Here is a 56,354-nt window from a genome sequence, read left to right on the forward strand (position 1 = left end):
GGTTCCACCGAAGAAGATCAGTTCCACTGATAGGCAGAACTCTTTGAGAGAGTCCTTGAGATAGGCAAAACCCCGGCCACTGGCCGGGGTTTCTTTTTATTCATTGCTTAGGCGTCGCTCACGCTCAAACACACCCGAAGGGCTCAGAGCTCGAGGATCTCTTTAACAAAGGGGATAGTCAGCTTGCGCTTGGCACGAAAAGAGGCGTTGTCGAGCTGATTGAGGGTGGTGAGCAGGGTGCGCATGTCGCGCGAGAGGCGGTTGAGCAGGAAGCGGCCCACGTCGATGGGCAGTTTGAAGCCCCGCAGCTCGGCACGCAGCTGCAGGGCACTGAGCTTGCCCTCATCGTCCAGCTCGTCGAGGTGGAAGCTCACCCCCCAATCGAGGCGGGAGGCGAGATCCGGCAGCTGCAGCCCCAGTTTGCGCGGCGCGCTGCAACCGGTCACCACCAGGGTCCCCTCGCCTTTCTCCTTCCAGCGGTTGTAAAAGTCGAACAAAGCGCGCTCCCACAGGGCATTGCCGGCGATCGCTTCCAGGCTGTCGAGGCAGACCAGCGGCAGGCTCTCGAGGGCGTCGAGCATGCTGGGATCCAGCTGTTCGAACTGATCGAGGGAGAGATAGGCGGCGGCAGCGTCGCGAGCATTGACCTCGGCGCAGGTGGCGTGCAGCAGATGGGAGCGGCCCGATCCCTTGGCCCCCCAGAAATAGAGGAAAGGCGAACCCTGACCAATGGCCGCATTCTTGAGGGCGGTGATCAGATGAGCATTGTTGCCGGGATAAAAACTGACGAAGGTTTCATCATCCGGTAGTTGTACGGCTAAAGACAGTTGGGCCGGTTGCTTCACTCGTTGGGCTTTGACTGTGACATTTGCGGGCAAGTGTATCATCGCGAAGGCGGATAGAGAACCGCCCGGACGATGCCGGGCGGTGTGGATCCTCATAAAGGATCCAGGCTGCGACCATTGCTAACGGGAACGGCTACTCCTTGGCCGGCGCGCTCAAGCCCTGGCAGAAGAGCGCCCATGGCTCTCGGCCGAACGGTCAGGATCCTTGGCCAGGATCAGGGCTGCGACCACTGGTAGCTCAGCCCCTCTGGGGTATCCGCCAGCTGGCGCAGCCGGCTCTCCAGCTGCAGCCCGCGGATGAGCTCGGCCTTGTCCCCCTGCAGGCTCAGGTTGAAGGTCACCTTGTCCCCCTCCAGTTTGCCAATCTCCACCTTGGTGACGCTGGCCATCCCCTGCAGCATCTTCTGCACCGTGATCATGCCGTCGATACCGGACAACCCCTCCACCACCAGTGTCTGGCTGGAGGCGACACCGGAGATGCGCGCCCCGTAGTTCTGCACCAGCCAGCCAGCCAGGGCATCGGCGAACGTCTGCGCTACCTCGGCCTGGGTGCCGGCGCCCTCGCCCCTGGTCAGTTCGCTCAGCTCACCGCCGGCCTTGGGCCCGTAGAGACCCCAGTCGATGCTCCACTTGTCACCTTCAGGGGTGAGCTTGCCCAACACCACCATCTCGGCGCCGTAACGCTGGCTCGCCTTGAGGATGGGATCGGCGAAACGGCCCCAGACGTCGGTGGCATTGACCGCCATGTTGTCATCCAAGTCCATCAGCGGAATGCTGACCGGCAGCCCCATCGCCTGGGCCTGGGTACGCAGGGCGGCGGCCCAGCCATCGCTGGACTGATCCGGCAGAATGCGCCGCTCCCCTTCATTGATCACCAGCCAGATGGCCACTTGCGGCCGGGCCGGGCCCAGCAGGGCGAACTTGCTCTCGGCCACCAGGGCATTGACCTTGGTCACGTCGAAATCGGCCTTGAGAAACTTCACCGGCCCCACGTCCTGATAACCGTAGTGCTGCACGAACGCGCCGGGGGCCGCCAGCGCCTTGACCACCGCCGGCTGGGTCAGGATGTCGCGCTTGCCGGTCACCTTGACGAGCACCTCGCCCAGGGCCTGGGACTGGGCTGCCGCCATGTCGCCGCTGGTGGGGGCCTTGCCCTGATAGAGATCGGTCACCTGGGCGGCTGACACCATGAATGACAAGCCGCAGCACAGGGCGGTCACAACACGTTTGAGCATGAGAGAAGTCTCGAAATGGGAGATGGTGCTTATGGTAGCGGCAAGGCGCGCATGGCAGCAAGCCGGGGGCGGGAGAAACAGCGGAGCCGGCGAGATGCCGGCTCCGTTTGCGCGCCAGCCTGACGCGCCTTGAGGCGATCGCGGCTTACTTGGTGCCGAAGATCTTGTCGCCGGCGTCGCCCAGACCCGGGACAATGTAGCCCTTCTCGTTCAGGCCCTGGTCGATGGAGGCGCAGAACAGCTCCACATCCGGGTGAGCGGCTTCCAGCGCCTTGATGCCTTCCGGCGCGGCAACCAGCACCAGCACCTTGATGGACTGGCAGCCCTTCTTCTTGAGCAGGTCGATGGTGGCGATCATGGAGCCGCCGGTGGCCAGCATGGGGTCGATGACCAGCGCCAGACGCTCTTCGATGTTGCTGACGATCTTCTCGAAGTAGGGAACCGGCTGCAGGGTCTCTTCGTCGCGGTAGATACCGACCACGCTGACGCGGGCGCTCGGCATGTGCTCCAGCACGCCATCCATCATGCCCAGACCGGCACGCAGGATAGGCACGACGGTGACCTTCTTGCCCTTGATCTGGTCAACTTCCACTGGCCCGTTCCAGCCATCGATGGTAACCTTCTCGGTTTCGAAGTCAGAGGTCGCTTCGTAGGTCAACAAACTGCCCACTTCCTTGGCCAGTTCACGGAAACGCTTGGTGCTGATATCGCCTTCACGCATCAGACCGATCTTGTGCTTGACCAGGGGGTGTTTGACTTCAACGACTTTCATTATTATCTCCTCTAACTGCCGCAAAAAAATCGCGGAATCATACAACAAAAGCCGCCGCTTGTAGAGCATTTCCGCGCAAAAACGCGCAAACGATTTCCTTTCTGGTTTTTCACCGCCACTGTTAGAATACGCCCCGAATTTTACCCTCCACTTCTTTATATGACGGGGAATACGCGTGACTGACAAAACCTCACTGAGCTACAAGGATGCTGGCGTGGATATCGATGCCGGCAATGCACTGGTTGAACGTATCAAGGGCGTGTCAAAGCGCACTCGTCGTCCTGAAGTCCTTGGTGGTCTTGGCGGCTTTGGGGCCTTGTGTCAAATCCCTGCGGGCTACAAGGAGCCGGTGCTGGTCTCCGGCACCGACGGGGTGGGCACCAAGCTGCGCCTCGCCATCGACCTGAAGAAGCACGACACCGTGGGCATCGATCTGGTGGCCATGTGCGTCAATGACCTGATCGTGCAGGGCGCCGAGCCCCTCTTCTTCCTCGACTACTATGCCACTGGCAAACTGGACGTCGACACCGCTGCGGCCGTGGTCACCGGCATCGGTGCTGGCTGCGAGCAGTCCGGTTGCGCCCTGGTGGGCGGCGAAACCGCCGAGATGCCGGGCATGTATGAAGGGGAAGATTACGACATCGCCGGTTTCTGCGTCGGTGTGGTGGAGAAGAGCGAGATCATCGACGGCAGCAAGGTCGGCGAAGGGGATGCCCTGATCGCCCTGGCCGCCAGCGGCCCCCACTCCAATGGCTTCTCCCTCATTCGCAAGATCCTGGGAGTCTCCAAAGCCGACGTGCAGCAACCACTGGGTGATACCACCCTGGCCAATGCCCTGCTGGAGCCGACCCGCATCTACGTGAAACCCGTGCTCAAGCTCATCAAGGAGTGCGAGATCCACGCCCTCTCCCACATCACCGGCGGCGGTTTCTGGGAGAACATCCCGCGCGTGCTGCCTGCCAACACCCAGGCGGTGATCGACGAGCAGAGCTGGCAGTGGCCGGCGGTGTTCAGCTGGCTGCAAGAAGCTGGCAACGTCACCCGCCACGAGATGTACCGCACCTTCAACTGCGGCGTCGGCATGATCATCGCCCTGCCGGCAGATCAGCTGGAAAAAGCGCTGACCCTGCTCAAGGCCGAAGGCGAGAACGCCTGGCATATCGGCCATATCGCCAAGGCGGCCGATGGCGAGGAGCAGGTCGTCATCCAATGATGCGGATCCTGGTCCTTATCTCCGGCAACGGCAGCAACCTGCAGACCATTCTCGACAGTTGCGCCGATGGCAAGATTGCCGGGCAGGTGGTCGGCGTCATCAGCAACAAGGCCGATGCCTACGGGCTGGTGCGCGCCAAAGAGGCGGGGGTGGCCACCGCCATCCTCGCCCAGCAGCAGTTTTCCAGTCGGGAGGAGTATGACGCCGCCCTGCTGGCGCTAATGAACGACTATCAGCCCGACCTGGTGGTGCTGGCCGGCTTTATGCGGATCCTGAGTGCCGACCTGGTGCGGCACTTTGCCGGGCGGATGGTCAACATCCACCCCTCCCTGCTGCCCAAGTATCAGGGGCTGCACACCCACCAGCGCGCCATCGACGCCGGTGATGACGAGCACGGCGCCAGCGTCCACTTCGTCACCGAAGAGCTCGACGGTGGCCCGGTGATCCTGCAGGCCCGCGTTCCCATCTTCGAAGGGGACACGGCCGAGGAGGTGGCGGCCCGGGTGCAGGTGCAGGAGCACAGCATCTACCCGCTGGTGGTGCAGTGGTTCTGTGAAGGCAGGCTGCAGATGCGGGAGGGGGCCGCCCTGCTCGACGGCGCCCTGCTCGGCCCCGCGGGTTATGCCAGCGAGTAACGGTTAACCGCAGCATGCAAAATAGAACAAGGGAGGCTCAGGCCTCCCTTGTCATTTCTACATACCCGAACAATAGCAGCATTAATTCAAAGCTGTTCACGACCTGTCGCGAGAAAGCGTCAGCAAGGTCACAAGCCGCTCAGGAACCGGAACGTATGGACATACGTGAGCACTCTTTGCTGTATACATAAGCGAGCAGCACATGAGCCTTGATCACGGTTTCGCAGCAAGATCGTGGACTGGTTTACACCGGATTGTCGATATCGATAAAGGTGACATCCAGCCCATGCACCGTCGCCAGCCACTCCCCCAGCGCCTTGACGCCGTAACGCTCGGTGGCGTGGTGACCGGCAGCGTAGAAGTGCATGCCCATCTCGCGGGCGGTGTGGATGGTCTGCTCGGAGGCTTCGCCAGAGATGAAGGCATCTATACCCTGCTCCGCCGCCAGATTGATGTAGCTCTGGCCGCCACCGGTGCACCAGGCCACGGAGCGGATAAGCTCGGGGCCGCTGTCGCCGCAATGGAGCGGTTCACGGCCGAGGCGCTCGGCAATCAGCTTGGCAAAATCGCTGCCACTCATGGGCTCTTCCAGCTTGCCCACCATGGCGACGCTCTTGCTGTTCCAGGGCTCGAGGCCGCGGCGCACCTTGATGCCCAGCAACTGGGCCAGCTGGGCGTTGTTACCCACCTCGGGGTGCACGTCCAGCGGCAGGTGATAGGCAAACAGGTTGATGTCGTGGGTCAGCAGGGTCTTGATGCGGCGTTGTTTCATGCCGGTGATCTGGGCTGGCTCGCCACTCCAGAAGTAGCCGTGATGGACCAGGATGGCGTCAGCATCGGCAGCCACGGCCGCGTCGATCAGAGCCTGGCTGGCGGTCACGCCGGTCACCACCTTGCGAATGCGCTCACGCCCCTCCACCTGCAGGCCATTGGGGCAGTAATCCTTGATGGCGTGGGGTTCGAGCAGATGGTTGAGTACGCTTTCCAGTTTTCGATGAGAGATCATAGGGGTCCCTTATAAAGGCGCCGACCCCTGTGCTGCGATGCAGACAGGAATCGGGCTCATAACGCCGAGGCCCCATGATAATCGAGGCGGGCCGGCAAGACCATGATGCCTCCCGCACTGCGGCCCCTGGTCGAGCCCGAAATGGCCTCAGGCCGGCAGGTCGATCCCCGCCTCGCGCATCTGGGCCAGCTTGTAGCGCAGGGTGCGCGGGCTGATGCCGAGCCGGTCGGCCACCGCCTTGCGGCTGCCGTTGCAATCCTGCAGGGTGTCGAGAATGATCTGGTGCTCCTGCTGCTTGAGCTCGCTGCCCAGGTGTTCGCTGCCGCTGCTGCGCTCGTTGCCGACCAGTCGGATCTCCTCTTCCTCCACCTCTTCCAGAATGAGGTGCTCGCAGCCAATGAGGCCGTCGGGGCTCAGAATGAGGGCGCGCTGCACCACGTTGTCGAGTTCGCGCACGTTGCCGGGCCAGGGGTGAGCCAGCAGCCGTTCGCGGGCCGCCTCCGTCAGTTGCGGCGTCGGCAGTCCCTGCTGACCGGCATGCAGCGCCAGCAGGTGTTCCGCCAGCGGCAGTATGTCGCCGGGGCGCTCCCACAGCGCCGTCCAGCGCAGCGGGAAGACATTGAGGCGATAGTAGAGATCCTCGCGAAACAGGCCATCCTGCACCGCTTTTTTCAGATCCCGGTTGCTGGTGGCGATGACCCTCACATCGAGCGGGATCAGCTTGCGACTGCCGAGCCGCTCCACCTCTTTCTCCTGCAGCACCCGCAGCAGCTTGGCCTGCAGCCCCAGATCCATCTCGGTGATCTCGTCGAGCAGCAGGGTCCCCCCCTGGGCCTGTTCGAACTTGCCGGGGCAGCCCTGCACCGCACCGGTAAAGGCCCCCTTCTCGTAGCCGAACAGGGTTGCCTCCAGCATGTTTTCCGGAATGGCGGCGCAGTTGATGGCGACGAAGGTCTGTTCGGCGCGGCTGGAGTTGTCGTGGATGTAGCGGGCCAGCACCTCTTTACCGGTCCCGCTCGGGCCGGTCACCATCACGGTGGCCTCGCTTCTGGCCACCCGGGTCGCCAGCTGGAACAGCTCGGCAGTCTTGGGATCGCCGTAGACCACGGCCCGTTTCTCCACCTTCTGGGCCGGCACATAGCGGCTGACCTGATTGAGCAGCACCTCGGGGGAGAAGGGCTTGGCCAGGTAATCGATGGCCCCTTCGCGCATGGCCCGCACCGCGCCGTCAATATTGGCGTAGGCGGTCATCAACAGCACCGGCACCTGGGGATATTGCTGACGAATGTTGGCCAGCAGGGTCAGGCCGTCCATCCCCCCCATCTGGATATCCGAGATCACCATGTCGAAGCTCTGGCGCGACAGGGCCAGCAGAGCCCGCTCGCCGCTGTCCACCTCGCGGCACTCATAGCCGCCGAGCAACAGGGTATCCATCAGCGCTTCGCGCAGGCCATTGTCATCTTCCACTACCAGGATCCGGGCCTGAGTCATGCTACACCTCCCACCACAGCCAGCCTGGCCGCATTGATATTGATCCCTGCCGGATGGCGCTGACGCTCAACGTGGCTCATGCGACACCTCCGAGCGGCACCGCCTGCTGATGCAGGGGGAACGACAGGGTAAAACAGGTGCCCTCACCGGGGACCGAGGCCACGCTGACCTCCCCCTGATGGGCACGGACGACGGATTGCACCACCGCCAGCCCAAGGCCTGTGCCCTGGGATCGGGTGGTAAAGAAGGGTTCGAAGATCTGGCTCAGCAGGTGGGCGGGCATCCCTTTGCCGTTGTCGAGGATGCGCAGCTCCACCCGGGCGCCGCTGCGCACCGCGCTCACCAGCAAGGAGGTTGCCCCCGCCTGCTGGGCGTTGGCGATGAGGTTGTTGACGGCTCCCGCCAGCGCGCTGTTGTTGGCCAGCAGGCAGAGATCAGGCTCCGGCGCCTCCATGTGCAGCTCGCAGCCCTGCTGGGCGCAGAAGGCTTCGGCCCCCGCCTGCACTTCGGCCAGCAGTCCCTGTACCGAGGTGGGGGTCACCACCTGGTTGTCACCGTTGCGGGCAAACAGCAGGATGTCGTTGATCTGCTTCTCGAGATCCTGCAGGCGTGCCATCAGCTTTTGCTGGAACTGGCTGCGGGATTCGGGCTTGAGGGTGCGGTTGGCCAGGTTGGCGGCATAGAGCATGGCGGCGGAGAGCGGCGTGCGGATCTGGTGGGCCAGCGAGGCAGCCATGTTGCCAAGGGCCGACAGCCGCTTCATGTGGTTGATGCGATCTTGCAGCTGGCGGGTTTCGGTCAGATCGTTGATGAACACCAGCTGGCCCGGCTGATCCGGCAGCGGCTGGGTCGACAGCTGCACCCGGCGCCCATCGCGCAGGGAGATCTCGTGGCCGTCATCCTCGCGGGGCTGAAAGCAGCGGTCGATGATCTGGCGCCAGGCCTGCCCTTCCAGCGGCTCCCCCAGCAGCGCCTTGGCAGCCGGATTGGCGCGGGTGATCCGGCCCTCGCCGTCGAGCAGCAAGACACCGGTGGGCAGCGCCGTGAAGATGGCGTAAAGCTGGCTCACCTCGTGAGACTGGAGCGGGGTTTCTTGCGGCTGGGCTGTCATAAAGCTGACCTCAAACTGGCGACTGAGTCAGCTTATTCAATTTCCATGCCACTAAAAATTATATATAAAATCAAAGCCTTGAAGCTAGGCGTCAAGGCTTTGACCCTTATGCTTCCTTGCTCATTCCGTATTTTTTCATCTTCTCCACCAGGGTGGTACGGCGCATGCCGAGCAGGTCGGCAGCGCGGGCAACCACCCCGTCCTGGGACTCCAGCGCCTGGCGGATCAGCTCCACTTCCAGGTCAGCCAGCATCTCCTTGAGGTTGACCCCCTCCTCCGGCAGCTGCATGGCGCGGGCGTGGCTGGCGGGCAGATCCAGCTCGGGCGGATCCTGGAACACGGCGGCCAGCGCATCGCGCTCGTCCATCTCGGTCAGCCGCTCGTCCCGCGGCTCGCACGGCAGCAGCCGATAGCGGCTCGGCAGGTCGGCCACATCGACGATCTGCTGCGGGTAGAGGATGAGCAGCCGCTCCAGCAGGTTGGAGAGCTCGCGCACGTTGCCAGGCCAAGGATACTGCATCAGGGACTCCATGGCGCGCTGGGTCAGGCGGATCATCCCCTGGTGCAGCTCGGCGTGGCGATTGAGCAGCTCCTGCAGCAGCAGCGGGATGTCGTCGGCCCGATCCCGCAGCGGCGGGGTCTCGATGGGGAAGACGTTGAGGCGATAGTAGAGATCTTCACGGAAGACCTGGGTGCGGATCATCGCCTCCAGATCCCGGTGGGTGGCGGCAATGATGCGCACGTCCGCCTGAATCGGCTTGCCACCGCCGACCCGATCAAACATCCGCTCCTGCAACACCCGCAGCAGCTTGACCTGCATCGGCAACGGCATGTCGCCGATCTCGTCGAGAAACAGGGTGCCCCCCTGGGCCAGTTCGAAGCGGCCGCGCCGGGCGGCGATGGCGCCGGTGAAGGCCCCCTTCTCGTGGCCGAACAGCTCGCTCTCGAGCAGCTCGGCCGGGATGGCGCCGCAGTTGATGGGCACGAAGGGGCCCGCGCTTCGGGCCGAGAGTTCATGGATGGCGCGCGCCACCACCTCCTTGCCGGTACCCGATTCGCCGAGGATCAGCACGTTGGCATCGGTCTCGGCCACCTGGCTGATGAGCCGGCGCACCTCCTGGATCCCCTTGCCCTTGCCCACCAGCAGCCGCAGCAGCGCCTGCCCCTTGTCGTGGGTCTGCTGACGGGGATGGAGGGAGACGAAGGCCTGGCAAAAGTGCAGATGGCGGGTCAGGGATTCGTAGGTGAAGGGGGACTCTGCCACCCCGATGAAGTTGCTGTTGGGGAAGTCGGCTTCCACCAGCGACAGAAAGGGTACCCGGGGAAAACCGGTCAGCAGCTCGCCCAGCGGCCGGCCATTGAGGGCACCGGTCAGTACCCCCTGCAGCGGGCCGGATGACTCGATGGCTACCTCCAGATCACCCTCGGCAACCTCCTGCCAGGGGATCCCCATGAACGAGAGAACTGTCCCCAACTGTTGGCGCCGCTGCGCATCGGCGTCAACAATCAACACTCCCATTGCCATCATATCCATCCCTCTATTCTCGACGTAACTTATTGTTTTATTGTGCTTATGTGGTCAAGCCACGCACTTTATGCAGGATGCACAAAGTGCCAAAATTCCGACGCATTGTCAAAATTTGTCGCATTTCACCTAAGTTTATCGACCCAACGGCGCCACAAGATAAATTTTGTCGACACTTTTTTTGGGTAACGCGGGCAGGCCGCGGGCAAACAAGAGGAGGAGAGGAACAGGAGCGAGAGCGTCTCGCTTGCGGCCCGCAGCGGGCCGCAAGCAGGCGGGATGGTCAATGACGGGCGTGAGTGTGGGGCGCGGCGTAACGGCACTCGGGGAAGCGGCTGCAGGCCAGGAACAGCCGGCCGGCATGGGGTCCCTTCTTGGCTTCCCGCTCCACCAGCGGCGCATCGCAACGGGGGCAGTGCGGCACCTGATGGGGAGCCTCGTCTTCGTCCTCTTCCACCTCGGCAAACAGATTGTCCACCAGCTCGGCGTCGGCCGCCGGCAGCGGCGCGCTGCGTGGCGATACGATGGCCTTGATGGGGGCCACGGCCGGGGCTCGGCCACCATGGTGGGGCTCTTCCACCTCGACCCTGTCCAGCTGCAGAGGGCTGAAGGTAGGTTCGCGGCGCTCGCCCGGCAGCAGATCCTCTTGCGGCAGATCCGTACTGCGGTTCAGCAGCGGCAGGATCTGTTCGCGCAGCTCCTCGACCTGATAGTGGCTGCTCGCCGGGATCTGCAGCAGCGGCAGACCCGCGCTGTCAAAGGCGGCCTTGAGGAAGCTGTCCCGCGCCTTGCGCTTCTGATGACGGTGGGAGCTGTCATCGAGCTCGATGGCGCAGATGAAGGAGAGATCCGAGGGGTGGCAGAGCAGATAGTCCACGTGCTTGGTGCTGATCTTGTTGAAGGCCTGCTGCCACTTGCTCTTGCCCATCCCCGCCTCCGGCGTCAGCACATCGGCCACCCGCACCTTGGCAAAGACCCGGGCCTGGTCGCCCACCGCCAGATCCAGCACACCGAGGAAGGAGCGCTCCGCCGGGCTGAACAGGGTCTCCTGCAGCTCATAGGGCAGCGCTTTGCCCTTCTTGCCCCTGCTCCAGAAAATCGCCAGCAGAAGCAGCACCAACAACACCAATCCCGATACGACAAGGCTATTCATACGCGCACATCCCGCTCACCAGAGCCAGCTAGTTTCACAATACAAAACAGGGGCATCACTCTACCACGCGGCTGCGGGCGCAGGCAGTGCAGAAATGGAGTCAGCCCCCTCTTCGCCGCGCTTTTTCGCCATTTTTGCTGCCAGCAGGGCTTCATATGGCCTGTGACAGCAGGCACAATGCTGGAGAAACCCAATTCCAAGGAGAGCAGGATGCAAAAGCAATTGGTCGTGACCGTGATCGGAGCGGACAAGCCCGGTATCGTCGAGAGTCTGGCGGACGTCATCAGTCACCAGCAGGGCAACTGGCTGGCCAGCTCCATGAGCGAGCTGGCGGGACAGTTTGCCGGCATCCTGCACGTGAGCGTGCCTGACGAGCACTACCGCAGCCTGTGCGAGGCACTGGCCATGCTGCCTGGCCTCACCGTCAGCTTCGCCGAAGGCCAGCTCAGCCAGGAGCCAGAGCGGCAGGTGATGGTCAGCGTCACCGGCAACGACCGGGCCGGCATCGTCCACGAGGTGGCCAGCATCTTGCGCCAGCTCAACGTCAACGTGGCCGACCTCACCACCGGCTGCGAGCCCGCCCCCCACTCGGGCGCCCCGCTCTTCTACGCCCACGCCCTGGTGGCGCTGCCGCCCCGGCTCGAACTGGGGGATCTCATCAGTGCGCTGGAGTCCCTCTCCGACGATCTGGTGGTCGACATCGACCAGGCCTTCATCGACTGAGCGGATGGTCATCAATCTGTCATATTTCCACGCCATAACTGCCGCGCAGACGCGACCTGACCACAGAGGCATCACATGAGCACCGACAAGCAGTATGAAGAGAAGGAGCTGAGTTGGCTCTCATTCAATGAACGGGTGTTGCAAGAGGCGATGGACAAGACGGTCCCGCTCATCGAGCGGGTCCGTTTTCTGGGGATCTTCTCCTCCAACCAGGACGAGTTCTTCAAGGTACGGGTGTCGGACGTCAAGCGCCGCATCCTGATCAACGAGGTGCACGGCGGCGACGACGAGGCCAAGGTGTTGCTGCGGGCCATCCAGCAGAAGGTGATGGCGCTCGGCGAGGCGTTCGACAACACCTACAAGGAGCTGCTGATCGCGCTGGCCCGCCACAACATCTTCCTGGTCAACGAGAACCAGCTCTCCGAATCCATCCAGCAGTGGCTGCGGGTCTTCTTCAAGGAGAAGGTGCTGCGCCACATCATCCCGATCCTGCTCAACAAGGAGGTCAACCCGGTCAAGTTCCTGAAAGACGAGTACACCTATCTCGCCATCGAGATGAAGAAGAACGGCCAGGTGATCCAGTACGCCCTGGTAGAGGTGCCGACCGACGATCTGCCCCGCTTCTTCCAGCTGCCGCCGGAGGGCACCCGCCGCAAGAAGCAGATCATCATCCTGGACAACGTCATCCGCTTCTGTCTGGACGAGATCTTCAAGGGCTTCTTCGATTACGACGAGATTGCCGCCTACGCGGTCAAGCTGACCCGGGATGCCGAGTATGACCTCTCCGACCAGCTCGACCTCAGCCTGGTGGACAAGATGAGTGATGGCTTGAAACAGCGCCTCACCGCCATGCCGGTGCGCTTCGTCTACGAGCGGGAGATGCCGGCAGCCATGATAAGCTTCTTGAAGCTCAAGCTGCAGATCAGCTCCTACGACGCCATCATGCCGGGCGGGCGCTATCACAACTTCAAGGATTTCATCGGCTTCCCCAACGTGGGTCGGGACTATCTGGAGAACCCCAAGCTGCCGGCCCTCGATTGCCGCGACTTCGACGGTTTCGTCAACGCCTTCGACGCCATCACCAAGCAGGACATACTGCTCTACTACCCGTACCACAAGTTCCACCACTTCACCGAGCTGGTGCGCCAGGCGGCGTTCGATCCGGCGGTGAGCGCCATTCGCATCAATATCTACCGGGTGGCCAAGAAGTCGCGCATCATCCACTCCCTCATCGATGCCGCCAACAACGGCAAGAAGGTGACCGTGGTGGTGGAGCTGCGCGCCCGCTTCGACGAGGCGGCCAACATCGACTGGGCCAATATCCTGACCAATGCGGGGGTCAAGGTGGTGTTCGGGGTGCCGAGCCTCAAGATCCACTCCAAGCTCTGCCTCATCACCCGCCACGAGAATGGCGAGGCGGTGCGCTATGCCCACATCGGCACCGGCAACTTCAACGAGAAGACCGCCAAGATCTACACCGACTTCTCCCTGCTGACCCGCCACCCAGACATCACCGCCGAGGTGGAGAGCGTGTTCGAATACATCGAATACCCCTACCGGCGCTACAAGTTCAATCACCTGCTGGTCTCCCCCATCAACAGCCGGCGCCAGCTCTATCGGCTCATCGACAACGAGCTCACCAACGCCAAGGCGGGGCAGCCTTGCGGCATCACCCTCAAGATCAACAACCTGGTGGACAGGGATCTCATCAACCGGCTCTACGCCGCCGGTCAGGCCGGGGTGCCCATCCAGATGATCATCCGCGGCATGTGCGCCCTGCGCCCCGGGGTACCGGGTCTTAGCGACAACATCCGAGTCATCAGCATCATCGACCGCTTCCTCGAACATCCGCGGGTGATGGTGTTCCACAACCGGGGCAACCCCCAGCTCTATATCTCCAGCGCCGACTGGATGAGCCGCAACATTGACGGTCGCATCGAGGTGGGCACCCCCATCTACGACGAGCGCCTCAAGCAGCGCATCCTGGATATTCTCGAGCTACAACTGAGTGACACCTGCAAGGCGCGGGTCATCGATGCCGACCAGAAGAACGAATACGTGAAGCGGGGCAACCGCCGCAAAATTCGCTCCCAGGTCGCGATTTACGACTACCTCAAACGCATAGAGTCAAACAATGGACAATAGCCTGTACGCCGCCGTCGATCTCGGCTCGAACAGCTTTCACATGGTGATCGCCCATCTCAGCGAGGGGCGCTTTCGCATCGTCGATCGCATCAAAGAGCGGGTGCGGCTGGCCGACGGGATGGATGCCCACAAGCGGATGAGCCCGGAGGCGATGGCTCGCGGCCTCGCCTGCCTGTCGATCTTTGCCGAGCGGCTTACCAACATCAATCCGGATCAGATCCGCATCGCCGGTACCTACACGTTGCGCCGCGCCAGCAATGCCCGCGAGTTTGTGAGCGAGGCGGCCAAGGTGCTCAACCACCCCATCGAGATCATCAGCGGCCAGGAGGAGGCGCGCCTCATCTATCAGGGGGTCGCCCATACCCAGCACATCGAGGGACAGGTGCTGGTGGTGGACATCGGCGGCGGCAGCACCGAGCTCATCATCGGCGAAGGGTTCGAACACAAGGCGCTCACCAGCCGCAAGATGGGCTGCGTCAGCTTCACCCAGAGCTTCTTTGCCAACGGCAAGCTCGGCGAAAAAGCCTTCAATGGCGCCGTGCTGGAGGCTCAGCACCAGCTCGCCCCCATCATCAACCAGTACCGCAAGCTGGGCTGGCAGAGCTGCCTCGGCAGTTCGGGATCGATCCGCACCGTGCGCGATGTACTGCAGGGTGAGGGCTGGACCGACGGCAGCATCACGCTCGCCGGGCTGGAGCAGCTCAAACGGGAGATGCTGGCCCACAAGCGGGTCGGCGATCTTAAACTGGCCGGCCTCACCGAAGAGCGCCAGGAGGTGTTTGCCGCCGCGGTCGCCATCCTGATCGGGCTCTTCACCTCCCTGCCCATCGAGCGGATGGAGTACTCCGACGGCGCCCTGCGCGAAGGCTTGCTGTATGAGTTCGAGGAACGGCTGCAGCACCACGACATTCGCGAGCGCACCGCCCAGGCCCTCGGCACCCACTACCGGCTGGACCGAAAGCAGGCCGCCCGGGTGGAGCAGAGCGTGCTGACTCTGTTTGATGCCCTGCAGGTGCCATGGCAACTGCCGGTAGAGCCCTATCGCGCCATCCTCGGCTGGGCAGCGCGGCTGCACGAGATTGGCCTTGCCATCAACTACAGCGGCATCCACCGCCACTCCGCCTATATCCTGCAGCACACCGATCTGCCCGGCTTTAACCAGGACGATCAGGCCCTGCTGGCTGCCCTGGTGCGCTTCCAGCGCAAGGGGCTCAAGCTCGCCGAGCTGCCCGCCCTGCCCAACCACGACGAGCTGACGGTGCTGCGCTGCATCCGCATCCTGCGCCTCGCGGTGGCCGCCCACCACAGGCGTCAGGACAACCTGTTGCCCGAGTGGAAAGTCGCGGCGCAAGGCGATCAGCTGGTGGTGACCCTGCCGCTCGACTGGTGCGAGGAGAACAAATTGCTGATGCAGAATCTGGAGAAGGAGCACCGCTATTGCCAGGAGCAGGGCTGGCCGCTGCTGTTCCAGCTCGGCTGAGCGCGGGCGACGGATGCAAAAAAGGCAGCCCATGGGCTGCCTTTTGCGTTTTCTCAGATGGCGACTTACTGCAGCTCGGGCAACAGCAGCTTGGCAATCTCGAAGTAGATGATAAGACCGGTGCCGTCCACCAGGGTGGCGATGAAGGGGGCGGACACCACCGCCGGGTCGATGCGAAAACGACGCAGCACCATGGGGATCACAGAGGCGACGGTGGCGCTCCACAGCACGATGGCGATGATGGTCAGGGTGACGACCATGCCGATCTGGGGACCGACCCCTAAGCTCCAGGCCCGCACCCAGGCTGCCAGCGCGATGGCGGCCGAGATGAGCAGACCGGTGGAGATCTCCTTTTTCAGCACGGTGCCGAGGTTGCGCAGGCTCACCTCCCCCACCGCCATGGCACGGACAATAGTGGTGGTGATCTGGGTGCCGCTGTTGCCGCCGGTGCCGATCAGCAGCGGGATGAAGAAGGCCAGCGCGATGGCGGCTTCCAGCTGCTCTTCAAAGGCCCGCAGCACGGTACCTGTATAGGCTTCGGCCACGAACAGGATCAGCAGCCAGCCCACCCGCTTGCGCCACAGCTGCCAGGGGGTCGCCTGCAGATAGGGAGTATCGAGCGGCGAGGAGCCCCCCTGCATCTCCGCATCCTCGGTGGATTCGAGCTCCAGGATGTCGGCGGCATCGTCCACGTGGAAGATGCCCACCAGCTTGCCCTGATCCTCCACCGGCAGGGTCGAGAGGTCACGATCGATCAGCAGGCGGGCGGCCAGCTCCTGATCCGCCCGAGCGTTGATGCGCACCACCTCCCGGTCCATCAGCTCGCTCACCGGCAGTTGCGGGTCGGCAATCAGCAGGGATTTGAGCGAGATGCTGCCGAGCAGGCGTTTGTCGTTGTTGACCACATAGAGGTTCTGGAACAGCTGGGCGTTGTCCCAGGCATCGTGGATCAGCTGCTTGGCACTGCCCACCGTCTCCTGATCGCCGATGGCCAGAAACTCGTGGCGCATGTTGGCGCCCACCGATTCGGTCGGCCAGTCGAGCAGGGAGTAGAAGGTGGACTGTACCTGCTCCGGGAAGCGGGCAAGCAGCATGGTGCGATCACTGCTTCCCAACCGGCGCAGAATGGCCAGCATGTCGCGACGGGGCATGGCCCCCTGCAACAGGCTGACGATGCTGACATGCAGTCGCATCAGCAGCCGGCCGGCACACTCCGCCGACAGCGAGCCGAGCAGTGCAGCCCCCTCGTTGATGGGCAGGGTATCGAAGATGCAGTTGAGCTCTTCCGGACGCAGGGTCAGCAGTTGATCGGCGCGCTGAACCGGATCCAGGTTGTGCTCCAGCCAGCCCTGCAGGGCGGCCAGATCGAGCAGTTGGTGACGATTGAGTAGTGTCTGTGTTTTCTTCATCACAAATGACCTCATGTGATTTCAGGCAAGCCTGAGCGCGAACGGTGATCCGTCGCCGTCTGAAAGAAAACAGCAATTTGATTGACGAGTAATAGGCAGGAAATGACGCCGTTCGGCGTGTCATCATCCCCACGTACCAGCTTTAGCACTGCATAACGTATCCGGCATGCCGGAAGCCACTTGGGTTTACACCTTAATCCGATGAAAACTGTCCTGATCTTGGGCGTCTCTGGACGTCGTGAGATCAGTGGCCTGTGTTTATACAGGAGCCTCGCCTAACGAGATGCTGCAAATAGTCGCACAACCCTCTGTTGTGCGGGCAGCATGATTATCGAACGCTCAATAGGAGTCAACCCGGGGCAAGGGGCTAAATGGCCCATGGCAACAGCTTGTTACAATTGGTTGGCAAGGGGAGTTGAATGAGGATAAAAAAGCGAAAAAAAGGGACTGGAACGGCAACCATCGCTTGCGGCCAGCCAGGGCCGCAAGCGATGAAAAAAGCTCAGCGGATGTAGTCGAACAGGGTCAACTTGCTGATCTTGCTGAAAGAGAGCTGGGTGGCGCTCAGGGCCGCATCCTCTTTCGACAGGGTGGCGATCACCTCGTAGAGATCCGCTTCGGAGACCTTGGCCCTCGCCTGCTGGTTGAGGGTACTCAAGCCTTCGTTCGAACCCATCACCTGCTCCAGCCCGTTCATGCGCCCGCCGATCTCCCCCAGCCCCTGATCCACGTTCAGACGGGCATTCTTCATGTGGGCGGTGGCATCCGCCACCTTCAGCTGGAAGGTATCCGGCGTGATGTTGGGATCCCGCAGCGCCGTGATGAAATCGGACATGCCATCCAGGATGTTGTTGTTCTGGGGCGGATCCAGCACGAAGTTTTGCGCGGCCCCCCCCGCCGGCAGCGACAGAGTCAGCTCCAGCCCGTTGAAGGGGATCTTGTTGCCCGCCACATAGTCGCCGCTTTGCAGCAGGGTACCGCCACCATCCCTGATCTCGTAGGTATCCGGCGTGCCAGCGATGGTGTTCACCGTGTACTGGTTGCTGGCGAGCGAAGGGTCATAGTTGTTGCGGTAAAAACTGTCGAAGTGGCCCTGATCGGCCACCCCGACCTGAATATTGGCGCTCCCCGCGCTACTGGTACGACGGGTCGGCACGATTTCAAACAGGTTGAAGCCAGAATCGTTGGCGGCAATCTGCACCGTCGGTGACACCTGGATCTTGCGCTGACCGGTATCCCCCTGAAAGATGTAGTTGCCGCTGGCATCCTGAATGAAGGGCTGGGTCTTGCTCTGGTTGCCACCAAAGATATATTCGCCCTGGGAGTTCTTGCTGTTCATCAGGTCGAACATCTGCTTTTGCAGCCCCTCCAGCTCGCTGGCGATGGCCTGGCGATCCTCGTACCCCACCGCCGAGTCGTTCGCCTTCTGGATCAGGGTCTGGGCGCTGGTCATGGCGGTATTGAGAGCGGTCAGCACCGTCTCCTCGTGGCCCAGGCTGTTTTCCAGCAGGCTGCCGTTGACCCCGTACTGCTTGAAGAGATCGATCTCCTTGGTCAGCGCCAGCTTCTGGCTCATGCCGGAAGGGTCCTCCCCCGCCGACTTGAACTTCTCCCCCGTCATCAGTTGCTCATAGGCCGTACTCAGCCGCTCGTTGGCACTGTTCAGCGAGGAGATGTTGCGGTCATAGACCATGTTGGTAGTGATACGCATCGGGTTACCTCACTGATGACAGCAGGGTGTCGAAGATGGTCTTGGCGGTGCTGACGATCTGGGCGGAGGCGGCATAGGACTGCTGATAGCGGATCAGGTTGGCCGCCTCCTCCTCCAGACTGACGCCGGAGACACTCTCGAAAATCCCCCTGCTCTGGGTCAATTTCGTTTCATCGGCCTTGAGCTGGCTCTTGGCCTGGCTGGTGGTGTTGCCCACCCCGGTCACCAGGCTGGAATAGGCCTCGTTGAAGGTCATCTTGTCGTTGCTGGTGCCGGCATTGCTACTCTTGCGCACCAGATCCTTGTTTTGCAGTTCGGCCAGCGCCAGGCCATTGGCGTTGTCGGCAAAGCCGTCGGTGTTGTAGCTCAGGGTGAAGCTGTCATTGGCTTCCACCTTGCCGGTGATGCTGAACTCATAACCCGGGGTCTGGGTCGGAGTGGCATACACCTTGGGGCCACCGAGCGGATTCTCTAGGGCCGCCATCAGGTTCTGCCCCTTGCTGGCGGCGGGGGCAACCCCGATCAGGGTGGTACCGTCCGCGGCATAGACCTGATAGTTGCCGCTGCCATCTATCTTCACCACCTGAGGTGAGGCCGGATCTAGGCTGTTGGTGCCAAAGCCGGAACCGGCGCCGGTATTGGTGATGCCAGTGAGCTTGATCTCGCCCGAACCGAAGTTGTTTTTGCCTTTATCCGCCTTGAGCGGCGATGCCAGCGCCAGATCTTCGGCCCGGGTCACCAGCTGGTCCAGGCCGGCAGCCGCCCGCTTGGTGGGTTGCAGCAGGATCCTGTCCCCCGCCGCCGGCGTGCCGGAGAGATCGAACTGGATGCCGTGCCCCGCCACCTGCACGGTGGCGGGTGGCGTGGTGCCGGTGGCCAGCGAGGTGCGGTTGCCATCCTTGTCCACCGAAAACACCTCGTAGCCGGTGGCACTGCTGAACTGCACCTCGTAGTCGAAGGTGGTCACTTCCGTCCCCTTGCCGGGCACGAAGCTCACCTTGGCGGTAGCGTTGCCGGTATTCTGGCTGTAGGGCAGGCCATCGCTCGTGCCGAGAGAGAAGAGGTCCCCCCCCAGCTCGTTGTCCAGATCCATCCCCAACCGGTTTTGCTGGTTCATGGCATCCGCCATGGCGGCCGCCAGCTGACCCAGCTCGCGCTTGGCCGGCTCCAGATCGTTGCGGGCAGAGAAGAGCCCCCCTATCCCGCCGCCTATGTCCTTGTCATTGAGGGCGACCTTGTTGGGATCCATGACCAGCTGCAACTCGGACTCACGGGCATCGGGATTGCCCGGCACCACGCTGAGCTGGGCAACGCTGCCGTTGAGCACCAAGGAGTGGCCTGTGCTCATGTTGACCAGCATGCTGCCGTTGTCCTGCGGCACGGTGCGGATCTCCATCTTCTCGGAGAGCTGGCGAATGGCCTCGTCCCGCTGATCGAACAGCATCAGGTTCTCTTCCGGCGTGCCCTGAGTGCGAATGATGGCCTGGTTCAGATCGTTGATGCTGTTGATCAGGCTGTTCACCCGCTTGGCTTCGTCACCGATGGTGGTGTTGATGGTGTCGGTTTGCTTGTCCAGCTGGGCCGACAGGGTATGAAAGCGGTTCACCATGCCACTCAGCCCGCTCAGGGTGGTCTTGCGGCCCGAGATGTCGGCGGGGGCTTCGTTGGCGGTATGGAACCCCTCGAAATAGGAGCTGATGGCGGCACCGACGCTGTTGCTGGTGTCCCCCAGCAGGGTGTCGGTGTTGGCGAGCTGCTGATAACGGGTGGAAGAGGCATAAAAGGCCGAAGTGTCGCGTCTGACCTCCCCTTGGGCATAGGCGTTGATGACCCGCTCGGTCAGCATGTCTCCGGTGCCGAGTCCGTTGGCATTGGTATAGATCAGGGTACGTTCACGCACATAGCCCTGGCTATTGACGTTGACGATGTTGTTACTGGTGGTCTGCAGCAGCCGCTGCTGGGCCATCACACCCGAGGTACCAATTCCAAGCAGATCGCTTGCCATGACTTACAGCTCCATTTCTGTCGTGTTGGTCGCGGAGTAGCCGGCAATGGCATCACTGCGCAATACCTGTTTCAGTTTCCTGGCATAATACGGGTCGGTGGCGTATCCGGCCTGTTGCAAGGCTTCGAAATAGCGATCCGGACTGTCCACCTTGGCCAGTGCCCCCTTGTAGCGGGAGCCCGATGTCAGGAAATCGACATAGTCGTTGAAGCTCTCTTCGAACGACTCGTAAGAGCGAAACGCGGCCTTCTGGCGCGATGCCACTCCTTTTTCGTATTCCAGGGTGCTGACCACCGTCTTGGGCCCTTCCCAGCGCGGGTCGGCCTTGATGCCGAACAGGTTGTGGGTCACCTGCCCCTCCCCGTTCTTGATCACCCGTTTGCCCCAGCCGCTTTCCAGTGCGGCCTGCGCCACTAGCACCGCCGGGCTCAACCCCAGCTTGGCGGCCGCCTTCTTGGCCAGCGGCATCAGTCGATCGACAAACTCTTCAGGGGAGTCGAACACCTGCGCGGTATCATCCAGCGCCTTGTGACTGCGCATGCCGTGTGCCTCTGCCGCCGGCCCCATGGGCGGTACGGTTCGGCGGGTACGATGCAGTACTGTCTGAGGCTGAGTATCCCCTTGCATCTCTTTCTCAGCAAAATCTTTGCCAACTTTTGAGGCGGAGATGAGATCGTTGGCGGCGGAGGTGGGCGGCTGATAGGGTTTGTAGACCCGCTCGGTACGCTGGGGCATCTTGAGCACCCGCCCGTCGTGATGGGTGAAGGTCTCCGGCGAGAGCTGCTTGGCCACCATGGCGGCCAGACCGATCCCCCCCTTGCTCGACATGTCGGCGACCCGCTGCTCGTCCAGCATCCCCTCGTAGAACTGGGTGTAGCTGCTGTTGAAAGGGCTGTCCTGGGTCAGCACCTGGTTGGCCTGGCGCATGCTCTGGAACAGGGTCTGGGTAAAAATGGACTCGAACTGGCGGGAGGCGGCCATCAGCGCATCCGCTTTCCCCTCCTTGCTCTGGCTCAACTGGCGCAGGCGATCCAGGTTCTGGATGTCCTGTACCATGCCCAGATTCACGCCGCCGTTGTTATCTAACTCTGCCATTTTGCTTACCTCATTGCCGCCCGTGGCAACCCCTTGCCGCTTGTTGATTACAGTATGACCAGCTGGCCTTCGATGGCGCCAGCCTGCTGCAGCGCCTCCAGGATCGCCATCAGGTCACCGGGTGCCACCCCGACCTGGTTCACCGCCCGCACCAGATCATCCAGGGTGGCCCCGGTATCCAGCTTGAACATGCGCCCCTGCTCCTGCTGCACATTGATGGTGGAGTTGTTGGTCACCGCCGTCTGGCCACCCGAGAGTGGATTAGGCTGGGACACCTGCTGATTCTCGGCGATGGTGACCGTCAAGCCGCCGTGGCTGATGGCCGCCGGCTTGAGCCGCACCTGGCTGCCGATGACGATGGTGCCGGTACGGGAGTTGACGATGATCTTGGCCGCCTCGGTGGCCGGATCCACCTCCAGGTTCTCGATGGTGGCGAGATAGGAGACCCGCTGGCCCGGATCCCGCGGCGCATAGACCTTGACCGAGGTGGCATCGAGCGCCTGCGCGGTATTGGGGCCGACCAGATCGTTGACCACGTCGGCCAGCCGGCGCGCCGTGGTAAAGTCGGGACGATTCAGGTTGAAGGTGATGGTATCCCCCTGGCTGAAGGAGTTCGGAACCTCCCGCTCCACGGTGGCCCCGTTGGCGATGCGACCCACGGTAGGCGTATTGACCACCACCTTGGAGCCGTCAGCCCCCTCGGCCCCCAGCCCGCCAACTACCAGGCTGCCCTGCGCTACGGCATAGACCCGGCCATCCAGCCCTTTCAGGAAGCTTTGCAGCAGGGTGCCGCCACGCAGGCTCTTGGCCTCACCGATGGCCGATACGGTCACATCTATGGTCTGCCCCGGTTTGGAAAAAGGGGGCAGATCGGCATGGATGGCCACCGGCGCCACGTCCTTGATCTTCGGCTTGATGTTGTCCGGCACCTTGATGCCGAAGTTGTTCAGCATGGTGCGAAACGTCTGCTCGGTGAAGGCGTTGCTCTTCTCACCCGTACCGGGCAGACCCACCACCAGGCCGTAGCCGATCAGCTGGTTGCTGCGCACCCCTTCCACCGAGCTGATGTCCTTGATCCGGGAGGCATGAGCCATCCCCAGGGGCAACAGGCAGCAAAACAGGGCAACAAGACGGAGCGACTTCATAACACCTCCTAGAGCGGCCACCAGGGACCATTGAAAAAGCTGGTGAGCCACCCCTGTTCCTGGCTGTTGGCCAGATCGCCGGTACCACCGTAATGGATGCGGGCATTGGCCACCTTCTGGGAGGAGACGCTGTTGTCCGTGGTCACGTCCTCGGGGCGGATCATGCCGGTGATCCGGATATATTCATTGCCGTTGTTGAGCATGATCCACTTCTCGCCACGCACCAGCAGGTTGCCGTTGGGCAGTACCTTGGCCACGCTGACGGAGATGTTGCCCTGCAGACTGTTGCTCTGATCCGCCTTGGCCTGCCCCTTGAAAGCCCCATTCTGGCCAAGGGAGGCAGACAGATCATAGGGGCCGGCCGTTACCGGCACGCCACCCAGCATCGCCGTGTTCATCGTCAGCTTGTTGTCCTTGCCGCTCTGGGTATTGGCCTTCTTGGAGGCAGAGGTGGACTCGGCCAGCTCGATGGTGATGATGTCACCCACCTTGTGAGCCTTGATGTCTGAGTAGATGCCGTTGACCTGATCGGGCTGGAAAATCGCCCCGGTCGGTCTGACCGAGACCGGCTCCGACTCCCCGTAGACGGGGGCAAACTCGGGATCATCGGGCTTGGGGGTATTCGGGGTGCTGCTGCAGCCCCCCAATACCATCAGTCCCAGCATCCATATGGCTTTCATGGTGCGCCTCCTACTTATGTGCGCTGGATCAGGAAGGACATCATGCCGTCCACCGCCGAGAGAACCTTGGAGTTCATCTCGTACACCCGCTGGGCCTGGATCAGGTTGACCAACTCTTCGGTCACGTTGACGTTGGAGGTCTCCAGCATGCCCTGCTTGATCACCCCAAGCCCGTCCGTGCCGGCCACCCCCTGAATGGGGGCACCACTGGACTGGGTCTCGACAAACATGTTCTCCCCCATCGGCTGCAAGCCGGAGGCATTGACGAAGTCGCTGGTATTGATCTGGCCGATGACCTGGGAAGCGCCATCCCCCTTGAGCTGCACCGAGACCTGACCATCTTCCCCTATGGTGACGCTCTGGGCGTTCTCGGGGATCTGGATCTCCGGCTGCAGCGGATAACCGTTGCCCGGCGTGACTATGGTCCCTTCATCGTTGAGGGTGAACTGGCCGTTGCGGGTATAGGCGGCGCTGCCGTCCGGCAGCTGGATTTCGAAATAGCCGCGGCCACTTATCATCAGATCCAGCGAGTTGTCGGTGGTCTGCACGTTACCCTGGCTGTGATTCTTCTGAGTGGCCACCACCTTGGCACCCGCCCCCAGCATCAGGCCGGAGGGGAGCTCGGTGTCGGCCGACGAGCGACCGCCCGGCTGATTGATGTTTTGATAGAGCAGATCCTCGAAGATGGCCCGGGATTTTTTGTAACCCACGGTGCTGGCGTTCGCCAGGTTGTTCGAGGTAACCGAGATATTGGTCTGCTGTGCATCCAACCCGGTCTTGCTGATCCAGAGTGCAGGGTTCATGTAAAACTCCTTGGTTAGCTGATACGCAGCAGCTGGGTTTGGGCCTCGTCATTCTCTTCCGCGGTCTTCATGATTTTGACCTGGGTTTCGAACTGACGTTGCAAGCGAATAAGGTTGGTCATTTCATCGACCACGTTGACGTTGCTCCCCTCGAGGGAGCCGGCGATGAGGCCCACATTGGCCGACGCCGCTTCATTCTGGCCATCCTTGCGACGGAACAGGCCATCCTGCCCCTTCTCCACCGCATCGGCTGCCGGGTTGACCAGCTTGATGCGCTGATACTCCTCCGGCAGGTTGGGGGCGGCCCCCTCCGGACGGCCGCTGATGGTGCCGTCCCGGTTGATTTCGATCTTCTCCATCGGCAGCGGCAGCACGATGGGCTGGCCGCCGTCGTCCACCACGTTCAAGCCGGTGGAGGTCTGCAGATTGCCGGTGGCACTGAGCTGCAGGTTGCCCATGCGGGTATAGGCTTCACCGCCCTTGGGATCCTGCACCGCAATCCAGCCCGGGCCGTCGACGGCAACGTCAAGATCCCGACCCGTGGTCATCAGCATGCCGTGCTGCAGGTTCTGTCCCGGCCGCTCCGCCATGGCGAACACCCGGGTGGGCAGCCCTTCGCCAAACGCCTGCATGCTGCGCGCCTGCTCGAAGTCAGACTTGAAGCCGGTGGTGTTGGCGTTGGCCAGGTTGTTGCTTCGCACAGCCAGGCTGTTCATGCTCTCCTTGGCCCCGGACATGGCGATGTATAGCAGGTGATCCATGGGATCCTCCGTCAAACTGATGACTCTGACAGAGGAACTGCAATTTGAATGCCAATCCCCATCAAGCTTGTCAGTTACCGCCGCAATCCCCCCCAACAACAGCCAATAAAAAGGGGCGCCGAAGCGCCCCTTGTCGTGCATGCAACCAGACTTAACGGATCTGCAGTATGGTCTGCTGCAGGGAGCTGTTCACTTCCAGCGAACGGGAGTTGGCCTGGAAGTTGCGCTGCGCCGTGATGAGGTTGACCAGCTGGGAGGTCAAATCCACGTTGGATTGCTCCAGCGCAGAGGACTTGATGCTGCCCAGGGTGCCCGAGTTGGGGGTGCCGGGCAACGCATCGCCAGAGAGCAGAGACTGGCGCCAGGAGGTATCGCCAACCTGGGTCAATCCTTGCGAGTTGGCGAACTTGGCAAGTGCCACCATGGCAACCTTCAACGTGGTCGCATTGCTGTAGGTCGCCGACACAATACCGTCCGGAGTAATCTCCACCTTAGTCAGATTACCAACGGTGGCGCCATCCTGGGTCAGCTTGGTGACGTTGAAAGGCGAGCTGTATTGCGTCACGTCGCCGAGACGGATCTCCAGTGTCTGGGTGGGGTCGGCACCGTTGGTGATAATCCCGGCCGCAGTACCAAGCGTGACGGTTTTGATCGGATCTGCCGGGACGGTCAGCGCTGTATCCAGTTTGCCGCCGGAGGTAAACGTCATCTGGACGCCGGTGGGGACGCCTGCGGCCGGGCTGGGTGAACCACCAGCGATGTCGATGGGCTTGTCCCCCTCATACATGTACATGCTCCAGGTACCCGGTGTCAGCGGCGTTCCCGGGGCAGCCGGATCCTCGTGGCGGACAAAATACTTGGTGATCACATGGGGGGCCCCCAGCGAATCATAAATCGTCACGGAAGTTGAGTGGGCAAAGGTGGCGGAGTTGGTGTGATCAAACGCAGCCGGTGACGTCGGTTTGGTTTTCGACTCGATACTCAGGTTGAAACTGGCTTCCACCAGCTCGGTCATTTTGGGCTCGCCCGCCCGATCCGGAATTTGAATCGGCTTGGTGGCGTTGATGCTGACCGCCTTGGGTGTCCCATCCGTGTTGATCTCATAACCTTGCAGATAGTTGCCCTGATTGTTGACCATATAGCTGTTTTCATTCAGCTTGAAGGCCCCAGCCCGGGTAAAGGTACGATCCAGGTTGGTCAGACCGTCCGACGTCACGAAGAAGCCGTTGCCCTGGATGGACAGGTCAAGGGCGTTGTTGGTGAATTGCAGCGCTCCCTGATGGAACTGCTGCGCCACCGCCCCCGTTGCCACACCGTTGCCGACCTGGGTCTTGGCATTGACGAAGATGGAGTTGGCGTAGACGTCCGCAAACTCGGCACGAGACTCTTTAAAGCCCGTGGTATTGACGTTGGCAATGTTGTTGGCGGTAACGTTCAGATCTTTTTGTGCCGCGTTGACACCGCTCAAGGCATTGTTAAATGACATATCCAGCTCCTTAGATCGATGCTGTTGGCGTGGTGGTTGATGGTGTTTTCACCGTACCTGCAATCTGCAAGATACTGTTCAAGCTTGTTGTACCGAGGCCTTTCAAATTGAGCTGGGTCGGATTGCTTGCCGAACCCAGGATCACGCTGTCGACCTTGCCATAGGCAAAGATCGGCACACTCTCCGACTTCCCGTCCACGGTACCGTTTGCCTTGAGGGTGTATTTGCCCTCTTTGGCCGGGTTTCCGTTCTTGTCCTTGCCATCCCATACAATTTCGACGTTGCCCTTCTGGTCACCTTCCAGGGGAAACTCCTTGATGACCTGTCCGCTCTCGTCTTCGATGGTGATCTTGACGTTCGAATACTTGTTTTCTGTGCCCACTGCGACCACACCCGGCAAAGAACCATCTTTTTCCAGGTAGCCGACGTTGCTCTGCAGCAAGACGTTTTGCCCCACCAGTGCCGATGCCTGCAGCGCCTGGCTGGAGGTCATCAAGGTATTGAGGCTGCCAATCTGGTTCGATAGGCTGCTGATCCCCTGGGACGTCGACATGGACGTCATCTGGGAAAGCATCTGGGCGTTGTCCACCGGTTTGAACGGATCCTGATAGGAGAGCTGCATGGTCAGCAGCTTCAGGAACGACTCCTGATCCAGCTCCTTCTTCGGAGTGGTGGTCGTGCCCGTGGTCTGGGTGGAGGTATAGCCAATACCGTTCACACCACTGGTTGTATCTGCCATTTATGCGTCCCCCTGTCAGGACTTGCCGAGGTTGAGCGTCTGCTGCAGCATCTTCTTGGCAGAATCGGCCACCTGCACGTTGGTTTGATAGCTGCGCGAGGCGTTGATCATGTCCGCCATCTCTTCCACCATGTTGACGTTTGGCTTGAAGATGAAGCCATCCTTGTCTGCCATGGGGTGGTTAGGATTGTACTCCTTGAGCAGAGGGGCATCGCTCTCGACAATGCCCTTCACTTCAACCCCGGCCGACGCCTGTTTGTCCGACATGGCCTGATCCAGCTGGGCGGCAAAGATTGGCCGCCTGGCATGGTAAGTTTTTTCCACGCTGGAACTCACGCTGTCGGCGTTGGCCATGTTGCTGGCTACCGTGTTGAGTCGAACAGACTGTGCACTCATGGCCGAGCCTGCAATGTCAAAGACCTTGAACAAACTCATCACTGTTCTCCTTTCAAGGCCTTCAGCAGGCCACTGATCTTGCTGTTCATAAATTCAAGGGAGGTCTGGTATTCAAGGCTGTTGCGCAAGAACTCGCTGCGCTCCTGCTGCACGTCCACCGTGTTGCCATCACCGGTATCCGGCTGCAGGGGATTGCGGTACTGCGTCACGCCGGGCGCATCCATCTGCAGGGCAAAGTGCTTCTCGCTGGTCGTGGCAAGGCCGAAGCCCTGATGTTGCTGGGCCTCTTCCAATGCTTGCGAGAAGTTGATGTCTCTGGCCTTGAAGCCAGGGGTATCCGCGTTGGCAATGTTGCTGGACAACACCTCGGCACGCTTGGAGCGAACGCTCAGCGTGTATTGATGGATACCAAATGCCTTGTCGAATGAAATTGCCATAGCACACCTCCTGCTTGAGAAATTATTAGCAAGAGGTGTGCCAAAGAGGGATTTAAGCGGGGATCATTTAACCTTGTAGACGATGCCGGGGTTGCAGCGGATCATCTCGAACCTGTCGGTCAAACCGGCCAGCGACTCGGAAGCCCCCAACATCAGGTAGCCGCCGGGATTGAGGCTGGCTGCAAACTGGTTGAGGATCTTGGACTTCACTTCCGGGGCAAAGTAGATGAGTACGTTGCGACAGAAGATGATGTCAAACTTGCCAAGCAGGCTGTAGCTCTCCAGCAGGTTCAAGGGCCGGAAGGTGGTCAATTTTCTGACACGCTCCACCACCCGCATCTTGTTCTCACCATGGGGTTCGAAGAACAGCTTCTTGCGCTCTGGCGACAGACCACGGGCCAGTGCCAGGCTGTCGTATACCCCCTCCTTGCACTGATTGAGCATGGTGGTCGAGATGTCCGTCCCCACGATCTGGACGCCGCCTGGCAAGGTGCCGGGTTTCTTCATCTGCTGTTCCAACGCCGTCATGGCGATGGAATAGGGCTCCTGTCCGGAGGAAGAGGCCGCAGACCAGATCTTGATGGGCCGACCGCTCTTGCCCAGTTCGGGAAAGATCTTGTCGGTCAGCAGCTGGAAGGGATAGGTATCGCGGAACCAAAGGGTCTCGTTGGTGGTCATGGCATCAACCACTGCCATTTTCAGGTCACGCTCACGCACACTCATCGCTCGAGTAACCAGATCAGACAGACTCTCAATACCAAACTGAGTCATCAAGGGTGAAAGCCGACTCTTGACCAGATACTGTTTGTTGTCACCCAGCACGATTCCGCTCTGTACCGCCAGAAAATTGCTGAATTGTTTGTATAAGTCGTCCGAAAGTGTCTTCATGCAGTTTGTTCTTCTTGATTAGAGTGCGCCTTGTACGGCCTTGGCCAATTCATCCGGCTGGAATTTGGCAATGAAATTGTTCGCACCAACTTTCTGCACCATGGCCTGATTGAACACCCCACTGAGGGATGTGTGCAGAATAACATGTAAGTCCTTGAGATTGGGATTGTTGCGGATCTCTGCCGTGAAAGTATATCCATCCATCTCCGGCATCTCGATGTCCGAAATCACCAGGGCGATCTGATCCTTGATGGGACCGTTTTTGGACATCTCCAGCAACATGTTGAGCGCTTCGCGTCCATCCTTGGCCAGCACGCACTGTACCCCGATGGCTTCGAGGGCGCGCTGCACCTGCTTGCGGGCCACGGAAGAGTCATCGGCCACCAGCACCGGACGTCCCAGGGTCGGGTGTTCTACGCTGGCCTCCACCAGCTCCTGACTCACTTCGGTCGACACCGGCGAAATCTCGTTGAGGATGCGCTCCACGTCCAGGATCTCGACCAGCTCCCCATCCACCTCGGTGACGGCCGTCATGTAGTTGATGCGCCCCGCCCCTTTCGGTGGTGGCAGGATGGATTCCCAGTTCATGTTGATGATGCGCTCGACCGAGTGCACCAGAAAGCCCTGAATGGAGCGGTTGTATTCAGAGATGATGATGAAACACTTGGTCAGATCCTCGATAGGACGCTTGCCCATCGCCATGCTCAGATCGATGACGGAGATCGTCTGGCCACGAATGTGGGCCACCCCGCGAATGCAGGAGTTTAGCTTGGGCATGACGGTCAAGGGAGGACACTGCAACACTTCACGTACCTTGAATACGTTGATGCCAAATCTTTGACGTCCGTTGAGACGAAACAACAACAATTCCAGCCGGTTTTGCCCCACCAGCTGGGTACGTTGGTTGACCGAGTCCAGGATACTGGCCATAAACACTCCCTAAAAACGCTTGGCATTAATCATGCATGCGTGTTGGCTTGCGTCAGACTGTCGATGTCACTACGAACGAATTCTGAAGCAAGCATAGTTAAATATGGTGATATACGTGAACAACTTATCGGCCTGCGAGCGAAAATGATTAGTAGACTTTTCCTCACCTTACTGCTGTTTTGCGGCATTTCTCACGCCACGGCATCCGAGGTGACCAGTTACTTGCAAGAAAAGGCGCAGGAATTTGTGCTCGGCCAGCTCGATGTCCCCCTCGACGCCCAGGCACAGGTGCAGGCCGCTTCCATCGATGAACGTCTGCCCCTGAGCCGCTGCGAAGAGCATCTGTCCATCACCCTGCCCGCCAAGATGGAGATCCGCCGCAATACCACCGTCTACCTCAAATGTGAGGAGGAGAAACCCTGGGATCTCTACCTGCCGGTGCGGATCAGCATACAGAAGCCGTATGTGACCGTCTCCACGCCGGTGGCCAAGGGCGACATCCTCAGCGAGAGCGTGCTGACACAGGCCTACCAGGATCAGACCCTGATCCGCGGCGACTATCTCAGCGATACTACAGCCTTCATCGGCGTTCGCAGCAAACGGGAACTCAAGCCGGGCCAGCCCATCCGGCTCAGCCAGGTCTGCGTCGTCTGCAAGGGTGACCAGGTGACCCTCAGCGCAGAAAATAGCAGCATGCAAATCAAAACCATGGCCCGAGCCTTGCAAGATGGCAGCTTCGGAGACATGATCAGGCTCGTCAATATCCGGTCAGGCAAAACGGTGCAGGGAAAAGTCAACGCAGTTGGCTCCGTGGTGGTCACCTTCTGAGTATTTTCGGATCACTTTTTTCTAAAGTTATGACGGCAGCCACCGATAAACAGGTAAGCGAACAGCAAAGCAGGCGAAGGTAAACACTATGGCTATTAACAATATCAACAACTTGGCGAACAATCGGTTGCAAAATACCGGTAGCAGCCAGGGTGCCAGCACCAAACCAGCGACCTCGTCCTCCGACAACCGTGCGGCGGCCGTCAAGACCGACTCCGTCTCTCTGACCAGCGAGGCGCAGCAATTGCAACAGATGCAGAAGAACCTCAACTCAGCCTCCACCGGCAATGAAAGCCGGGTCGAGAGCCTGAAGAAAGCCGTGGCCAATGGTGAATATCGGGTCGACAGCGAAGCTGTGGCCAAGAAGATGTTCAGTTTTGAATCCAACCTCGACAAGTTGCTGGGATGATGGATTTACCTTCGCTGCTGCACACCCAAGACGACTACCTCTCCCAGATGCAGGGCTTGCTGGAGGAGGAGTTCAACCTGCTCAAGCAGCACCAGGCGCTGGCGCTGCCCGAGCTGGCTGAGCGTAAACAGAAGCTGCTTGCCGATATTGAAGAGCTGGACAAGGCCATGGCGCTGCTGCCCGACCTGAAACAGCAACTGAACGCCCACCCCGAGCAGATGCGCACCCTGCGTGAGAAACTCGATGCCTGCCAGGAACAGAACGATCTGAACGGGCGCCTGCTCGAGCTCAGCATCGTCTCCAACCGCCGGCTGGCCAGCTACCTGAGCAAGCTGCGGGATCGCAACTCCCTGACCTATGACGCCAAGGGCAATACCCGCTCCGGTACCCGCTCCATCGGCATCAAGGCCTGAGCTACCCGTTACACCCCGTTACGACTGCTGGCTGCACCGCAGCACAACCATCCCCCCTTCTCTTTTTTACAGCGCCAGCCGCAACAGCACTTCGCTGTCCGCACAGGCGTGGATCCCGAGTACCCCATCCTCGTAGCGGCCATAACTTGCCGCCAGGTTACCGCGTGGAAAACAGATGGATCCCGGGTTCATCAGCACCAGCTCCCCTTCACGCTGCAACACGGGCAAATGGGTGTGGCCGCTAATGAACAGGCTGCCGGCAGGCAGCGGCACCTCTGCAGGCCGATAGAGATGGCCGTGACTGACGAACCAGCGCCGGCCATCCACCAGCAGCTGGTTGTAAGGGGCGGTGATGGGGAAATCCAGCAGCATCTGATCCACTTCCGAATCACAGTTGCCACGCACCGCCATGATGCGGGAGGCCAGCCCGTTGAGCCGCTCGGCCACGGCCGCAGGAGCATAGCCAGGCGGTACCGGGTTGCGCGGGCCGTGATTGAGCAGATCTCCGAGCAGCAGATAGTGATCCGGCTGCCAGGGGGCGAGCTGGTCGAGTACCTGCTCCAGCGCACTCAGGCTGCCGTGCAGGTCGGAAAGAATGGCAATCTTCATGGCAAGCTCCTTACTGCTGACTGAAGTAGAGATCCTTGGTGGCGATCGCCCCCTTCAGGTTCTGCACCGGCAGGCCGCGCAGGGTGGGATCCACCAGTCGCATCTGGTTGTAGTGATAGACGGGAATGACCGGCATCTCGTCCATCAGCAACTGCTCGGCCTGGTGGTAGATCCCGCTCCTGGCATTGCCATCCAGGGTATCGGCCGCCTGTTGCAGCAGGCCGTCGAAGGCCGGGTTGCAGTAACCGCTCTCGTTCTGGGGATCCTGGCAGCGGAAGCTGTTGAGCATGGCTGAGGGCTCCACGTAATCCCCGAACAGGAAGGAGCGGGCCAGCATGAAATCGCCGCTGTCTTTGGCCACCTGATAGGCGTTCCACTCCATGTTGTTGAGCGTCACTTCGACCCCCAGCGGCTTCCACATGGCTGCGACGGCCAGCGCCAGCTTCTTGTGATTCTCAGAAGTGTTGTAGGTGAGCGTCAGCTTGAGAGGATGCTGGCTGTCATAGCCGGCCTGGGCCAGCAGCGCCGCCGCCCTGGCCAGCCGGCTCGGCTGGTCCTGCAGGGCCAGTGGGGAGCTCAGCGCCTCATAGCCCGGCATGCCGGGCAGCAGCGACCAGGCGGGTTGCTCGCCCTGCCCGCTGACCTTTTCGGTCAACAGGTGACGATCGATGGTCATGGCCAGAGCCTGACGCACCCGCACGTCCTGCAGTTCAGGGCGGCGCAGGTTGAAGGTGTAGAGGTAGGTGCCCAGCAGCGGCAGACCCCAGATCCGCTCGGGGGTCGCCTCCCTGGTCTTCTGGTAATACTCCAGCGCCACCTTGTTGGTGAGCTGGATCTCCCCCGCCTCGTAGCGCAGCCGTTCGGCATGCTGGGAGGCGAGCGGCAGATAGGTCACCCGCTGGATCCGGGTGTGGGCATCATCCCAGTACTGCACGTTGCGTTCCGCCTCGATGCGCTCGTTCGGTACCCAGTTCACCAGCTTGTAGGCGCCGTTACTGACCAGCTTGCCGGGCTGGGTCCACTGCTTGCCGAACTGGCTGATGGCCTTCTCGTTGACCGGCACGAAGGGGCGCTGGCTTATCAGTTGCAGGAAGTAGGGGACTGGCCGCTCCAGCGTCACTTTCAGGATCTGCTCGCTCTCGGCTTCCACCCCCAGGGTGTTGAGATCGAGCGCGCCAGCGTAGATGGACTGGGCATTGTTGATGCCGGTTGCCAGCAGCAGGCCGGCAGAGGGGGAAGCCTGGGCGGGGTCCAGCAGACGGCGCCAGGCATAGACGAAATCGGCGGCGGTGAGCGGCTCACCGTTGGACCACTTGAGCTGCGGGCGCAGGAAGAAACGCCAGACCAGTCCGTCTGCACTGGTCTCCCAGCGCTGGGCCTGGGCCGGCACGATCCGCCCCTGGCCATCTTCGCTCACCAACCCTTCAAACAGGTCCACCAGCACCACTTCACCGGGGAAGCCGGAGCGGATCTGGGCCGGGTCGAGGGATTCGGGCTCGGCGCCATTGCCCTTGACCAGGGTCTGGCGATCCGACAACGCGGGATCCTGGGATACCGTGGTCGCCTGCAGCGGCGGGGTCAGCAGCAGCCCCAGCAGCAAGGGGGAGAGCCAGCGTGGTGCCGGCCGGCGTACTAAGCGGTAAACCATGACATAAACCTCGTTCAATGCACTTATTTCAGGAAAGGGGGAAGGCCGGCGGCGCGCCTGGATACGAATGCATGATGCCGCGCTTGTTATCCCCGAAGACGCCCCGTATTGTATCGGGCTTGCCCAAGAGATGGAGTCTCTCGGGCTATTTTTTTCAGGAGTTTTTATGGGGTATGAGTGGCTGGCGCTGGCAGCGGCCAGTTTATGGGCAGTGGCGGCCCTGATTTCCGTCAAACCGGCTCGCCATCTGGGGCCATTTGCCTACAGCCGCTGGCGGATGTGCCTGGTCAGCCTGATGCTCGGCAGCATGAGTCTCTTGACCGGCGGCTGGCATACCCTCTCGGGCAGCGCCCTCCCCCTGCTGGCCATCTCGGGCCTCATCGGCATCTTCATCGGCGATACCGCCCTCTACGCCTGCATGAACCGGCTGGGACCCCGTCGCAGCGGTCTGCTGTTTTCTTGCCATGCGCTGTTTTCCGCGCTGCTCGGGCTCTGGCTGTTCAACGAGCAGTTGACCGGTTCCCGGCTGGCCGGCGCCATGCTGGTGTTTGTCGGCGTCATGCTGGCGATCCTGTTTGGTCGGCGCAGCAGCGGCAGCGAATGGGAGAAAATACGGGGTAGCCTGGTGGCCGGGGTTGCGCTGGGGCTGACTGCCGCCCTCTGCCAGAGCCTGGGCGCCATCATCGCCAAGCCGGTGATGATGGGCGGCGACGTCGATGCGGTGAGCGCCTCCGGTGTCAGGATGGGCAGCGCCCTGCTGGCTCACTGCGCCCTGCGCATGACCGGGCTGCCACTGAGCAAGCCGCTGCATCCCATCAACCGTCGCATCTTCGGCATGATCGCCCTCAACGGATTCCTCGCCATGGCGCTCGGCATGACGCTGATCCTGGTGGCCCTGAAACAGGGGGATGTGGGCATGGTGGCCATCCTCTCCTCCACCACCCCCGTCATCTTGCTGCCACTGCTGTGGTGGCACTCGGGTGAGCGGCCGTCCGCCGCCGCCTGGGCCGGCACCCTGCTGGCCACCCTGGGGACCGTGCTGGTGCTGGGTGCCAGCGGCCACTGACTCCTGGCGATCAGAAGCGGGCGATTTCGTCGGCGGTCAGCTCGCGATATTCGCCCGGCGCCAGATCGTCGTCCAGCACCAGATCACCCACCCGCTCCCGGTGCAGCCCCACCACCTTGTTGCCGATGGCGGCAAACATCCGCTTCACCTGATGGTACTTGCCCTCGTGGATGGTGAGGCGCGCCTCGCACTCCCCCAGGATCTCCAGCTGGGCCGGCCGGGTCTTCTCGGTTTCGCTGCGCAGCAGCACCCCTTCGGCAAACAGCACAATGGCATCCGGGCTCACCGGATCGGCCAGCCAGACGTGGTAGGTCTTGGCGCACTCGTGACGGGGAGAGGTGATGCGATGGGACCACTGGCCGTCATCAGTCACCAGCACCAGACCTGTGGTGTCGAGATCGAGCCGCCCCACCACGTGCAGCTTGCCCATGGCCGGCTCGTCCATCAGGAAGAAGACGGTGGGGTGATCCGGATCCTCGTTGGAGCAGACATACCCTTCCGGCTTGTGCAGCATGAAGTAGCGGTTGCGCTGATCCAGAGTCAGGGTGACGCCGTCGAACTCGATCTGGCTCTGCTCGTTGATGTGGAAGGCGGGCTGCTTGACCACGATGCCGTCCACCATCACCTCTCCCTGCCGGATCAGTTTGCCCGCCAGCGAGCGGGTCAAGTCGGAACAATCGCAAAGAAATTTATCGAGCCGCATGCACAACCTCAGAGTCCATCAAGAAAGGGGCGTCATTATATCGGCCGGGGCCGACAACTCCAGCACTAAGCGTCAAGGCCGGCCAGCATGTCGCCATGACGAACCCCGGCGCCGGTGTTAGACTGCCAACAGAGGGCCTAACGTCACGCATAATAATAATGTCAGGAAGCCGTATGAAGTCGCACACTCCTCATCCCGTTATCCCCGTCAACCAGCTGCAACCCGGCATGTACGTGATCGCCATTACCAGCCAGACCGGCGGCATGGAGATTGCCCAGATGGGGCTGGTGACCACCCGCCAGCAGATCAACGATCTGGTCAGGCGCGGCGTACTCACGGTGCGGGTCGATCTCGCCCGCAGCAAGCTGCCCGGCATCGAGCAGGTCATCTCCCCCCAGCCCGCCGTCTCTGCGACCAGCTCACAACGTCCCTCCGGCAGTGGCAACGGCGAGGGGCGCGAGCTCAAGATCCGCCGGCTTTATCAGGAGGCTCGCGAGCTGCAGGGCAAGTTCATCCGCCACCTCAAGGCGGGGGAGCCCATCGACATCACGCCGCTGGCGGCAGTGGCCGAGGAGATGGTGGACACCATGTTCACCCACGGCGACGCCATGCTCTGTCTGGCCCGCATTCGCGCCAAGGATGCTTACCTGATGGAGCACTCCATGAACGTCGCCATCCTGCTGGCGAACTTCGGCCGCTATCTGGACCTGGATCGCAGCGTGCTCAAGGAGCTGACCCTGGGCGGCCTGCTGCACGACGTGGGCAAGATCATGACCCCGGACGAGGTGCTGAACAAACCGGGCAAGCTCACCGACGAGGAGTTTGCCGTCATGCGCCAGCACGTGGTGCACAGCTACGAGATCCTGAGCAACACCCCCGGCATCACCGCCACCATGCTGGAGGTGGCCGCCAACCATCACGAACGGCTCGACGGCACCGGTTACCCGCAGCGGCTCAAGGGCGAGCAGCTCTCGCTCTATACCCGCATGAGCGGCATCGTCGATGTCTATGACGCCGTCACCGCGGATCGTGTCTACAAGCAGGGGATGCAGCCGACCCAGGCCTTTCGCATTCTGCTCAAGGGGATCAACCACCACTTCGATGCCGAACTGGTCACCAAGTTCATCAAGTGCATGGGGGTCTATCCGGTAGGTACCCTGGTGCAGCTCTCCAACCAGCGGCTGGCCATCGTCATGCAGCGCAATCCCCATGAACCGCTCAAACCGGTGGTGAAGGTGATCTATCACGGGACCCAGCGCCACTACCTCGAGGTGCAGTGGCTGGATCTTGCCAAGAACGGGGTGCAGGAGACCATCGAGAGTACGGTCGATCCCAAGGAGTTCGGCATCAACCTCGCCAACTTCGTCTAGTTGGCGCCCCCTTCCCGCGACCGCTCGACGCAGTGCTGGATGAGGAACTCCTCATCCAGCGGCGACAGATCGAAGCGGATGCAGGCCTCTTCGATGGCACGGATGTCGTGTTGATGGTGCTCGCTGAGCCAGCGCACGGCGCGGCGCAGATCTTCACCGTGGGGCAGCAGGGTATGATCGCTCATGGGGCACCTCCGATCAGCCATCGATACTGGCCCGTCACAGCGGGCCCTCTCTTCTAGCTTAGCCCGCCTGCCGCCCCTTCATCATCCGGCCTTCAAACAGGCTCAGGCAAACGCCCGCTGCCAATCCTGATCAAACTTCGCCAGCGCCGCGTCCACCGCCGGCACCCGCAGCAGCTGTTCGGCCACGTCGAGCGGCAATGTGATGGACTGGCAACCCGCCAGCAGGCAGTCGAGGGCCTGGCGCGGGGTGCGGAAGGAGGCTGCCAGCACCTTGCTGTGCGGCGCGTGCAGCGCCAGCAGCTGTTGCAGCTCCTGCACGGTGGCGATGCCATCGCCCCCCTGGGCATCCAGCCGGTTGACGTAGGGCGCTACGTATTCGGCCCCCGCCACCGCCGCCAGCCAGCCCTGCAGCGGGGTATAGACCGCCGTGCCCAGGGTCGGCACCCCGTTGGCCGTCAGGGTCTTGATGGCCGCCAGCCCCTCTTCACATACCGGGATCTTGATCACCAGGTCCCGGTCCAGCTCACGCAGGGCAAATGCCTCGCGCACCATCTCGGTCTCGGTTTTGGCCATCACCTGGGCAAACAGCCGCGCCTTGGGCCCCAGCGCCTCCCGCAGGGCAGGCAGCAGCTCGGCCAGCGGCATGCCACCGGCAGCGGTAATGGACGGGTTGGTGGTGACGCCGGCCAGCGGCAGGATCCGTGACCAGCGGCGCACCGCAGCCACATCGGCAGTATCGAGATAAAGCTCCATCTCTGACTCCTTAAGGGGATGTGCAATCTGTCGCCATTCTAGCGACATAACATCCGCAATTTAGTTGATCAAAATCAAATCAACCTTCGAACGAAAGAAAATAGAATGCAAAAACAAAAGGAGGCGGTATGATTTTCGACCTGCAACGCTATTCAACCCACGATGGCCCCGGCATTCGCACTCTGGTGTTTCTCAAGGGGTGCTCGCTGGCCTGTCGCTGGTGTCAAAACCCGGAAAGCCGCTCTCCCAAGCCGGACATACTACTCGACCGGCGCCAATGCATCGAGGGATGCCGGCTCTGCAGCGACGCCTGCCCGGCAATCTTGCGTGACAGCCAGGGTGTCCAGCTCACCCGCACATCCCTCGGCAATCAGGATGTGGAACGGCTGCGCGGCCTCTGCCCCAGCGAAGCGCTGCAGGTGTGCGGCCGGGAGGAGAGTCTGGACACCCTGATGGCCACCATCCTGCGGGATCGCCCCTTCTTCGAGCGCAGTGGCGGCGGGGTCACCCTCTCCGGCGGCGAGCCCTTCATGCAGCCAGAATTTGCTGCCAGCCTGCTGGCCCGCTGCAAGGTCGAGGGGCTGCATACCGCGGTGGAAAGTTGCCTGCACGTGCCCTGGCACCAGATTGAACCCAGCCTCCCCCACCTCGACCTGCTGCTGGCGGATCTCAAACATGTGGATGAGGAGCGCTTCTTCGACTGGACCCGCGGCAAGGTCGCCCTGCCGCTGGCCAATCTCAAGCGGCTGGCCGAGCGCGGCGTGGCCATGCAGATCCGGGTGCCGCTCATCCCCGGCTTCAATGCCGACCGCGCCTCCATCGAGGCCATCACCCGTGCCGCCGCCAGCCTCGGCACGGTACAGGAGATCCACTTTCTCCCCTACCACACCCTGGGCGCGGGCAAATACGCCCTGCTCGACCAACCCTATCAGGCCCCCCTCCAGCCACTCGATGACCCGGCACTGCTCGCCTTTGCCCATGAGTGTGCCCGTGCGCAGGGGCTGACCCCGCTCACCCGGGGCTAGCAACACCCCATGGCATCAGCCACTCACTGCCCTATGACCAGAGGATAAGACCATGACCCAGCTCGACCTCACCACCCTGCCCCCGCGGATCCGTGCCCACAAGGAGAGCCTGATCCACATCGTCCAGCCACCGGTCTGCACCGAGCGGGCCCGTCACTATACAGAGGCCTATCAGACCCACCTGGCCAGGCCGCTGCCGGTGCGCCGCGCCCTGGCGATGGCCCACCACCTCAAGGAGCGCATCATCTGGATCAAGCACGACGAGCTCATCGTCGGCAACCAGGCGAGCCAGGTGCGGGCGGCGCCGCTCTTTCCCGAATACACGGTGGGCTGGATCGAGAAGGAGATAGACGAGCTGGCGGACAGACCTGGCGCCGGCTTTGCGGTGAGCGAGGCGGACAAGCTGGCCATCCACGCCCTCACCCCCTTCTGGCGCGGCCAGACGGTGCAGGATCGCTGCTACGGCCTCTTTACCGACGAGCAGAAGGGGCTGCTGGAGAGCGGCATCATCAAGGCCGAGGGCAACATGACTTCGGGGGATGCGCACCTCGCGGTCAACTATGAGCAGCTGCTTGCTCTCGGTCTCGACGGCCTCAAGGCCAGGGTGGCCGAGCGGCGCGGCCGGCTCGATCTGGCAGACTGGGCTGATCTGCAGCGCGAGCAGTTCCTGCAGGCCGTCGCCATCACCTTCGATGCCGTCAGCCAGCACATCGAGCGTTACGCCGCGCTGGCCCACGAACTGGCGCAGCAGGAGCCGCGCCCCGAGCGCCGCGGCGAACTTGAGACCATCGCCCTCAACTGCGCCCGTATCGCCCACCAGCCACCCGAGACCTTCTGGCAGGCGCTGCAGCTCTGCTACTTCATCCAGCTCATCCTGCAGATCGAGTCCAACGGCCACTCGGTGTCGTTTGGCCGGATGGACCAGTACCTCTACCCCTGGTATCGCCGCGAGGTGGAATTGTCGGAATCCCTGCCGCGCACACGTGCCATCGAACTGCTGCAAGGGTGCTGGCTCAAGCTGCTGGAGGTGAACAAGATCCGCTCCGGCACCCACTCCAAGGCCTCCGCCGGCAGCCCGCTCTATCAAAACGTCACCATCGGCGGCCAGAACTGGCGCAATGGCAAGGCCCACGACGCGGTCAACGGCCTCTCCTACGCGATTCTGGAGTCCTGCGGCCAGCTGCGCTCCACCCAGCCCAACCTCTCGGTGCGCTACCACGCCGGCATGAGCGAGGATTTCCTCGACGCCTGCATCCAGGTGATCCGCTGCGGCTTCGGCATGCCCGCCTTCAACAACGACGAGGTGGTGATCCCCGAGTTCATCAAACTCGGGGTGAGCGAGGAGGATGCCCACCACTACGCCGCCATCGGCTGCATCGAGACCGCGGTGCCCGGCAAGTGGGGCTATCGCTGCACCGGCATGAGCTTCATCAACTTCGCCCGCATCCTGCTGGCGGCGCTCGATGGCGGCCACGATGCCACCACCGGCAAGGTCTTCCTGCCCCAGCCCCAGTCACTGCGGGACGGCACCTTCAGCCACTTCGAAGAGGTGATGGCCCGCTGGGACGAGCAGGTGCGCTACTTCACCCGCAAGTCCATCGAGATCGACTGCGTGGTCGACAGCGTGCTGGAAGCTCAGGCCCACGACATCCTCTGCAGCGCCCTGGTGGATGACTGCATCGAGCGCGGCAAAACCATCAAGCAGGGGGGCGCCGTCTATGACTGGGTCTCCGGCCTGCAGGTGGGGATCGCCAACCTGGGCAACAGCCTGGCAGCGTTGAAGAAACTGGTGTTCGAGCAGGGGGTGGTGGATCAGCGTGAGTTGGCCGAGGCGCTCGAGCAGGATTTTGCCGGATTGCAGGGCGAGCAGCTGCGCCAGCGCCTCACCAATGCAGCCCCCAAATATGGCAACGATCTGGACGAGGTAGACCTGCTGCTGGTGCAGGCCTACCAGAGCTACATCGACGAGCTCAAGGGGCTGCACAACACCCGCTTCGGTCGTGGCCCCATCGGCGGCACCTACTATGCGGGCACCTCCTCCATCTCGGCCAACGTGCCGTTCGGTGCGGCCACCATGGCCACCCCGGATGGCCGCCACGCCCACACCCCGCTGGCGGAAGGGGCCAGCCCAGCGTCGGGCTCGGATCGCCTCGGCCCCACGGCGGTGTTCAACTCCCTCGGCAAGCTGCCCACCCCGGCCATCCTCGGCGGCGTGCTGCTCAACCAGAAGCTGAGCCCGGCCAGCCTAGAGAGCGAGCGGGACAAGGCCAAGCTGATGAGCCTGCTGCGCACCTTCTTCGAGGTGCACAAGGGGTGGCACGTGCAGTACAACATCGTCTCGCGCGAGACGCTGCTGGCGGCCAAGGCCCATCCCGACCAGTATCGGGATCTGGTGGTGCGGGTGGCGGGTTATTCGGCCTTCTTCACCGCCTTATCCCCCGATGCGCAAGATGATATCATCGCCCGCACCGAGCACTGTCTCTGACAGGCTCCACCAGGGGCAACTGTGCCCCATTATGACCGGCAAGCCACCCGTGCGGTGGCTTGCCGCTATCCACTGCCAGCCAGCGAGGTCCCATGAACCCACGCCACCAACTGATCCTCACCCTGGTCCATCAGGCCCGCAAGATGAGCGTGAGCGAGCTCTCCCAACGTACCGGGGTCTCGGAGGTGACGGTGCGCAACGACCTGACCGCGCTGGAAAAACAGGGGCTGCTCAAGCGGGTGCACGGCTCGGCCATGGCGCTGGAGAGTGACGACCCCGACGCCCGGATGAACATCAACTACCTGCTCAAGGAGCGCCTTGCCGAGCGCGCCGCCCAGCTGGTGGAGGATGGCGAGACGGTCTTTATCGAGGGGGGCAGCGCCAACGCCCTGCTGGCCCGTCATCTGGCCCTGCACAAGCGGGTCACCATCATCACCATCAGCAGCTACATCGCCCATCTGCTGCGCGACACCCAGGCCCAGGTGGTACTGCTCGGCGGCCTGTTCCAGCATCAGAGCGAGAGCGTGGTGGGGCCGCTGACCCGGCTGTGCATCGAGCAGGTGCACTTCTCCAAGGCCTTCATCGGGGTGGACGGCTTTCATCCCGAGGTGGGCTTCACCGGCCGCGACATGATGCGGGCCGACGTGGTCAACAGCGTACTGGCCAAGGGGGTGACCAATGTGGTCATCACCGACAGCAGCAAGTTCGGCGCCATCCACCCAAGTCCACTCGGCACGCCGGGCCAGATCGGCGTGCTGGTCACCGACGACGCCCTGCCCGCCCCCATGCGGGCCACCCTGGCCGCGCGCGGCATCACAGTGCACTGCGTCGCCGCCTGAATCGCACCTTGCCCCCCGTTGCCGGGTTGATCCCCCGACTGGCGGCTTGACGGCGCCCACCCAGACGAGGGTATGCTCGTCCTCTTTTGGCCACTGCCTGGCAAGGGCCACTTTTTCAAGGACGTCACATGCACACCAAGGACAAGTTTCTGGCCGCTCTGGTCATCCTCTGCTGGGGGCTCAACTTCGTCGCCATCAAGTGGGGGCTGGAGGGGATCCCGCCACTGCTGCTGGGGGCGCTGCGCTTCGTCGGGGTGGTCTTTCCCGCCATCCTGCTGGTCCCCAGACCCGCCATGCCCTGGCGCTGGCTGCTGGCCTACGGCGGTGCCATCAGCCTGGGGCAGTTCTCCTTTCTGTTCTGCGCCATGAAGTTCGGCATGCCGGCGGGCATGGCCTCGCTGGTACTGCAATCCCAGGTGGTGTTCACCCTGCTGTTCGCCATGATCTGGCTGGGGGAGCGCTGGCAACCCCACCACTGGGTGGCCCTGCCGCTGGCGGGGGCCGGGCTCTACCTCATTGCCACCCATGGCGAGGGCAATCTCACCCTGCTCGGCTTCGTGCTGACCCTCTGCGCCGCCGCCTGCTGGGGCCTTGGCAATGTCATCAATCGCCAGATCGGCCTGCGTTACAAGACGTCTCTGCCAAGCCTGGTCGCCTGGGGCGGGCTGGTGCCCATCCTCCCCTTCTTCGCCCTCTCCTGGCTGTTCGAGGGGCCTGAGCTGATGGCCAGCAGCCTGCTCAACATCAGCTGGCAGGGGATCCTGTGCGTGCTCTATCTCTCCTTTGTCGCCACCTGGCTCGGCTACGGCCTGTGGGGACGGCTGCTGATGCGCTACCCGGTGGCGCAGGTGGCCCCCCTCTCCCTGCTGGTGCCCTGCGTCGGCATGGTGGCGGCGGCCCTGTTGCTGGACGAGCACCCCACCCCCTTGCAGTGGCTGGGTTCGGCCCTGGTGCTGCTGGGGTTCGTGGTGCATCTGCTGGGCGGGCGGCTGCGCTGGTTCAAATCGCAGACCGCAGCCTGACGCTTATTTACCCGTCGCCATTGACCGGGGCGGAGAAACTTTTCATGATGATCCAGCCCCCAACGGGGCTCGCGTCATCAACACATGGCCTGCAGGACGCAGCCATCAGGAGAGCAAGGACATGCCATCGACAGTCACCGCCGGCCCCCGGATCATCCCGCGCCTTCTGCGCACCAGTGCCATCACCCTGACCCTCTGCCTGAGCCACTACGGCTGGAGCGCCACCCTGCCGGCTGACCTCAAGTGGGAGAGCAACAACGCGGATCCGGTGTTCGCGGATCCGGCCGCCAAGCGGGGCGGCACCTTTCGCGGCTTCATGACCAGTTTTCCGCTGACCCTGCGGGTGTACGGTCCGGACTCCAACGGCGGCTTCGCCGGCTATGTGCGGGAGACCAACCTGCCGCTCTTGAGTACCCACCCCGTCACCGGCAATCCCATGCCCATGCTGGCCAACGAATGGGCCTTCGGAGCCGACCACAAGACCCTCTATCTGCGCATCAATCCCAAGGCGCGCTGGTCGGATGGCCAACCGGTCACCGCCGATGACTGGCTGTTCACCCTCAAGCTGCTGCGCAGCAAGGAGATCAACGACCCCTGGTACAACAACTACTACAGCACCCAGATAAGCGACGTCACCAAGTTTGACGACCACACCCTGGCCATCTCCAGCGGCAGTGCCAAGAGTCGCCAGGATCTGCTGGAATCCCTCCCCTTCACCCCGGCCCCCAGCCACGCCATCAAGATCACCGCCGACTGGGTCAAGGAGTACAACTGGAAGGTGCTGCCGGTGACCGGCCCCTACCAGCTTGGCGAGGTGAAGAAGGGCAAGTCGGTCACCTTCGAGCGGGTCAAGGATTGGTGGGGCAATGACGAGCGTTACTTCCAGCACCGTTTCAACCCGGACCGGATAGAGCTCAAGGTGCTCAGGGATCAGAACATCGCCTGGCAGCACTTCCTGCGCGGCGAGCTGGATACCTTCCCGCTGGTCATGCCCAACTGGTGGCACGACAAGACCAGGACGCCTGAGTTCGAGCAGGGTTATATCGAGCGACACTGGTTCTACAACCAGACCCCCCAGTCCCCCATGGGGCTCTATCTCAACACCGCCAACCCGCTGCTGCGCGACCTCAATGTGCGGCTCGGCATCCAGCATGCCCTCAACCTCGACAAGATGCTCACCACCCTGCTGCGGGGGGACTATCAACGCCTCAACAGCTACGGCTCAGGCCAGGGGGAGTTCACCAACACGGCGCTCAAGGCCCGCCAGTTTGACCCCGAGCTGGCGCGCCAGTACTTCGCCAGGGCCGGTTTCACCAAGCCCGGCCCCGACGGTACCCTGCAAAACGACAAGGGCCAGCCGCTGACTCTGAGCATCACCTACACCACGGCGGAGCACGCCCAGCGCCTCACCCTGCTGCGCGAAGAGGCCAAGAAGGCGGGGCTCAACATCGAGCTCAACCTGATGGATGCCTCGGCCGGCTTCAAGTCGATGCTGGAGAAGAAACACCAGAGCGCCTGGATGGGCTGGAGCACCAGCCGCTATCCCGCCTACTGGGAATATTTCCACAAGGTCAACGCCAACAAGCCGCAGACCAACAACATCATGAACATAAATGACGACGCCATCACAGCCCTGGTGGAGCAGTACGACAAGGAGTTCGACTTCGCCAAAAAGGCGGCGCTGTCGCGCCAGATCCAGCAGCGACTCTATGAACTGGCCAGCTTCGTGCCCGCCTATCAGGTGCCCTACACCCGGGAAGGGGCCTGGCGCTGGATAAAACTGCCCAAGTTGCCGGCGACGCCCAAGAGCGAACTGCTCTACTGGCCGCTGGACGGCAGCAACAGTGGCTACAGTTACGGCGGTTTGTTCTGGATTGATGAAGAGACCAAGGCGCAGACCCGGGCCGCCATCAAGGCAGGCCAGCCCTTCCCGCCCGTCACCCTGGTTGACACCACCTATCAGCAAAAATAGGGCAACCCGCTTCTCTGCCAGGGTGTGCCAAGGCCATCAACAAAAAGACCCCGCACAATTGCGGGGTCTTTTTTGCAACCTGGGTTGCTCGCTGAGGCAGGAGGCACTTAGCCGCGCTTGGCCTGCTTCTGGGCGATGGCGTCGGCCACGTCGGCCGGCTCCAGCACGATACCTTCCTGATCCGGCGTCGGGAAGACGGCCACGCACAGCTCATCCTGCTCCATGCCGTCAATCCAGCGCTCCAGCCACACCTTGAGGGTGATGGACTGCGGCTTGCAGTCGGCCCACTCCCCTTCGGCCCACGCCTTGGCGTACTCCGGGTGCGGCCATACCGGGATGCAGTCTTCATCGTCGGTGGTCAGCATCATGACGCCGTGCTCGTCGGTCAGAACGAACAGCTCTTCGTGCTCGACCAGCTTGCTGATGAAGTGATCAAAGCGGTAGTCCGCGTTCAGTTGCAGCGCTGCATTGCGCTCGGTGTCGCTCAGTTCATAGCTCATCGGTCAAGTCTCTTGTGCAATAAAGGGCGCCATGTTCACATCTTGCCGGCGCCTTGTCCAGTATGAGAGATCGGTCACCGATTTTTGAGCCGGTTCACCCGAGCTCAGGAGTCACCAGGTCGATCTCCGCCATCTCGCCAAGGCGCTGGCGCAGCCAGTAGGCTGCCTCCACTTCGACGAAACAGAGCTGATCCCGACCGGCCCTCGCCCCCGCCAGGATCTGTGCAAGACGAGCCTGCTGCGCGCTGTCCCAGGCATCGGCCAGCTTGCCGCCATGAGCCTCTTCCACCACCTCGCGGCGCAGCTCGAACAGATTGTCGGTGATCGGGCTGTTGATCTTGGCCGGGCTGTGCCAGTACATCTGCAGGTTGTCCATCATCTCGCTGTCGTAGTTGGCCAGCGCGTCCAGCTCAGGCGTCGCCCCCTCTTCACCGGTCGCGAAGTCACACCAGGCCGCCGTCAGCGGTGCCAGGCTCTGGGCGGTTGCGCACTTGCCATGCTGACGCAGGGCCGCGACATCAGCCCCCTTGCAGGCGGGTAGCCAGAGATCCCCTTCATGTTGCTCGAGCAGCGGCAACAGCAGAGAGACCGGGTAGACGGAAAAACGGGAACCCAGGGTGTGCAGCAGGGATACCAGTGTGATCTTGACCATGGAATGCGCCTTGAACCGGGGGCCGACAGACAATATCGGCCAGATAGACAAAGGAAGCCCTATCCTATCATGTTTGACGCCGCAAAGCCGGACTCAAACAATTCTCAATTGATTCGCCAGATGACGGCCAAAAAAGCAGCGTTCGAGCACGCCAGGGAAAGATAAAGCCCAATAGTTTGAGCCAGCGCCCACTAAAGTGGATCCGGGAGTGCTAGTTTGCATACATCTTTAGCGTAAGGAGTGCATTCATGATCGGGATCGACCAGGTTTCCAGCGAGTTTGTAAACGATTTGAAAATACTGGCATGCTTTGATCCGGCCAACATGAGCCTGGGTATCAAGTTGCGCAGCGACATGTCCGACGAACTCTGCCAGGCGGCAGTTCGCCTGCACCAGCAGGGGCTCATCAGCGCGGAAGATGGCGGCTATCTGACGCCCTTTGGCATGACCATGGTGGAACACCTGCAGCACCTGCTGGTGGCACTCAAACCGCTTTGACCGCCTTGGGAGCCCACAGCGAAAAGTTGAGCAGCTCCCAGCGTTTCCCTTGACGCAACAGACAGGCAAACAGCAAAGGACCTTCGGGTCCTTTTATCTTGCCATCGACCATCCACTCCCCCGCCCGTTGCGGCAACGACTGCGCCCTGATCTCGTCCGGGAGCCTGCCAGCGCCCACCCGCACCTGCACAAACTGCTGGCACACGGCCATGGCCTCTTTCTCAACGAGGTTCGGCCCCTGTTTATCGGTGGAGGCTATCAGAGTGGCGGCGAGCAGAAGGGATGGCAACATAGTCGGCACAACATGCAGAAGTAGAAGGTCACGCCTCACACCGACGGACGGTGATAAACGCCCATAAACAAAAAGCCGTGGAACCCAAAGGCACCACGGCTTTCTTAAATTCTGTAAGAATTACAGAGCAGTTACGTTCTCAGCCTGCGGGCCTTTTTGACCTTGGGTCACGGAGAACTGTACGCGCTGACCTTCAGCCAGGGTACGGAAGCCGTTACCTTGGATGGCGCTGAAGTGAACGAAAACGTCCGGGCCGTTTTCTTGCTGGATGAAGCCAAAACCTTTGGTTTCGTTGAAAAACTTAACGGTACCGGTGATCATGTTAGACATATCTTTAAACCTGTATTCAAAATAATTACTTATGCTTTTCAGCGGATAAAGCTCAAAAAACGGGATTAACTTATGAACAACAGGAAAAGATGTAAAACATCATATTCATTGACATAACTATCGCCCTTTCAAGCTGGTTGAGATTATACGTGGCTTTGGGGATTACGCAAACAATTTGTGCCCTGCCACGGCAGGGCACAAACGTTACAGCGTAGGTGCTTCCAGTGCTTGAACCAGGGCTTTGAGGAAGCGTGCCGCCTCGCCGCCGGTACAGGCTCTGTGGTCGAATGTCATCGACAGTGGCAGCGCTCTGACCGGGCGCGCCTCCCCATGGATGAACACCACCTTCTCGAACAACTTGCCCGCGCCAATGATGGCCACCTGGGGCGGCGTCACGATCGGGCTGGCATAGCGGCCCGCGATGGCGCCGAAGTTGGTGAGGGTGATGGTCGCCCCCTGCAGCATCTCGCGCGGTACGGCGCGCGCCTTCACGTCGGCGATCATGCGATCCAGCCCCTGGCGCAGATCGGCCCCTTCCCGCTCGGCCACGTTTTCCATTACCGGCACGTAGAGCCCATGTTTGGAATCCACCGCAATGGCCACGTTGACCTCCCTGAACAGCCGTCTTGACAGGGTGTCGCCGTCAAACCAGGCATTCATGGAGGGCTCGGCCCGACAAGCCACCCCGATGGCCTTGATGAGCCTTACAGTAACGTCTTCATCGGGGCGCCAGTGGCGCAAGTCCACCTCGTCGGTGATGCTGACCGGCACCACCGTCTGGTGCGAGAGCTCCATCGCCTTGGCCATGGCCCGGCGCGACCCCTTGAGGAACTCGTTGCCGCTGCTCTGCTGAGCTTCGAACGCTTGCTGCACGTCCTGCTCGGTCACCATGCCGGCACTGCCGCTGCCCTTGATCCGCTCGATGTCGAGCCCCAGTTTCTGGGCCAGCAGACGTACCGCTGGCATGGCCTGCACCAGGGCGCCGCCGGGGGCGATGGCGCCCACCACGAAGTGATCCTCGATATGCTGCTGATGAGCGTTGACCTTGCCGACCACGGTGCCGTCATCCTCGCCGCCTTCGAACTCCACCAGCGGCGCACCTATGTGCAGAATGTCCCCCTCGGCACCACACAGCCTGGCGATGACCCCAGCCACTGGTGAAGGAACATCCACCAGCGCCTTGGCCGTCTCTACCGATAACAACACCTGGTCGACACTCACGGTATCGCCGGCGCTGACCTTCCATTCGACGATCTCGGCTTCGGCCAAGCCTTCACCCAGATCCGGTAATTTGAAAAATTTCATAGCCACTGGTTCTCCATCAGCTGATGAGCCGCATCGGCAATGTCCTGCTCGGTGATGAGGTAATACTCTTCGTTGCGGTAGTAGGGGACGGCGGCGTCCACCCCGGTAAGCCGTCTGGGCGGAGCCTTGAGGGAGGTGAGCGCCTCCTCGGTGACCCGTGCCACGATTTCGGCACCGACTCCGAAGCTGCCGCACGCCTCGTGCACCACCAAGAGGCGGCCGGTCTTGCGCACCGATGCCAGTATGCTCTCCATGTCCAGCGGCTTGATGGTGGCCAGATCCAGCACCTCGCACTGGATATCCTGTTCCGCCAGCAGGTTCGCCGCCCGCATCACCTCCTGGATGCAGGCCCCCCAGGCGACGACCGTGAGGTCGCGGCCGGGACGCAGGGTGAAGCAGACATCCAGCGGCAGGCCGATGCCGTCATCCACCACGTCGGATTTCATGGAGCGATAGATGCGATCGGGCTCGAAGAACATCACGGGATCCGGGTCACGGATAGCCGACAACAGCAGGCCATATGCCCGTTTCGGGCTGGAAGGGATCACCACCCGCAGCCCGGGAATATGGGCAAACAGGGCTTCCACACTCTCGCTGTGGTGTTCGGGGGAGTGAATACCGGCGCCATAGGGGGAGCGGTAGACGATGGGACAGGTGATGCGGCCCCGGGTGCGGTTGCGCATCCGCGCCGCCTGGCAGATGATCTGCTCCATGCCGGGGAAGATGAAGCCCTGAAACTGGAATTCAGCCACCGGCTTGAGCCCCTGGGTAGCCATGCCGACCGCCACCCCGGCGATCAGCCCTTCGGCCAGCGGGGTATCGATCACCCGCTTGAAGCCGAACTTGTCGCGCAGGCCCACGGTGGCGCGAAACACCCCGCCGTTGACCCCCACATCCTCGCCGAGCACCACCACATCCGGGTCCCGCTCCATCTCGTGATGCAACGCCAGATTGACGGCCTCGAGCAACGTCATATCACTCATGCTTCCTCCCCGCTGTGCTGCTGCATGCCTTTGGCGATGATGCGCTGGCGCTGCGTGCGGTAATCCTTCGGCAACTCGGCAAACTGATAGTCGAGCAGGGTTTCCGGGGCCTGCGCCACCGTTCCTTCATAGACGGCCACGGCGCGTTCGACCTCGCGGGCCGCCTCTGCCAGCAAAGCCTGCTCCTGCTGCTCGTCCCACCAGCCCTGTTCAAACATGAACTGGCGCAGCCGCTTGACCGGCTCCTTGGCCCAGGCGGCTTCCACCTCGGCCGCTTCCCGATAGCGGGTCGCATCGTCGGCCGTGGTGTGATCCCCCAGCCGATAGCTGACCGCTTCGATCAGGGTCGGCCCCTTGCCGCTGCGGGCGCGTTCGACGGCGCTGCGGGTGGCCTCATAAACGGCGACCACGTCGTTGCCGTCCACTTGGAGGCTACGCACGCCGGCCCCTATCCCCTTCTGGGCCAGGGTGGGGGCGCTCGACTGCAGCTTGCGCGGCACCGAGATGGCCCACTGGTTGTTGTTGATGATCATCACCATGGGCAGGTGCCAGACGCCGGCACAGTTGAGCCCCTCCAGGAAGTCACCCTTGGAGGTGCCACCATCGCCGATGGTCACCACGGCGACCCTGGGTTGATTGCGCAGTTTGAAGGCCGCGGCGATGCCGGCGGCATGGGTGATCTGAGTGGCGATGGGCACGCAAATGGGAAGGTCCTCGGAGAGTTCGCCATCCGCCTTGTAAAAGACGCTGCCACGCTCGTCCCCGCCCCAGTACTGCAGGTTTTTCTCCATGGGCACGCCCCGCACATAGAGGGTGGGCATGTCCCGGTAGTAGGGCACGTAGACATCCTGCGGCTGCATGGCGAGCCCGACGCCTATTCCGACCGCTTCGGCTCCCAGATGGGAGGGAAACGTGCCGAGCTTGCCGGTTCGCTGCAGCGCGATCGCTTTCTTGTCATAACTGCGCACCATCACCATGTTTCGGTAGAAGGTGTGCAGCATCGCCTTGTCCAGCCAGGTCGGTAGTGTGGCGACCGGGCGCCCTTCCTCATCGAGGTAACGAAGGAAAGGGATGTCGACATGGGTCATAACTGGCTCCTTGCCGTTGTCAACGTCACCACCATGAGGTGACCCTTTGAATGTAAATAGATTGTTAACCAAAGGGCAATGAGATTTAGCCAGGTAAGACCAGTAGAAACTTCTTTAATTTCAGAAAGAAGCTGGATTTTTCGGCTGAAAGAAAACGAAACAGGGAGCCACGTCGGGCTCCCTGTCAGGGCGGAGCGGGAGCACCAGGGGCTCCCGCTCCGAGCTGCACGGCCGGCAAGGCCAGCGGCAGCCTGAGATTGTCATCAGAGGTCGCGCCGGGTTACTCCCACAGCCGGGTCGGCACCACCAGCAACACGGTACGCTGGCCGATGGCCACGTTGGCGTTGGGGAACACCACCGCCTCCCGCGGTTTCTCTACCGTGTAGCGCAGTTCGCCATCCTCGGCCAGCACGAAACCCTGGGGAAATTCGGTGAAATTGTCCACATCGCTGGCAAACAGGAAACGAAACTGCTCCGAGCGTTTGTTGATCACCCGATCGATGGCAAAGATGGTGAAGTCATCCGCTCGCCAGGGCTCCAGCGCCACCTCATCCCGGGTCACCAGATCCTGCAGCGCCTGCCGGGTTTCGATGAAACGGGTCATGTCGTTCTCGCCAAACGGGCGCACCTTGCCCAGCTCCACCGTGAAGGCGTGAGCGCCATGGCGATGGGAGCTGTAATAGCTGAAGGTGGTGGTGGGGCCGCTGGAGAGCAGAATGGTGCGCACGCCGCAGGCACCGAGAAACTGCACCTGCTCCTTGCAATGGGGCCGCTCGTGGGGGAAGGGGTAGACGGCAAACTTCTCGTGGCGCGAGCCGCGAATGGCGGTGTGCAGATCGTAGTGGTAGCGAGGCCTGGCCGCGTCGGCAAAGAAGCGGCTCACATACTGCTCGAGGCGCATGGCGCGGATCCGCTCCTGGTTGCACAGCCCTTCCCCCTTGCTGTGGGCGCCGGAGAAGAGCCGGTTCATGTTCTCCTCCACTTCCCGCACACCCAGGTTCATGGCTGCCGGGTTGCCGAACAGGAACAGTACCCGATGGCGAGCCTTGAGCTCACCGCAGAGCAGGCGGGTCAGCAGCTGGTTGCAGATCTCGATGGGCGCGGTTTCGTTGCCGTGAATGCCGCAGGAGAGCACGATATCCTTGCGCCCACCCGGTTGATCACCGGCCCCGGAGGCGGGCTCGAGGCAGAGCACGCCGGTATCCCAGACACTCACCCTGTCGCCATTGGCCAACGCATAGGAAAAGGGCTCAAGCTGCCACTCGTGGCGGCGGGTCAGGGCCAAAAAGTCATGCTGGGGAATCATCCATCTCACCCTTTTGTCAGGAACGCTATGGGCGGATTATACGCAAGGCGCTTCGGCTTAAAATCAATTTTTAAACAAATTCAAACAGTAATGTTACAAGTTTGAGCGGGAGCAGGATCGGGGCGTGGGGAACAGAGAGAGGTCGGCACAGAGCCGTGAGGGAAGAAATCGGGTAAGGCGATCAGCGTGAAGCAGCTGATGAACAGGGCAATCCATCAACCCGTGACGGCGGCGGTCTGCGACCGTGGATCAGCAAAAAAACGAGGCATCCTTGCCCGGCAGATCAACCGCGCCAGAACGGCTTGGTGGTCTCTTGATAACGATCGGCTTCGTTCAGACCGATGTCCTTGAGCAGGTATTCGGGCAGCTCGGAGAGCTGGCGACGGCTGCGGCTGCGTTCCAGCCAGGTCAGGACGGTCATTTTGACGCGAGCAACCAGATTCAGTTGGCTGGAATGCTGGTAACCGGCGGCGGTATAAGTCATGTTGGCCATGATATGGCTCCTCTGTAGGGTGTCTGCGCGGGTGCAAATTTGTTGCGCAAAGCTTAGTCAGGGGGTATGGCCGACTCAATTGACGAATTTTGATAGCAGGCATTAGTAAAACTAATGGTTTATATCCGCGGTGAGATAATCATAAGATACTGATTATAAAAGACTAACAAACCTTTTCTGGGCCTCATGAAAGGCTGCAGCATATTCTCCTGCATGGTTCCCTTCTAACTATGCAGTTTCCTCTGCTGGCTATGCACTCCCGTCCTTGGCAAAAAGCAGGGTCAACCGGCTGTTTACATTCAATTGTTAATAAATAGATCGTTCATTGATCTTCAATTAACACGTTGATACACAACAGTTACCTTCCAGTGACCCATCGTTTTGCCCGCCTCTCGCTCCCACTTGGCACGCATACACAGGGCTGATATGGTTATTTATACAGTACCTTTACCGCCTTGCCGTTTCCCGCCCCAAGGGCCGGCAAGGGCGACACAGGATATGCCGATGGAGACATTCACCCCCACCGCCGCCTTGCGCCAACAGATGGAGCGGCTCGAAGAGGCGCTGGCCAGACTGGCGGATCAATTGACGCAGCTGGAGCTGCTGGAAGCCCACGTCTATCCCCTGCCCGCCGTCGCGCAGGGAGAGGAGCACGAGCCCATCGACACCATCACGGTGGGCTACCTCGATGGTGAAGAGGCGCTGGCCGCCACCCTGGCCGCCTATCGGGATCACAGTGCCCGCGCCGGCTGCTCCACCAAGGCCACCCATCGCCTGCCGGGCTGGCTGCGCTTGCCCGCCGCCAGCGCCCCGCTGCTGCGACCGCTGATCGACGAGATCAATGAGTGCAAGCTCACCTTCAAGGCCCTGGTACAGCAGGCGGGCAGCCGGGACGAGAAGTTCGAGCTGGTGCACAGGGCGCTGCCCGGGGTCATCACCCTGCAGGTCTATCGCAAACTGACCCTGCTGGAGGGTGACCTGCATTCGCTGGGCTTTACCTGGGCCGACAAGCAGAGCATCAACCGCCTCAGCCGCGAGCAGGTGCTGGAGATGCTGGAGCGCAGCCGCCGCTATGTCCCGGCGCTGTCGGACAACGAGGAGTGGAGCAAGATGGTGGATCAGGAAGTTTACGATATCCGCCGCCTGCCGGCGGATGCAGAGCTTCGGATCCGCCGCCCGGTCAAGACCCACCCCATGATCAACCTGCTCTGGCTGGATCGGGAGCCCCGCAAGCAGCAGATCAAGGCGAGCCTGCCTCTGCTGCTCTGCGCGGACAGCCAGCCGGCCGTCACCCATCTGGGACACTACCCGCCCAAGCTGCGCCAGGCCAGGCGGGATCGCAAGATTGGCGGCGAGCCCATCATAGAGCGGCTCCACCTCTACCTCTATCAGGGCTAAGGGGCCCTTGCCCACCAGGCACAACCCACTCACCTCACCACCCGTATCGCCCAACAACAAGGGGGAGCATCACCAGATGCTCCCCCTTGTTTCTTGCGCCGTGTCAGCCCCTCGTCAGCTCATCAGCAGGGCCCGCAGGCTCTCCACATCCAGCCCGCGCACTTCCGACTGGCCGCTCAGCAGGCCATCGGCCAGCGCCCGCTTCTCGTCGTGCAGGGCGACAATCTTCTCCTCCACCGTCTGCTCGCACACCAGGCGATAGACGGTAACCGGCTGGGTCTGCCCCATGCGGTGGGCCCGGTCGCTCGCCTGATCCTCCACCGCCGGATTCCACCAGGGGTCGAGGTGCAGCACGGTATCGGCCTGGGTCAGGTTGAGCCCAGTGCCCCCCGCCTTGAGGCTGATGAGAAACAGCGGCACCGCTTCGTGGCGAAAGCGCAGGATGGAATCCTGCCGCGCCTTGGCCGAGCAGCCACCATCCAGATAGCAATAATCCCACTGCCGCTGCTCGATGCGGGTGCGCAGCAGGCTCAGCAGATCGACGAACTGGCTGAACACCAGCACCCGATGACCACCGTCGATGGCCTCCTCCAGCAGCGCCATCGCCTCGTCCAGCTTGCTGCTGGCCTCTGCCCACTCCGGCATCACCAGCTGGGGCGAGCAGCAGAGCCGGCGCAGCCGGGTCAGGCCGCTCAGCACGTGCATCAGGGCGCGACCATCGGCACTTTGCACCTGCTGCACCACTTCGCGCCGGGTCGCCTCGTAGAGCTGGCGCTCCGCCGGGGAGAGGCTGATGTGGTGGATGATCTCGGTCTTGTCCGGCAGCTCGGTCAGCACCTGGTGCTTGAGCCGGCGCAGGATGAAGGGGCTGATCACCGCCCGCAGCAGCGCCATGTGCTGGGGATCCTTGACCGCCTTGCCAAAGCGGCGCTTGAACTCGCCGAGGCTGCCGAGCAGCCCCGGGTTGATGAAGGTGAAGAGACTCCACAGCTCCCCCAGATGGTTCTCGATGGGGGTGCCGGAGAGGGCGAGCCGAAAATCCCCGTCGAGCTGGAACAGCAGCTTGGCCCGCTGGGTACCGGCGTTCTTGATCTGCTGGGCCTCATCCAGCACCATGCTGGACCAACGCCGCGACTTGAGCGCCTCCGCCAGGCTGCCGAGCATACCGTAGTTGAGCAGGATGATCTGCCCCGCCCTGGCCTCGCGCACCATCCCCTCCCGCTCGGCGGGATTGTCGAACACCACCACCTCCAGCTCGGGGGCGAAGCGGGCCACCTCCTCCTGCCAGTTGGTGACCACTGACTTGGGTACCACCACCAGGGCCGGCCCAAGATGCTGGCGCATGCGCAGCACGATGAGGGCCTGCAATGTCTTGCCCAGCCCCATGTCATCGGCCAGACAGGCACCGAAGCCGTGATGGGCCAGGGTCGCCAGCCAGCGCACCCCCTCTTTCTGATAGTCCCGCAGCGGCCCCATCAACTCGTCCGGGCACGCCACCTCCTGTTGCCACTCCTGCTGGAGGTTCTGCCAGGCGGCATCCCCCTCGGTGGTGATGACGGAGAGCAGCCGGGTGAGCGGATAGGCCAGCTTGTTGTTGATGCGCTGCTCGTCATCCAGCATGGCCCCCAGCATGGTGAGCCGCTCCACCAGCTTGTCGCTCAGCATCAGGCTGGTCTTCTCGTCGAGCTGGACGGTGCGCTGGCCCGGCGTCAGCTGGCGCAGGATCAGGCGCAAATCGAGGATCTGGTGTTCATCGAGGGAGAGGGCCCCCTCCACCTGGAACCAGTCCTGACGCCGCTCGATGCGCAGGCTCAGCGCCGCCTCATCGAGGCTCTTCAAACGCGCGCTGTCCTGATGCCAGTGAATGACCACGCCGGCATCCACCAGCTCAGGCAAGGCGTTGACCAGCGCCAGTGCCTGCTCCCCCTCGAGCCGCCATTCGCTGCCGGGCAGCTCGATGGGCAGCTGGTTGCGCAGCAGCTGGGCCTCGCCCCGCTCGGCCGCCAGATCCCGCTGCCAATAGTGATAATCCTTGATCCCCTGGCGCACGATGGCCTCCCCCTTGCCAAGGGGCAGCGGCGGCAGCTCCTCGAAGCGGGTCACCAGCCTGACCGCCAGCTGGCCATCCTGCCAGTCGAGCTGCACCGAGGCCACTCCGGGCCAGGGCGTCAGCTCGGCATTGCCGTGCAGCCCCGCCACCTGGCTGTGCCAGGGCAGATCCGGGATGGCATCCAGAGTGCGTTGCAACTCCGCCAGCCCCTCGGCCGGCAGGTCGGGAATGGCCTCCAGCGCCGGCAGGCGATCCTGCAGGGCCTGGGGGGTGAGGATGAGCTGCCACAGATCCTGCGCCAGCGGCAGTATGTG

Annotated in this window: 55 protein-coding genes and 1 riboswitch (2 of these 56 cut by a window edge); of the genes, 18 read left to right on the plus strand and 37 right to left on the minus strand. The window is 61.9% G+C overall.

Translation table 11 applies throughout. The features are described from left to right. Positions 1-30 carry the 3' end of an isocitrate lyase gene (aceA, locus tag I6L33_RS18705; protein ID WP_005302742.1) on the plus strand. 1,284 nt of this gene lie to the left of the window's left edge, so the window shows 30 of its 1,314 coding nt (coding positions 1,285-1,314); its start codon lies beyond the left edge, outside the window; the stop codon is at positions 28-30. A gap of 113 nt (positions 31-143) precedes the next feature. Here the strand turns inward: aceA and hda are convergent, their stop codons facing one another. The 3 genes from hda to upp all read right to left on the minus strand — a co-directional run bounded on the left by hda (position 144) and on the right by upp (position 2,852). Further along, positions 144-845 carry a DnaA inactivator Hda gene (gene hda, locus I6L33_RS18710; RefSeq protein WP_010633474.1) on the minus strand — a complete coding sequence of 234 codons (702 nt, stop codon included), beginning with the start codon at positions 843-845 and terminating at the stop codon, positions 144-146. A 215-nt stretch (positions 846-1,060) separates the two neighbouring features. Then, the gene (locus I6L33_RS18715; protein ID WP_216973100.1) at positions 1,061-2,080 is read right to left on the minus strand and encodes a DUF2066 domain-containing protein; all 1,020 of its coding nucleotides are present in this window, start codon (positions 2,078-2,080) and stop codon (positions 1,061-1,063) included. Between the two features lie 145 nt (positions 2,081-2,225). Continuing rightward, the gene (gene upp / locus I6L33_RS18720; protein WP_005302745.1) at positions 2,226-2,852 is read right to left on the minus strand and encodes a uracil phosphoribosyltransferase; all 627 of its coding nucleotides are present in this window, start codon (positions 2,850-2,852) and stop codon (positions 2,226-2,228) included. A gap of 175 nt (positions 2,853-3,027) precedes the next feature. Between upp and purM the strand changes: the two genes are divergently transcribed. Together purM and purN are read left to right on the plus strand one after the other, a co-directional pair. After that, complete coding sequence (gene purM / locus I6L33_RS18725) at positions 3,028-4,065, plus strand: phosphoribosylformylglycinamidine cyclo-ligase (protein WP_216973101.1); 1,038 nt, start codon at positions 3,028-3,030, stop codon at positions 4,063-4,065. Beyond that, the gene (gene purN, locus I6L33_RS18730) at positions 4,062-4,700 is read left to right on the plus strand and encodes a phosphoribosylglycinamide formyltransferase (RefSeq protein ID WP_216973102.1); all 639 of its coding nucleotides are present in this window, start codon (positions 4,062-4,064) and stop codon (positions 4,698-4,700) included. The genes purM and purN overlap by 4 nt, the downstream gene beginning before the upstream one ends. A 244-nt stretch (positions 4,701-4,944) precedes the next feature. Here the strand turns inward: purN and I6L33_RS18735 are convergent, their stop codons facing one another. The 5 genes from I6L33_RS18735 to I6L33_RS18755 form a co-directional block, all read right to left on the minus strand. Beyond that, positions 4,945-5,706, minus strand: coding sequence for a Nif3-like dinuclear metal center hexameric protein (locus tag I6L33_RS18735; RefSeq protein WP_017786251.1), 762 nt, complete (start codon positions 5,704-5,706; stop codon positions 4,945-4,947). A gap of 147 nt (positions 5,707-5,853) precedes the next feature. After that, positions 5,854-7,197: a sigma-54 dependent transcriptional regulator gene (locus I6L33_RS18740; protein WP_010633470.1), complete on the minus strand. Its 1,344-nt coding sequence runs from the start codon at positions 7,195-7,197 to the stop codon at positions 5,854-5,856. A gap of 76 nt (positions 7,198-7,273) precedes the next feature. Beyond that, positions 7,274-8,308 (minus strand): sensor histidine kinase, encoded by a 1,035-nt coding sequence (locus I6L33_RS18745; RefSeq protein ID WP_017782332.1) that lies wholly within the window; start codon positions 8,306-8,308, stop codon positions 7,274-7,276. A 106-nt stretch (positions 8,309-8,414) separates the two neighbouring features. Beyond that, entirely contained in the window at positions 8,415-9,836 is a 1,422-nt protein-coding gene (locus tag I6L33_RS18750; RefSeq protein WP_005302751.1) for a sigma-54 dependent transcriptional regulator, read from the minus strand. A 280-nt stretch (positions 9,837-10,116) separates the two neighbouring features. Beyond that, positions 10,117-10,986 carry a DUF2726 domain-containing protein gene (locus I6L33_RS18755; RefSeq protein ID WP_043158610.1) on the minus strand — a complete coding sequence of 290 codons (870 nt, stop codon included), beginning with the start codon at positions 10,984-10,986 and terminating at the stop codon, positions 10,117-10,119. A gap of 210 nt (positions 10,987-11,196) precedes the next feature. Between I6L33_RS18755 and I6L33_RS18760 the strand changes: the two genes are divergently transcribed. From I6L33_RS18760 to ppx, 3 genes are all read left to right on the plus strand, one after another. Next, positions 11,197-11,709 carry a glycine cleavage system protein R gene (locus I6L33_RS18760; protein WP_005302753.1) on the plus strand — a complete coding sequence of 171 codons (513 nt, stop codon included), beginning with the start codon at positions 11,197-11,199 and terminating at the stop codon, positions 11,707-11,709. Between the two features lie 75 nt (positions 11,710-11,784). Further along, entirely contained in the window at positions 11,785-13,854 is a 2,070-nt protein-coding gene (gene ppk1, locus I6L33_RS18765; protein ID WP_216973103.1) for a polyphosphate kinase 1, read from the plus strand. Beyond that, on the plus strand, positions 13,844-15,334 hold the full coding sequence (gene ppx / locus I6L33_RS18770) for an exopolyphosphatase (protein ID WP_216973104.1): 1,491 nt from the start codon (positions 13,844-13,846) through the stop codon (positions 15,332-15,334). Before ppk1 ends, ppx begins: the two co-directional genes overlap by 11 nt. A gap of 65 nt (positions 15,335-15,399) precedes the next feature. On the opposite strand, the gene mgtE is transcribed toward ppx, so the two are convergent. From mgtE to I6L33_RS18840, 14 genes are all read right to left on the minus strand, one after another. After that, complete coding sequence (mgtE, locus tag I6L33_RS18775) at positions 15,400-16,743, minus strand: magnesium transporter (protein WP_005302756.1); 1,344 nt, start codon at positions 16,741-16,743, stop codon at positions 15,400-15,402. Between the two features lie 120 nt (positions 16,744-16,863). Further along, positions 16,864-17,033: riboswitch (M-box (ykoK) riboswitch) on the minus strand. A gap of 212 nt (positions 17,034-17,245) precedes the next feature. After that, a complete protein-coding gene (flgL, locus tag I6L33_RS18780) occupies positions 17,246-18,454 on the minus strand; it encodes a flagellar hook-associated protein FlgL (RefSeq protein ID WP_017782329.1) in 1,209 nt (402 codons plus the stop codon). A 4-nt stretch (positions 18,455-18,458) separates the two neighbouring features. Beyond that, positions 18,459-20,459 carry a flagellar basal body rod C-terminal domain-containing protein gene (locus I6L33_RS18785; protein WP_025201428.1) on the minus strand — a complete coding sequence of 667 codons (2,001 nt, stop codon included), beginning with the start codon at positions 20,457-20,459 and terminating at the stop codon, positions 18,459-18,461. Positions 20,460-20,462: 3 nt separating this feature from the next. After that, a complete protein-coding gene (flgJ, locus tag I6L33_RS18790) occupies positions 20,463-21,554 on the minus strand; it encodes a flagellar assembly peptidoglycan hydrolase FlgJ (RefSeq protein ID WP_216973105.1) in 1,092 nt (363 codons plus the stop codon). A 47-nt stretch (positions 21,555-21,601) separates the two neighbouring features. Then, positions 21,602-22,699 (minus strand): flagellar basal body P-ring protein FlgI, encoded by a 1,098-nt coding sequence (locus I6L33_RS18795; RefSeq protein WP_010633466.1) that lies wholly within the window; start codon positions 22,697-22,699, stop codon positions 21,602-21,604. Positions 22,700-22,707: 8 nt separating this feature from the next. After that, complete coding sequence (gene flgH / locus I6L33_RS18800) at positions 22,708-23,379, minus strand: flagellar basal body L-ring protein FlgH (RefSeq protein WP_005302761.1); 672 nt, start codon at positions 23,377-23,379, stop codon at positions 22,708-22,710. A 14-nt stretch (positions 23,380-23,393) separates the two neighbouring features. Then, positions 23,394-24,182, minus strand: a complete 789-nt coding sequence (gene flgG, locus I6L33_RS18805; RefSeq protein ID WP_005302762.1) for a flagellar basal-body rod protein FlgG — start codon at positions 24,180-24,182, stop codon at positions 23,394-23,396. 14 nt (positions 24,183-24,196) lie between these two features. Beyond that, a complete protein-coding gene (gene flgF, locus I6L33_RS18810) occupies positions 24,197-24,943 on the minus strand; it encodes a flagellar basal-body rod protein FlgF (RefSeq protein ID WP_005302763.1) in 747 nt (248 codons plus the stop codon). 151 nt (positions 24,944-25,094) lie between these two features. Next, the gene (flgE, locus tag I6L33_RS18815; protein ID WP_005302764.1) at positions 25,095-26,429 is read right to left on the minus strand and encodes a flagellar hook protein FlgE; all 1,335 of its coding nucleotides are present in this window, start codon (positions 26,427-26,429) and stop codon (positions 25,095-25,097) included. A gap of 10 nt (positions 26,430-26,439) precedes the next feature. Further along, entirely contained in the window at positions 26,440-27,168 is a 729-nt protein-coding gene (locus tag I6L33_RS18820; protein WP_005302765.1) for a flagellar hook assembly protein FlgD, read from the minus strand. Between the two features lie 15 nt (positions 27,169-27,183). Then, positions 27,184-27,603: a flagellar basal body rod protein FlgC gene (gene flgC / locus I6L33_RS18825; RefSeq protein ID WP_005302766.1), complete on the minus strand. Its 420-nt coding sequence runs from the start codon at positions 27,601-27,603 to the stop codon at positions 27,184-27,186. Then, on the minus strand, positions 27,603-28,001 hold the full coding sequence (gene flgB, locus I6L33_RS18830; RefSeq protein WP_005302767.1) for a flagellar basal body rod protein FlgB: 399 nt from the start codon (positions 27,999-28,001) through the stop codon (positions 27,603-27,605). The genes flgC and flgB overlap by 1 nt, the downstream gene beginning before the upstream one ends. Before the next feature lie 63 nt (positions 28,002-28,064). Next, positions 28,065-28,889 carry a protein-glutamate O-methyltransferase CheR gene (locus I6L33_RS18835; protein ID WP_026458868.1) on the minus strand — a complete coding sequence of 275 codons (825 nt, stop codon included), beginning with the start codon at positions 28,887-28,889 and terminating at the stop codon, positions 28,065-28,067. A gap of 18 nt (positions 28,890-28,907) precedes the next feature. Next, positions 28,908-29,819: a chemotaxis protein CheV gene (locus I6L33_RS18840; protein ID WP_005302769.1), complete on the minus strand. Its 912-nt coding sequence runs from the start codon at positions 29,817-29,819 to the stop codon at positions 28,908-28,910. A gap of 222 nt (positions 29,820-30,041) precedes the next feature. On the opposite strand from I6L33_RS18840, the gene flgA reads away from it, so the two are divergent. The 3 genes from flgA to I6L33_RS18855 all read left to right on the plus strand — a co-directional run bounded on the left by flgA (position 30,042) and on the right by I6L33_RS18855 (position 31,469). Beyond that, positions 30,042-30,647, plus strand: coding sequence for a flagellar basal body P-ring formation chaperone FlgA (gene flgA / locus I6L33_RS18845; protein ID WP_043169702.1), 606 nt, complete (start codon positions 30,042-30,044; stop codon positions 30,645-30,647). 88 nt (positions 30,648-30,735) lie between these two features. Beyond that, on the plus strand, positions 30,736-31,056 hold the full coding sequence (gene flgM / locus I6L33_RS18850; RefSeq protein ID WP_005302771.1) for a flagellar biosynthesis anti-sigma factor FlgM: 321 nt from the start codon (positions 30,736-30,738) through the stop codon (positions 31,054-31,056). Next, positions 31,053-31,469, plus strand: coding sequence for a flagella synthesis protein FlgN (locus tag I6L33_RS18855; protein WP_017778566.1), 417 nt, complete (start codon positions 31,053-31,055; stop codon positions 31,467-31,469). The genes flgM and I6L33_RS18855 overlap by 4 nt, the downstream gene beginning before the upstream one ends. A gap of 66 nt (positions 31,470-31,535) precedes the next feature. Here the strand turns inward: I6L33_RS18855 and yfcE are convergent, their stop codons facing one another. Both yfcE and I6L33_RS18865 read right to left on the minus strand, forming a co-directional pair. Next, complete coding sequence (gene yfcE, locus I6L33_RS18860; protein WP_017778567.1) at positions 31,536-32,078, minus strand: phosphodiesterase; 543 nt, start codon at positions 32,076-32,078, stop codon at positions 31,536-31,538. A gap of 10 nt (positions 32,079-32,088) precedes the next feature. After that, entirely contained in the window at positions 32,089-33,726 is a 1,638-nt protein-coding gene (locus I6L33_RS18865) for a peptide ABC transporter substrate-binding protein (RefSeq protein ID WP_123246953.1), read from the minus strand. 166 nt (positions 33,727-33,892) lie between these two features. On the opposite strand from I6L33_RS18865, the gene I6L33_RS18870 reads away from it, so the two are divergent. Beyond that, on the plus strand, positions 33,893-34,792 hold the full coding sequence (locus I6L33_RS18870; RefSeq protein WP_216973106.1) for a DMT family transporter: 900 nt from the start codon (positions 33,893-33,895) through the stop codon (positions 34,790-34,792). Positions 34,793-34,802: 10 nt separating this feature from the next. Here the strand turns inward: I6L33_RS18870 and rsuA are convergent, their stop codons facing one another. Further along, positions 34,803-35,495, minus strand: coding sequence for a 16S rRNA pseudouridine(516) synthase RsuA (gene rsuA, locus I6L33_RS18875; protein ID WP_216973107.1), 693 nt, complete (start codon positions 35,493-35,495; stop codon positions 34,803-34,805). Positions 35,496-35,668: 173 nt separating this feature from the next. Here rsuA and I6L33_RS18880 point away from each other — a divergent pair, with 173 nt between their 5' ends. Beyond that, positions 35,669-36,865, plus strand: coding sequence for an HD-GYP domain-containing protein (locus I6L33_RS18880; RefSeq protein ID WP_017765631.1), 1,197 nt, complete (start codon positions 35,669-35,671; stop codon positions 36,863-36,865). Here I6L33_RS18880 and I6L33_RS18885 read toward each other — a convergent pair. Further along, positions 36,862-37,050, minus strand: coding sequence for a hypothetical protein (locus tag I6L33_RS18885; protein ID WP_010633458.1), 189 nt, complete (start codon positions 37,048-37,050; stop codon positions 36,862-36,864). The two genes, I6L33_RS18880 and I6L33_RS18885, sit on opposite strands and share 4 nt — an antisense overlap. A 102-nt stretch (positions 37,051-37,152) precedes the next feature. After that, the gene (fsa, locus tag I6L33_RS18890; protein WP_005302782.1) at positions 37,153-37,803 is read right to left on the minus strand and encodes a fructose-6-phosphate aldolase; all 651 of its coding nucleotides are present in this window, start codon (positions 37,801-37,803) and stop codon (positions 37,153-37,155) included. 128 nt (positions 37,804-37,931) lie between these two features. Here fsa and I6L33_RS18895 point away from each other — a divergent pair, with 128 nt between their 5' ends. The 5 genes from I6L33_RS18895 (at position 37,932) to I6L33_RS18915 (ending at position 45,146) form a co-directional block, all read left to right on the plus strand. Further along, positions 37,932-38,828 (plus strand): glycyl-radical enzyme activating protein, encoded by an 897-nt coding sequence (locus I6L33_RS18895; RefSeq protein ID WP_216973108.1) that lies wholly within the window; start codon positions 37,932-37,934, stop codon positions 38,826-38,828. Positions 38,829-38,880: 52 nt separating this feature from the next. Next, positions 38,881-41,313, plus strand: coding sequence for a formate C-acetyltransferase/glycerol dehydratase family glycyl radical enzyme (locus tag I6L33_RS18900; protein ID WP_216973109.1), 2,433 nt, complete (start codon positions 38,881-38,883; stop codon positions 41,311-41,313). 92 nt (positions 41,314-41,405) lie between these two features. After that, positions 41,406-42,152 carry a DNA-binding transcriptional regulator YciT gene (locus I6L33_RS18905; RefSeq protein WP_123246957.1) on the plus strand — a complete coding sequence of 249 codons (747 nt, stop codon included), beginning with the start codon at positions 41,406-41,408 and terminating at the stop codon, positions 42,150-42,152. A gap of 128 nt (positions 42,153-42,280) precedes the next feature. After that, entirely contained in the window at positions 42,281-43,174 is an 894-nt protein-coding gene (locus I6L33_RS18910; protein WP_005302790.1) for an EamA family transporter, read from the plus strand. A 121-nt stretch (positions 43,175-43,295) separates the two neighbouring features. Continuing rightward, complete coding sequence (locus I6L33_RS18915) at positions 43,296-45,146, plus strand: extracellular solute-binding protein (protein ID WP_216973110.1); 1,851 nt, start codon at positions 43,296-43,298, stop codon at positions 45,144-45,146. A 107-nt stretch (positions 45,147-45,253) separates the two neighbouring features. On the opposite strand, the gene I6L33_RS18920 is transcribed toward I6L33_RS18915, so the two are convergent. Both I6L33_RS18920 and I6L33_RS18925 read right to left on the minus strand, forming a co-directional pair. Beyond that, complete coding sequence (locus tag I6L33_RS18920; protein ID WP_005302792.1) at positions 45,254-45,646, minus strand: DUF2750 domain-containing protein; 393 nt, start codon at positions 45,644-45,646, stop codon at positions 45,254-45,256. A gap of 94 nt (positions 45,647-45,740) precedes the next feature. Then, on the minus strand, positions 45,741-46,298 hold the full coding sequence (locus tag I6L33_RS18925; RefSeq protein ID WP_010633451.1) for a hypothetical protein: 558 nt from the start codon (positions 46,296-46,298) through the stop codon (positions 45,741-45,743). A 248-nt stretch (positions 46,299-46,546) separates the two neighbouring features. Here I6L33_RS18925 and I6L33_RS18930 point away from each other — a divergent pair, with 248 nt between their 5' ends. Continuing rightward, on the plus strand, positions 46,547-46,795 hold the full coding sequence (locus tag I6L33_RS18930; protein ID WP_005302794.1) for a TIGR02647 family protein: 249 nt from the start codon (positions 46,547-46,549) through the stop codon (positions 46,793-46,795). Here the strand turns inward: I6L33_RS18930 and I6L33_RS18935 are convergent. The 7 genes from I6L33_RS18935 to I6L33_RS18965 all read right to left on the minus strand — a co-directional run bounded on the left by I6L33_RS18935 (position 46,782) and on the right by I6L33_RS18965 (position 52,592). Further along, complete coding sequence (locus I6L33_RS18935; RefSeq protein WP_010633450.1) at positions 46,782-47,087, minus strand: hypothetical protein; 306 nt, start codon at positions 47,085-47,087, stop codon at positions 46,782-46,784. The two genes, I6L33_RS18930 and I6L33_RS18935, sit on opposite strands and share 14 nt — an antisense overlap. Before the next feature lie 120 nt (positions 47,088-47,207). Next, a complete protein-coding gene (locus I6L33_RS18940; protein WP_005302803.1) occupies positions 47,208-47,417 on the minus strand; it encodes a cold-shock protein in 210 nt (69 codons plus the stop codon). Between the two features lie 204 nt (positions 47,418-47,621). Further along, positions 47,622-48,722 carry a dihydrolipoamide acetyltransferase family protein gene (locus I6L33_RS18945; protein ID WP_017778578.1) on the minus strand — a complete coding sequence of 367 codons (1,101 nt, stop codon included), beginning with the start codon at positions 48,720-48,722 and terminating at the stop codon, positions 47,622-47,624. Further along, positions 48,719-49,705 (minus strand): alpha-ketoacid dehydrogenase subunit beta, encoded by a 987-nt coding sequence (locus I6L33_RS18950; RefSeq protein WP_005302805.1) that lies wholly within the window; start codon positions 49,703-49,705, stop codon positions 48,719-48,721. Before I6L33_RS18950 ends, I6L33_RS18945 begins: the two co-directional genes overlap by 4 nt. Next, positions 49,702-50,793 (minus strand): pyruvate dehydrogenase (acetyl-transferring) E1 component subunit alpha, encoded by a 1,092-nt coding sequence (gene pdhA / locus I6L33_RS18955; RefSeq protein ID WP_025201423.1) that lies wholly within the window; start codon positions 50,791-50,793, stop codon positions 49,702-49,704. Before pdhA ends, I6L33_RS18950 begins: the two co-directional genes overlap by 4 nt. Before the next feature lie 280 nt (positions 50,794-51,073). Further along, on the minus strand, positions 51,074-52,099 hold the full coding sequence (gene astE, locus I6L33_RS18960) for a succinylglutamate desuccinylase (RefSeq protein ID WP_025201422.1): 1,026 nt from the start codon (positions 52,097-52,099) through the stop codon (positions 51,074-51,076). A gap of 283 nt (positions 52,100-52,382) precedes the next feature. Continuing rightward, the gene (locus I6L33_RS18965) at positions 52,383-52,592 is read right to left on the minus strand and encodes a DUF1127 domain-containing protein (RefSeq protein ID WP_005302810.1); all 210 of its coding nucleotides are present in this window, start codon (positions 52,590-52,592) and stop codon (positions 52,383-52,385) included. Between the two features lie 504 nt (positions 52,593-53,096). Between I6L33_RS18965 and I6L33_RS18970 the strand changes: the two genes are divergently transcribed. Then, a complete protein-coding gene (locus tag I6L33_RS18970; RefSeq protein ID WP_017782310.1) occupies positions 53,097-53,990 on the plus strand; it encodes a DNA replication terminus site-binding protein in 894 nt (297 codons plus the stop codon). Positions 53,991-54,104: 114 nt separating this feature from the next. Here the strand turns inward: I6L33_RS18970 and I6L33_RS18975 are convergent, their stop codons facing one another. Further along, positions 54,105-56,354, minus strand: partial view of a DEAD/DEAH box helicase gene (locus tag I6L33_RS18975; protein ID WP_216973111.1) — the 3' portion only. 1,590 nt of this gene lie beyond the right edge of the window; only the last 2,250 of its 3,840 coding nucleotides appear in the window; its start codon lies beyond the right edge, outside the window; it ends in the stop codon at positions 54,105-54,107.

Source organism: Aeromonas sp. FDAARGOS 1403 (assembly GCF_019047325.1).
Taxonomy (GTDB): Bacteria; Pseudomonadota; Gammaproteobacteria; order Enterobacterales; family Aeromonadaceae; genus Aeromonas; species Aeromonas dhakensis.

Coding starts and splice junctions, on each gene's coding strand:
- I6L33_RS18715 (WP_216973100.1), bottom strand. CDS start 2,080: ATGCTCAAACGTGTTGTGACCGCCCTGTGCTGCGGCTTGTCATTCATG.
- upp (WP_005302745.1), bottom strand. CDS start 2,852: ATGAAAGTCGTTGAAGTCAAACACCCCCTGGTCAAGCACAAGATCGGT.
- purN (WP_216973102.1), top strand. CDS start 4,062: ATGATGCGGATCCTGGTCCTTATCTCCGGCAACGGCAGCAACCTGCAG.
- I6L33_RS18735 (WP_017786251.1), bottom strand. CDS start 5,706: ATGATCTCTCATCGAAAACTGGAAAGCGTACTCAACCATCTGCTCGAA.
- I6L33_RS18740 (WP_010633470.1), bottom strand. CDS start 7,197: ATGACTCAGGCCCGGATCCTGGTAGTGGAAGATGACAATGGCCTGCGC.
- I6L33_RS18745 (WP_017782332.1), bottom strand. CDS start 8,308: ATGACAGCCCAGCCGCAAGAAACCCCGCTCCAGTCTCACGAGGTGAGC.
- I6L33_RS18750 (WP_005302751.1), bottom strand. CDS start 9,836: ATGATGGCAATGGGAGTGTTGATTGTTGACGCCGATGCGCAGCGGCGC.
- I6L33_RS18755 (WP_043158610.1), bottom strand. CDS start 10,986: ATGAATAGCCTTGTCGTATCGGGATTGGTGTTGTTGGTGCTGCTTCTG.
- I6L33_RS18760 (WP_005302753.1), top strand. CDS start 11,197: ATGCAAAAGCAATTGGTCGTGACCGTGATCGGAGCGGACAAGCCCGGT.
- ppk1 (WP_216973103.1), top strand. CDS start 11,785: ATGAGCACCGACAAGCAGTATGAAGAGAAGGAGCTGAGTTGGCTCTCA.
- ppx (WP_216973104.1), top strand. CDS start 13,844: ATGGACAATAGCCTGTACGCCGCCGTCGATCTCGGCTCGAACAGCTTT.
- mgtE (WP_005302756.1), bottom strand. CDS start 16,743: ATGAAGAAAACACAGACACTACTCAATCGTCACCAACTGCTCGATCTG.
- flgL (WP_017782329.1), bottom strand. CDS start 18,454: ATGCGTATCACTACCAACATGGTCTATGACCGCAACATCTCCTCGCTG.
- I6L33_RS18785 (WP_025201428.1), bottom strand. CDS start 20,459: ATGGCAAGCGATCTGCTTGGAATTGGTACCTCGGGTGTGATGGCCCAG.
- flgJ (WP_216973105.1), bottom strand. CDS start 21,554: ATGGCAGAGTTAGATAACAACGGCGGCGTGAATCTGGGCATGGTACAG.
- I6L33_RS18795 (WP_010633466.1), bottom strand. CDS start 22,699: ATGAAGTCGCTCCGTCTTGTTGCCCTGTTTTGCTGCCTGTTGCCCCTG.
- flgH (WP_005302761.1), bottom strand. CDS start 23,379: ATGAAAGCCATATGGATGCTGGGACTGATGGTATTGGGGGGCTGCAGC.
- flgG (WP_005302762.1), bottom strand. CDS start 24,182: ATGAACCCTGCACTCTGGATCAGCAAGACCGGGTTGGATGCACAGCAG.
- flgF (WP_005302763.1), bottom strand. CDS start 24,943: ATGGATCACCTGCTATACATCGCCATGTCCGGGGCCAAGGAGAGCATG.
- flgE (WP_005302764.1), bottom strand. CDS start 26,429: ATGTCATTTAACAATGCCTTGAGCGGTGTCAACGCGGCACAAAAAGAT.
- I6L33_RS18820 (WP_005302765.1), bottom strand. CDS start 27,168: ATGGCAGATACAACCAGTGGTGTGAACGGTATTGGCTATACCTCCACC.
- flgC (WP_005302766.1), bottom strand. CDS start 27,603: ATGAGTTTGTTCAAGGTCTTTGACATTGCAGGCTCGGCCATGAGTGCA.
- flgB (WP_005302767.1), bottom strand. CDS start 28,001: ATGGCAATTTCATTCGACAAGGCATTTGGTATCCATCAATACACGCTG.
- I6L33_RS18835 (WP_026458868.1), bottom strand. CDS start 28,889: ATGAAGACACTTTCGGACGACTTATACAAACAATTCAGCAATTTTCTG.
- I6L33_RS18840 (WP_005302769.1), bottom strand. CDS start 29,819: ATGGCCAGTATCCTGGACTCGGTCAACCAACGTACCCAGCTGGTGGGG.
- flgM (WP_005302771.1), top strand. CDS start 30,736: ATGGCTATTAACAATATCAACAACTTGGCGAACAATCGGTTGCAAAAT.
- I6L33_RS18855 (WP_017778566.1), top strand. CDS start 31,053: ATGATGGATTTACCTTCGCTGCTGCACACCCAAGACGACTACCTCTCC.
- yfcE (WP_017778567.1), bottom strand. CDS start 32,078: ATGAAGATTGCCATTCTTTCCGACCTGCACGGCAGCCTGAGTGCGCTG.
- I6L33_RS18865 (WP_123246953.1), bottom strand. CDS start 33,726: ATGGTTTACCGCTTAGTACGCCGGCCGGCACCACGCTGGCTCTCCCCC.
- I6L33_RS18870 (WP_216973106.1), top strand. CDS start 33,893: ATGGGGTATGAGTGGCTGGCGCTGGCAGCGGCCAGTTTATGGGCAGTG.
- rsuA (WP_216973107.1), bottom strand. CDS start 35,495: ATGCGGCTCGATAAATTTCTTTGCGATTGTTCCGACTTGACCCGCTCG.
- I6L33_RS18880 (WP_017765631.1), top strand. CDS start 35,669: ATGAAGTCGCACACTCCTCATCCCGTTATCCCCGTCAACCAGCTGCAA.
- I6L33_RS18885 (WP_010633458.1), bottom strand. CDS start 37,050: ATGAGCGATCATACCCTGCTGCCCCACGGTGAAGATCTGCGCCGCGCC.
- fsa (WP_005302782.1), bottom strand. CDS start 37,803: ATGGAGCTTTATCTCGATACTGCCGATGTGGCTGCGGTGCGCCGCTGG.
- I6L33_RS18895 (WP_216973108.1), top strand. CDS start 37,932: ATGATTTTCGACCTGCAACGCTATTCAACCCACGATGGCCCCGGCATT.
- I6L33_RS18900 (WP_216973109.1), top strand. CDS start 38,881: ATGACCCAGCTCGACCTCACCACCCTGCCCCCGCGGATCCGTGCCCAC.
- I6L33_RS18905 (WP_123246957.1), top strand. CDS start 41,406: ATGAACCCACGCCACCAACTGATCCTCACCCTGGTCCATCAGGCCCGC.
- I6L33_RS18910 (WP_005302790.1), top strand. CDS start 42,281: ATGCACACCAAGGACAAGTTTCTGGCCGCTCTGGTCATCCTCTGCTGG.
- I6L33_RS18915 (WP_216973110.1), top strand. CDS start 43,296: ATGCCATCGACAGTCACCGCCGGCCCCCGGATCATCCCGCGCCTTCTG.
- I6L33_RS18920 (WP_005302792.1), bottom strand. CDS start 45,646: ATGAGCTATGAACTGAGCGACACCGAGCGCAATGCAGCGCTGCAACTG.
- I6L33_RS18925 (WP_010633451.1), bottom strand. CDS start 46,298: ATGGTCAAGATCACACTGGTATCCCTGCTGCACACCCTGGGTTCCCGT.
- I6L33_RS18930 (WP_005302794.1), top strand. CDS start 46,547: ATGATCGGGATCGACCAGGTTTCCAGCGAGTTTGTAAACGATTTGAAA.
- I6L33_RS18935 (WP_010633450.1), bottom strand. CDS start 47,087: ATGTTGCCATCCCTTCTGCTCGCCGCCACTCTGATAGCCTCCACCGAT.
- I6L33_RS18940 (WP_005302803.1), bottom strand. CDS start 47,417: ATGTCTAACATGATCACCGGTACCGTTAAGTTTTTCAACGAAACCAAA.
- I6L33_RS18945 (WP_017778578.1), bottom strand. CDS start 48,722: ATGAAATTTTTCAAATTACCGGATCTGGGTGAAGGCTTGGCCGAAGCC.
- I6L33_RS18950 (WP_005302805.1), bottom strand. CDS start 49,705: ATGAGTGATATGACGTTGCTCGAGGCCGTCAATCTGGCGTTGCATCAC.
- pdhA (WP_025201423.1), bottom strand. CDS start 50,793: ATGACCCATGTCGACATCCCTTTCCTTCGTTACCTCGATGAGGAAGGG.
- astE (WP_025201422.1), bottom strand. CDS start 52,099: ATGATTCCCCAGCATGACTTTTTGGCCCTGACCCGCCGCCACGAGTGG.
- I6L33_RS18965 (WP_005302810.1), bottom strand. CDS start 52,592: ATGGCCAACATGACTTATACCGCCGCCGGTTACCAGCATTCCAGCCAA.
- I6L33_RS18970 (WP_017782310.1), top strand. CDS start 53,097: ATGGAGACATTCACCCCCACCGCCGCCTTGCGCCAACAGATGGAGCGG.